54 protein-coding genes and 1 pseudogene (2 of these 55 only partly in view) are annotated in these 55,835 nt (G+C 66.1%); 23 read left to right on the top strand and 32 right to left on the bottom strand.

Annotation, left to right across the window (positions count from 1 at the left end):
- From glcE to LDO29_RS15995, 5 genes are all read right to left on the bottom strand, one after another.
- A protein-coding gene (gene glcE / locus LDO29_RS16015; RefSeq protein WP_224080771.1) for a glycolate oxidase subunit GlcE crosses the window boundary here: on the bottom strand, positions 1-109 show its beginning. Its footprint begins 995 nt before the window's first position; only the first 109 of its 1,104 coding nucleotides appear in the window; its start codon is at positions 107-109; its stop codon lies beyond the left edge, outside the window.
- 38 nt (positions 110-147) lie between these two features.
- Positions 148-1,068 (bottom strand): ion transporter, encoded by a 921-nt coding sequence (locus LDO29_RS16010; protein ID WP_224080770.1) that lies wholly within the window; start codon positions 1,066-1,068, stop codon positions 148-150.
- A gap of 17 nt (positions 1,069-1,085) precedes the next feature.
- Positions 1,086-2,600 carry an FAD-linked oxidase C-terminal domain-containing protein gene (locus LDO29_RS16005; RefSeq protein WP_224080769.1) on the bottom strand — a complete coding sequence of 505 codons (1,515 nt, stop codon included), beginning with the start codon at positions 2,598-2,600 and terminating at the stop codon, positions 1,086-1,088.
- A gap of 351 nt (positions 2,601-2,951) precedes the next feature.
- The gene (locus LDO29_RS16000; protein WP_224080768.1) at positions 2,952-3,842 is read right to left on the bottom strand and encodes a LysR substrate-binding domain-containing protein; all 891 of its coding nucleotides are present in this window, start codon (positions 3,840-3,842) and stop codon (positions 2,952-2,954) included.
- Between the two features lie 5 nt (positions 3,843-3,847).
- Positions 3,848-5,278 carry an FAD-binding oxidoreductase gene (locus tag LDO29_RS15995; RefSeq protein ID WP_224080767.1) on the bottom strand — a complete coding sequence of 477 codons (1,431 nt, stop codon included), beginning with the start codon at positions 5,276-5,278 and terminating at the stop codon, positions 3,848-3,850.
- A gap of 244 nt (positions 5,279-5,522) precedes the next feature.
- Between LDO29_RS15995 and LDO29_RS15990 the strand changes: the two genes are divergently transcribed.
- From LDO29_RS15990 to LDO29_RS15975, 4 genes are all read left to right on the top strand, one after another.
- Positions 5,523-6,098: a cob(I)yrinic acid a,c-diamide adenosyltransferase gene (locus tag LDO29_RS15990; RefSeq protein WP_224080766.1), complete on the top strand. Its 576-nt coding sequence runs from the start codon at positions 5,523-5,525 to the stop codon at positions 6,096-6,098.
- A gap of 215 nt (positions 6,099-6,313) precedes the next feature.
- Positions 6,314-8,260: a molecular chaperone DnaK gene (dnaK, locus tag LDO29_RS15985; protein ID WP_224080765.1), complete on the top strand. Its 1,947-nt coding sequence runs from the start codon at positions 6,314-6,316 to the stop codon at positions 8,258-8,260.
- Between the two features lie 168 nt (positions 8,261-8,428).
- The gene (dnaJ, locus tag LDO29_RS15980; protein ID WP_224080764.1) at positions 8,429-9,574 is read left to right on the top strand and encodes a molecular chaperone DnaJ; all 1,146 of its coding nucleotides are present in this window, start codon (positions 8,429-8,431) and stop codon (positions 9,572-9,574) included.
- A 268-nt stretch (positions 9,575-9,842) separates the two neighbouring features.
- Complete coding sequence (locus LDO29_RS15975; RefSeq protein WP_224080895.1) at positions 9,843-11,591, top strand: chorismate-binding protein; 1,749 nt, start codon at positions 9,843-9,845, stop codon at positions 11,589-11,591.
- 21 nt (positions 11,592-11,612) lie between these two features.
- On the opposite strand, the gene LDO29_RS15970 is transcribed toward LDO29_RS15975, so the two are convergent.
- The 9 genes from LDO29_RS15970 to LDO29_RS15930 all read right to left on the bottom strand — a co-directional run bounded on the left by LDO29_RS15970 (position 11,613) and on the right by LDO29_RS15930 (position 19,263).
- Entirely contained in the window at positions 11,613-12,299 is a 687-nt protein-coding gene (locus LDO29_RS15970) for an energy-coupling factor ABC transporter ATP-binding protein (RefSeq protein ID WP_224080763.1), read from the bottom strand.
- The gene (locus tag LDO29_RS15965; RefSeq protein ID WP_224080762.1) at positions 12,296-12,994 is read right to left on the bottom strand and encodes an ABC transporter permease; all 699 of its coding nucleotides are present in this window, start codon (positions 12,992-12,994) and stop codon (positions 12,296-12,298) included. Before LDO29_RS15965 ends, LDO29_RS15970 begins: the two co-directional genes overlap by 4 nt.
- 3 nt (positions 12,995-12,997) lie before the next feature.
- The gene (panB, locus tag LDO29_RS15960) at positions 12,998-13,819 is read right to left on the bottom strand and encodes a 3-methyl-2-oxobutanoate hydroxymethyltransferase (RefSeq protein WP_224080761.1); all 822 of its coding nucleotides are present in this window, start codon (positions 13,817-13,819) and stop codon (positions 12,998-13,000) included.
- 97 nt (positions 13,820-13,916) lie between these two features.
- Complete coding sequence (locus tag LDO29_RS15955; protein ID WP_224080760.1) at positions 13,917-14,561, bottom strand: deoxynucleoside kinase; 645 nt, start codon at positions 14,559-14,561, stop codon at positions 13,917-13,919.
- Between the two features lie 34 nt (positions 14,562-14,595).
- A complete protein-coding gene (folK, locus tag LDO29_RS15950; RefSeq protein WP_224080759.1) occupies positions 14,596-15,123 on the bottom strand; it encodes a 2-amino-4-hydroxy-6-hydroxymethyldihydropteridine diphosphokinase in 528 nt (175 codons plus the stop codon).
- Entirely contained in the window at positions 15,120-16,628 is a 1,509-nt protein-coding gene (gene pcnB, locus LDO29_RS15945) for a polynucleotide adenylyltransferase PcnB (protein ID WP_224080758.1), read from the bottom strand. Before pcnB ends, folK begins: the two co-directional genes overlap by 4 nt.
- Position 16,629: 1 nt before the next feature.
- Positions 16,630-17,304: a histidinol-phosphatase gene (locus LDO29_RS15940; RefSeq protein WP_224080757.1), complete on the bottom strand. Its 675-nt coding sequence runs from the start codon at positions 17,302-17,304 to the stop codon at positions 16,630-16,632.
- A gap of 79 nt (positions 17,305-17,383) precedes the next feature.
- On the bottom strand, positions 17,384-18,091 hold the full coding sequence (gene hda, locus LDO29_RS15935) for a DnaA regulatory inactivator Hda (protein ID WP_224080756.1): 708 nt from the start codon (positions 18,089-18,091) through the stop codon (positions 17,384-17,386).
- Between the two features lie 101 nt (positions 18,092-18,192).
- On the bottom strand, positions 18,193-19,263 hold the full coding sequence (locus tag LDO29_RS15930; RefSeq protein WP_224080755.1) for an AI-2E family transporter: 1,071 nt from the start codon (positions 19,261-19,263) through the stop codon (positions 18,193-18,195).
- Positions 19,264-19,438: 175 nt separating this feature from the next.
- Here LDO29_RS15930 and purM point away from each other — a divergent pair, with 175 nt between their 5' ends.
- A complete protein-coding gene (gene purM / locus LDO29_RS15925) occupies positions 19,439-20,491 on the top strand; it encodes a phosphoribosylformylglycinamidine cyclo-ligase (RefSeq protein WP_224080754.1) in 1,053 nt (350 codons plus the stop codon).
- 103 nt (positions 20,492-20,594) lie between these two features.
- Here the strand turns inward: purM and LDO29_RS15920 are convergent, their stop codons facing one another.
- Positions 20,595-22,043: a coniferyl aldehyde dehydrogenase gene (locus tag LDO29_RS15920; protein WP_224080753.1), complete on the bottom strand. Its 1,449-nt coding sequence runs from the start codon at positions 22,041-22,043 to the stop codon at positions 20,595-20,597.
- A gap of 69 nt (positions 22,044-22,112) precedes the next feature.
- Positions 22,113-23,006 carry a sterol desaturase family protein gene (locus tag LDO29_RS15915; protein ID WP_224080752.1) on the bottom strand — a complete coding sequence of 298 codons (894 nt, stop codon included), beginning with the start codon at positions 23,004-23,006 and terminating at the stop codon, positions 22,113-22,115.
- Between the two features lie 110 nt (positions 23,007-23,116).
- Between LDO29_RS15915 and LDO29_RS15910 the strand changes: the two genes are divergently transcribed.
- The 5 genes from LDO29_RS15910 to LDO29_RS15890 all read left to right on the top strand — a co-directional run bounded on the left by LDO29_RS15910 (position 23,117) and on the right by LDO29_RS15890 (position 29,240).
- Positions 23,117-24,034, top strand: coding sequence for a LysR family transcriptional regulator (locus LDO29_RS15910; protein WP_224080751.1), 918 nt, complete (start codon positions 23,117-23,119; stop codon positions 24,032-24,034).
- Between the two features lie 205 nt (positions 24,035-24,239).
- The gene (locus LDO29_RS15905) at positions 24,240-25,568 is read left to right on the top strand and encodes an MFS transporter (protein WP_224080750.1); all 1,329 of its coding nucleotides are present in this window, start codon (positions 24,240-24,242) and stop codon (positions 25,566-25,568) included.
- A 34-nt stretch (positions 25,569-25,602) separates the two neighbouring features.
- Positions 25,603-27,039 (top strand): dihydropyrimidinase, encoded by a 1,437-nt coding sequence (gene hydA, locus LDO29_RS15900; protein WP_224080749.1) that lies wholly within the window; start codon positions 25,603-25,605, stop codon positions 27,037-27,039.
- A 57-nt stretch (positions 27,040-27,096) separates the two neighbouring features.
- Positions 27,097-28,491, top strand: coding sequence for an amidase (locus LDO29_RS15895; protein ID WP_224080748.1), 1,395 nt, complete (start codon positions 27,097-27,099; stop codon positions 28,489-28,491).
- Positions 28,492-28,496: 5 nt separating this feature from the next.
- Complete coding sequence (locus tag LDO29_RS15890; RefSeq protein WP_224080747.1) at positions 28,497-29,240, top strand: aspartate/glutamate racemase family protein; 744 nt, start codon at positions 28,497-28,499, stop codon at positions 29,238-29,240.
- Positions 29,241-29,293: 53 nt separating this feature from the next.
- Here the strand turns inward: LDO29_RS15890 and LDO29_RS15885 are convergent, their stop codons facing one another.
- The 4 genes from LDO29_RS15885 to mutL form a co-directional block, all read right to left on the bottom strand.
- Positions 29,294-30,040, bottom strand: a complete 747-nt coding sequence (locus LDO29_RS15885; RefSeq protein ID WP_224080746.1) for a GntR family transcriptional regulator — start codon at positions 30,038-30,040, stop codon at positions 29,294-29,296.
- 107 nt (positions 30,041-30,147) lie between these two features.
- On the bottom strand, positions 30,148-30,651 hold the full coding sequence (locus LDO29_RS15880) for a GNAT family N-acetyltransferase (RefSeq protein WP_224080745.1): 504 nt from the start codon (positions 30,649-30,651) through the stop codon (positions 30,148-30,150).
- A 44-nt stretch (positions 30,652-30,695) separates the two neighbouring features.
- Positions 30,696-31,652, bottom strand: a complete 957-nt coding sequence (gene miaA / locus LDO29_RS15875; protein ID WP_224080744.1) for a tRNA (adenosine(37)-N6)-dimethylallyltransferase MiaA — start codon at positions 31,650-31,652, stop codon at positions 30,696-30,698.
- Between the two features lie 43 nt (positions 31,653-31,695).
- Positions 31,696-33,654 (bottom strand): DNA mismatch repair endonuclease MutL, encoded by a 1,959-nt coding sequence (gene mutL / locus LDO29_RS15870; protein ID WP_224080743.1) that lies wholly within the window; start codon positions 33,652-33,654, stop codon positions 31,696-31,698.
- Positions 33,655-33,809: 155 nt separating this feature from the next.
- On the opposite strand from mutL, the gene LDO29_RS15865 reads away from it, so the two are divergent.
- Positions 33,810-34,448, top strand: a complete 639-nt coding sequence (locus LDO29_RS15865; RefSeq protein WP_396022675.1) for a VTT domain-containing protein — start codon at positions 33,810-33,812, stop codon at positions 34,446-34,448.
- 18 nt (positions 34,449-34,466) lie between these two features.
- On the opposite strand, the gene LDO29_RS15860 is transcribed toward LDO29_RS15865, so the two are convergent.
- Both LDO29_RS15860 and murJ read right to left on the bottom strand, forming a co-directional pair.
- A complete protein-coding gene (locus LDO29_RS15860; protein ID WP_224080742.1) occupies positions 34,467-35,315 on the bottom strand; it encodes a SirB1 family protein in 849 nt (282 codons plus the stop codon).
- Between the two features lie 61 nt (positions 35,316-35,376).
- Entirely contained in the window at positions 35,377-36,927 is a 1,551-nt protein-coding gene (gene murJ / locus LDO29_RS15855) for a murein biosynthesis integral membrane protein MurJ (RefSeq protein WP_224080741.1), read from the bottom strand.
- Positions 36,928-37,301: 374 nt separating this feature from the next.
- Between murJ and rpsT the strand changes: the two genes are divergently transcribed.
- Positions 37,302-37,568 (top strand): 30S ribosomal protein S20, encoded by a 267-nt coding sequence (rpsT, locus tag LDO29_RS15850; protein WP_224080740.1) that lies wholly within the window; start codon positions 37,302-37,304, stop codon positions 37,566-37,568.
- A gap of 121 nt (positions 37,569-37,689) precedes the next feature.
- On the opposite strand, the gene LDO29_RS15845 is transcribed toward rpsT, so the two are convergent.
- On the bottom strand, positions 37,690-37,989 hold the full coding sequence (locus LDO29_RS15845; RefSeq protein WP_224080739.1) for a DUF3579 domain-containing protein: 300 nt from the start codon (positions 37,987-37,989) through the stop codon (positions 37,690-37,692).
- A gap of 414 nt (positions 37,990-38,403) precedes the next feature.
- Here LDO29_RS15845 and argF point away from each other — a divergent pair, with 414 nt between their 5' ends.
- The gene (gene argF / locus LDO29_RS15840; protein ID WP_224080738.1) at positions 38,404-39,327 is read left to right on the top strand and encodes an ornithine carbamoyltransferase; all 924 of its coding nucleotides are present in this window, start codon (positions 38,404-38,406) and stop codon (positions 39,325-39,327) included.
- A 90-nt stretch (positions 39,328-39,417) separates the two neighbouring features.
- Entirely contained in the window at positions 39,418-39,729 is a 312-nt protein-coding gene (gene ppnP / locus LDO29_RS15835) for a pyrimidine/purine nucleoside phosphorylase (RefSeq protein ID WP_224080893.1), read from the top strand.
- 18 nt (positions 39,730-39,747) lie between these two features.
- On the opposite strand, the gene murB is transcribed toward ppnP, so the two are convergent.
- Positions 39,748-40,758: a UDP-N-acetylmuramate dehydrogenase gene (murB, locus tag LDO29_RS15830; protein WP_224080737.1), complete on the bottom strand. Its 1,011-nt coding sequence runs from the start codon at positions 40,756-40,758 to the stop codon at positions 39,748-39,750.
- 137 nt (positions 40,759-40,895) lie between these two features.
- Between murB and LDO29_RS15825 the strand changes: the two genes are divergently transcribed.
- Positions 40,896-41,381 (top strand): YajQ family cyclic di-GMP-binding protein, encoded by a 486-nt coding sequence (locus tag LDO29_RS15825; RefSeq protein ID WP_224080736.1) that lies wholly within the window; start codon positions 40,896-40,898, stop codon positions 41,379-41,381.
- Positions 41,382-41,435: 54 nt separating this feature from the next.
- Here the strand turns inward: LDO29_RS15825 and LDO29_RS15820 are convergent, their stop codons facing one another.
- The 3 genes from LDO29_RS15820 to LDO29_RS15810 form a co-directional block, all read right to left on the bottom strand.
- Positions 41,436-41,885, bottom strand: a complete 450-nt coding sequence (locus tag LDO29_RS15820; protein WP_224080735.1) for a DUF192 domain-containing protein — start codon at positions 41,883-41,885, stop codon at positions 41,436-41,438.
- Between the two features lie 157 nt (positions 41,886-42,042).
- Entirely contained in the window at positions 42,043-42,240 is a 198-nt protein-coding gene (locus LDO29_RS15815) for a hypothetical protein (RefSeq protein ID WP_224080734.1), read from the bottom strand.
- Between the two features lie 103 nt (positions 42,241-42,343).
- Positions 42,344-43,009, bottom strand: a complete 666-nt coding sequence (locus LDO29_RS15810; RefSeq protein WP_224080733.1) for a pseudouridine synthase — start codon at positions 43,007-43,009, stop codon at positions 42,344-42,346.
- A 252-nt stretch (positions 43,010-43,261) separates the two neighbouring features.
- Between LDO29_RS15810 and icd the strand changes: the two genes are divergently transcribed.
- Positions 43,262-44,512, top strand: a complete 1,251-nt coding sequence (gene icd / locus LDO29_RS15805; protein ID WP_224080732.1) for an NADP-dependent isocitrate dehydrogenase — start codon at positions 43,262-43,264, stop codon at positions 44,510-44,512.
- Between the two features lie 84 nt (positions 44,513-44,596).
- On the opposite strand, the gene LDO29_RS15800 is transcribed toward icd, so the two are convergent.
- Complete coding sequence (locus tag LDO29_RS15800) at positions 44,597-44,911, bottom strand: LexA family protein (protein ID WP_224080731.1); 315 nt, start codon at positions 44,909-44,911, stop codon at positions 44,597-44,599.
- Between the two features lie 47 nt (positions 44,912-44,958).
- On the opposite strand from LDO29_RS15800, the pseudogene LDO29_RS15795 reads away from it, so the two are divergent.
- From LDO29_RS15795 to LDO29_RS15785, 3 genes and pseudogenes are all read left to right on the top strand, one after another.
- Positions 44,959-45,531, top strand: a pseudogene (locus tag LDO29_RS15795) (IS630 family transposase); the annotation flags it as partial.
- 149 nt (positions 45,532-45,680) lie between these two features.
- Positions 45,681-46,604, top strand: coding sequence for a DUF6402 family protein (locus LDO29_RS15790; protein ID WP_224080730.1), 924 nt, complete (start codon positions 45,681-45,683; stop codon positions 46,602-46,604).
- Between the two features lie 550 nt (positions 46,605-47,154).
- The gene (locus LDO29_RS15785) at positions 47,155-47,616 is read left to right on the top strand and encodes a VOC family protein (RefSeq protein WP_224080729.1); all 462 of its coding nucleotides are present in this window, start codon (positions 47,155-47,157) and stop codon (positions 47,614-47,616) included.
- A 219-nt stretch (positions 47,617-47,835) separates the two neighbouring features.
- On the opposite strand, the gene LDO29_RS15780 is transcribed toward LDO29_RS15785, so the two are convergent.
- Positions 47,836-48,045: a cold-shock protein gene (locus LDO29_RS15780; RefSeq protein WP_224080892.1), complete on the bottom strand. Its 210-nt coding sequence runs from the start codon at positions 48,043-48,045 to the stop codon at positions 47,836-47,838.
- 523 nt (positions 48,046-48,568) lie between these two features.
- On the opposite strand from LDO29_RS15780, the gene clpS reads away from it, so the two are divergent.
- The 4 genes from clpS (at position 48,569) to LDO29_RS15760 (ending at position 53,179) form a co-directional block, all read left to right on the top strand.
- Positions 48,569-48,895, top strand: coding sequence for an ATP-dependent Clp protease adapter ClpS (gene clpS, locus LDO29_RS15775; protein WP_011298899.1), 327 nt, complete (start codon positions 48,569-48,571; stop codon positions 48,893-48,895).
- Complete coding sequence (gene clpA / locus LDO29_RS15770; RefSeq protein WP_224080728.1) at positions 48,892-51,189, top strand: ATP-dependent Clp protease ATP-binding subunit ClpA; 2,298 nt, start codon at positions 48,892-48,894, stop codon at positions 51,187-51,189. The genes clpS and clpA overlap by 4 nt, the downstream gene beginning before the upstream one ends.
- Positions 51,190-51,311: 122 nt before the next feature.
- Positions 51,312-52,331, top strand: coding sequence for a tripartite tricarboxylate transporter substrate binding protein (locus tag LDO29_RS15765; RefSeq protein ID WP_224080727.1), 1,020 nt, complete (start codon positions 51,312-51,314; stop codon positions 52,329-52,331).
- The gene (locus tag LDO29_RS15760) at positions 52,331-53,179 is read left to right on the top strand and encodes a VOC family protein (protein ID WP_224080726.1); all 849 of its coding nucleotides are present in this window, start codon (positions 52,331-52,333) and stop codon (positions 53,177-53,179) included. The genes LDO29_RS15765 and LDO29_RS15760 overlap by 1 nt, the downstream gene beginning before the upstream one ends.
- A 21-nt stretch (positions 53,180-53,200) precedes the next feature.
- On the opposite strand, the gene dut is transcribed toward LDO29_RS15760, so the two are convergent.
- The 3 genes in view from dut to coaBC are tightly spaced (at most 51 nt apart) and all read right to left on the bottom strand, a layout consistent with a single transcriptional unit that may run on beyond the window.
- A complete protein-coding gene (dut, locus tag LDO29_RS15755; protein WP_224080725.1) occupies positions 53,201-53,701 on the bottom strand; it encodes a dUTP diphosphatase in 501 nt (166 codons plus the stop codon).
- 51 nt (positions 53,702-53,752) lie between these two features.
- Positions 53,753-54,778: an LLM class flavin-dependent oxidoreductase gene (locus LDO29_RS15750; protein ID WP_224080724.1), complete on the bottom strand. Its 1,026-nt coding sequence runs from the start codon at positions 54,776-54,778 to the stop codon at positions 53,753-53,755.
- A 6-nt stretch (positions 54,779-54,784) separates the two neighbouring features.
- A protein-coding gene (coaBC, locus tag LDO29_RS15745; protein WP_224080723.1) for a bifunctional phosphopantothenoylcysteine decarboxylase/phosphopantothenate--cysteine ligase CoaBC crosses the window boundary here: on the bottom strand, positions 54,785-55,835 show its 3' portion. The gene runs 152 nt beyond the window's last position; the window shows 1,051 of its 1,203 coding nt (coding positions 153-1,203); its start codon lies off the right edge, out of view; it ends in the stop codon at positions 54,785-54,787.

Below are 55,835 nucleotides of genomic sequence, written 5' to 3'. Positions count from 1 at the left end.
TGGCCTGGCCATAGAAGTCCTTGCTGCCGCCGCCGCGCAGGCGCAGCGGCGTGCGTGTCTCGGAGGCATGCCGTACGGCATCGCGGAAGGCGTCGAGAGTGGCTTGCATGTGGGTCTGGTTCTAGTGCTGGTACGTGTTGCCGTGGGTCAGGTGTCTTTCCGGCTGCTGCCGGCGGAGCCGCCTGCGACTTCGGGACGATCGTTCTGGTATTCGGGCAGGTGGCTGCCGCAATGCTTGCAGTACTGCGCGTCCGCGTCATGCCCTTCGGTCAGGCAGTGCGTGCAGGTGCGCGTGGTGAGCGGGCGCCTCAGGATGTTGGCCGCCAGCTGGGCGCCGATGATGCCGGTGGGGAAGGCAATGATGCCGTAGCCGATCAGGATCGTCAGCGAGGTGATGAACTGCCCCAGCGGCGTCTTGGGCACCACGTCGCCGAAGCCGGTGGTGGTCAGCGTCACCACCGCCCAGTACATGCTGACGGGAATGCTGGTGAAGCCGTGCTGCGGGCCTTCCACCACGTACATCACGGTGCCCAGGATCACCGTGATGATGAGCACCGTGCCCAGGAATACGAGGATCTTGCGCCGGCTGTCGACCAGCGCGCGGTACAGGATCTCGGCCTCGTCGAAATACACGGTGAGCTTGAGGATCCGGAACACGCGCAACAGCCGCAGCAGGCGCACGTCGATCAGGAAGGCCAGTTCCGGCAGGAAGAACGCCAGCCAGGTCGGTATGATCGAGAGAAAGTCGATGATGCCGTAGACGCTGAAGACGTAGCGCAACGGCCGCTGCACCACGAGGATGCGCATCGCGTATTCCGCCGTGAACAGCAGCGTGAACATCCACTCGAGCGCGATGAACAGCCTGCCGGCATGGCCATGCACGCCCTGCAGGCTGTCCACCATCACCACCAGCACGCTGGCCACGATGGCGATCAGCAGCGTGATGTCGAACAGCCGCCCGCTGCGGGTATCGGCCTCGAAGATGATCGTGTACCAGCGTTCGCGCCAGCCCGACTCGGGGCGGCCCAGGCGCTGGCGCAGCGTTTCGTTGGTCCGGCTGTGCGGCATGGCTTGGTGCGCGCCGTTCAGAAGCGCGGCAGGTCCGGGTGGGGCAGCAGGCCCTTCTTCACGTGCATCTTGCCGTATTCGGCGCAGCGCGCGAGCGTGGGGATGGCTTTGTCCGGGTTGAGCAGGCGCGCCGGGTCGAAGGCGGCCTTGACGCCGAAGAAGGCTTCGCACTCGGCGCGCGAGAACTGCACGCACATCGAGTTGAGCTTTTCGACGCCCACGCCGTGCTCGCCGGTGACGGTGCCGCCCAGTTCCACGCAAGCTTCGAGGATGTCCGAGCCGAACAGCTCGGCGCGGTGCCATTCGTCCTGGTCCGAGCCATCGAACAGGATCAGCGGGTGCATGTTGCCGTCGCCGGCATGGAACACGTTGATGCAGCGCAGGGCGTACTTGCGCTCCATCTCCTCGATGCGCCGCAGCAGCGTGCCGATGTGCTTGCGCGGGATGGTGCCGTCCATGCAGTAGTAGTCGGGCGAGATGCGGCCCGCGGCCGGGAAGGCATTCTTGCGCCCGCTCCAGAAGCGCAGGCGCTCTGCCTCGTTCTGCGATACCACGATGCGCGTGCAGCCCGAGGCGGTCAGCACCGCGCTCATGCGCTCGATTTCCTCGGCCACTTCCTCGGGCGTGCCATCGGACTCGCACAGCAGGATGGCGGCGGCGTCGAGGTCGTAGCCGGCGTGCACGAATTCCTCCACGGCGGCCGTGGCGGGTCTGTCCATCATTTCCAGGCCGGCCGGGATGATGCCGGCGGCGATCACCGCGGCCACGGCGTTGCCGCCTTTTTCCACGTCGTCGAAGCAGGCCATGATCACCTGCGCGAGCTGCGGCTTCGGGATCAGCCGCACAGTGACTTCGGTCACGACGGCCAGCATGCCTTCGGAGCCGATCATCGCGGCCAGCAGGTCCAGGCCTGGTGCGTCCGGCGCTTCCGAACCGAACACCACGACCTCGCCTTCCATCGTCACCGCGCGCACGCGCAGCACGTTATGCACAGTCAGGCCGTACTTCAGGCAGTGCACGCCGCCGGAGTTCTCGCTGACGTTGCCGCCGATGGTGCAGGCGATCTGCGACGACGGGTCCGGCGCGTAGTACAGGTTATGGGGTGCTGCGGCGTCGGAGATGGCCAGGTTGCGCACGCCCGGCTGGACCACGGCGGTGCGCGAGTGCGGATCCAGCTTCAGGATGCGCTTGAACTTGGCCAGCGACAGCACCAGGCCTTCGGCGATCGGCATGGCGCCGCCGGACAGGCTGGTGCCGGCGCCGCGCGGCACCACGGGCACGCCGAGGCTGTGGCACAGCCGGAGAATGGCGCAGACCTGTTCCTCGGTGTCGGGCAGGGCCACGGCCATCGGTACCTGGCGGTAGGCGGCCAGGCCATCGCATTCATAGGGGACGGTGTCTTCCGGTTTCCACAGCAGCGCCGCATCGGGCAGGATCTGCGCCAAGCCCGCCAGCAGCGCGCTGCGGCGGCTGTCGTCAGCGCCGGGATTGCCTGGGCTGGCGGTCAGTGGGGCTTCGTGCGGGGCATTCATGGCAACTCCTGTGGGGCCTGTCTGCGAGGCCGGCATATGGCCTGCATATGGCCGGAGGGACGGGTGACTATAGCTCAGGGCTTGCGCCGCCAGCACGCCGGGGTACGTGAATTCGGCATGGCAGGCCGATCAAAAATGCTCATCATGCGCGCCGGTCCGCCGCGTCAGCCGGGCTTGCCAGTTCAGCGTAGCACTGCCGGGCACGTGCAGGAAAGGCCGCGCCGCGTGGGCTCAGGGCGCCGCCGGGGCCGGCAGCCGGTACACCATGTCGAGCTTGTTGTGGAAGTGCGGCGCAACGTACAGCGCGTCGGGTTCGTACAGCCCCACGGTGCCGGTGCCGTCCGCGTTGACTTACCAGTCCAGGCTTAGCAGCCAGTCGACGAAGTAGCGCGCCTCGGGTTTGAGCGGCGCCTGTTCGCGCTCGACGATGTAGTAGCCATGCGGCGACACCGATTCGACGTCCAGCAGCCGCACCATCTGGCCCAGCGACAGCCAGTGCCACGCCATGCGCTGGCGTACGAGCGCCACGCCCTGGTTGGAGGCGATGGCTTCCAGCATCAGGCCGATGTCGTTGAACTGCGGGCCGGTCTGCGGTTCAGGCCAGTCCAGCCCGGCGGTCTCGAACCACGGCTTCCAGGGCTCCAGCGGGCTGCGCAGCAGCACCAGCCCGTGCAGGTGCTCGGGCTTGGTGATGGCGCGGCCGTTGACGCGCTCGTAGTACTCGCGCCCGCAGGCGGGGAACACCGGCTCGACCAGCAATTTGGTGGTCTTCAGGTCCGGGTAGCGGCCCGTGCCGTAGCGGATCTCGACATCGGTGTCCTCGGCCTTCACGTCCAGGAACGGGATGGCCAGGTGCAGCTCGATGTCGATATGCGGGTACAGCGCGCCGAACTCGGGCAGGCGCGGCACCAGGTGCTGGCGGCCGAAGGTCGGCGGGATCGCCACGCGCAGCCGCGTGCGCATCTTGTTGTACTCGGGCCGGGCCAGTTCGTTGAGCGACTTGAGGGCGTCCTGCACGTTGCGCAGGTAGCGCGTGCCGGCCGCGGTCAGCCGCAGTGCGGCATTCGAGCGCACGAACAGGTCTTCGCCCCAGAGCTCTTCCAGGTTCTTGATGCGGTGCGACACCGCGCTGGGCGTGACCGACAGCTCCTCGGCCGCGCGCGCGAAACTGCCCAGGCGCGCCGCGGCTTCAAACGCCACCAGCAGGTGCAGCGGCGGGACGCGGTTGAACATGGCAGCCATGCTGCTCAGCCGGCCGGGCCGCGAACGGCGCGGAAGATCTTGCCCGGGTTCAGGATGCCGTTCGGGTCGAGCGCGTGCTTGATCACGCGCATCAGGTCCAGTGCGTCCTCGCCGTGCTCGCGTACCAGGAAATCCATCTTGTGCAGGCCCACGCCGTGTTCGCCGGTGCAGGTGCCGCCCATCGACAGCGCGCGCTCGACAATGCGGCGGTTGATGTCCTCGGCTTCCGCCATCTCTTCCGGCTTGTCCGGGTCGACCAGGATCGCCACGTGGAAGTTGCCGTCGCCGACGTGGCCGACGATGGGGCAAGGCAGCGACGAGGCGACCAGATCCTTCTCGGTCTCGGCCACGCAGTCGGCCAGACGCGAGATCGGCACGCATACGTCGGTGGTCACGGCGCGGCAGCCCGGCTTGAGCTGCAGCATGGCGAAATAGGCGGTATGGCGCGCGTTCCACAGCCGGCTGCGGTCCTCGGGCCGCGTGGCCCATTCGAAATCCTGCCCGCCGTGCTCGGCGGTGATCTGCTGCACGGTCTCGGCCTGCTCGCGCACGCCGGCCTCGGTGCCGTGGAACTCGAAGAACAGGTGCGGCATTTCCGGCAGCGTCAGGCTGTCGTGCCGGTTGATGGCGCGGATGGCCAGCGCATCGACGAACTCCACGCGCGCGATGGGCACGCCGAGCTGGATGGTCTGGATCACCGCCTGCACCGCGCTGCTCATGCTTGGGAAGGCACAGACCGCGGCGGAAATCGCCTCCGGCTGCGGGTACAGGCGCACCGTCACCTCGGTGATGATGCCCAGCGTGCCTTCGCTGCCGATGAACAGGCGCGTCAGGTCATAGCCTGCCGACGACTTGCGCGCGTGCGTGCCGGTGCGGATCACGCGCCCGTCGGCGGTCACCACGGTCAGTGCCAGCACGTTCTCGCGCATGGTGCCGTAGCGCACCGCGTTGGTCCCGGAGGCGCGCGTCGCGCACATGCCGCCCAGCGACGCATCCGCGCCCGGGTCGATCGGGAAGAACAGGCCCGTGTCCTTGATCTCCTGGTTGAGCTGCTTGCGCGTGACGCCCGGCTGCACGGTCACGGTCAGGTCTTCCGGCTGGATCGCGAGCACCTTGTTCATCTGCGACAAGTCCAGGCTGATGCCGCCGGCCACGGCCAGCAGGTGTCCTTCCAGCGAGGAGCCCGCGCCGTAGGGAATCAGCGGCACGCTGTACTGGTTGCACAGGCGGGCGACTTCGGCGACTTCCCCGGTGCTGTGGGCGAACACCACACCATCAGGCAGGGCCGGCGGGAACGGCGACTCGTCGCGGCCATGGTGTTCGCAGACGCCGGCGGAGGTCGAGAAGCGGTCGCCGAAGCCCGCCTGCAATGCGTCGCGCAGGGCGGGAGGCAGGGGGCGGCGTGCCAGGGCGGCGTGTGGCGTGGGGTGGTTCATGCGGGTCTCCGGCGGGTCGCTGGCGCTGTGCGGCAGGCTTCCGGAACCGTCGGCGGGTGTCGGCGGCGGAAGGGCGCGACCCGGTTGTTGATTTGGGGAATACCGGCATTCTACGCCGCGCGGCGCCTGATGCACCCCCGCAGCCCGGCGGGGCGGCACGGGGATCGCAGTGCGAATCCGTCCGCGCGGGGCGCAAAGGGCGCCATAATGCGCGCCATATCTGACACTTCCATGGGAGACCGGCATGGGCCACCGCCTGTCCAAGATTGCCACCCGCACCGGCGATGCCGGCACCACAGGCCTCGGCGATGGCAGCCGCACGGGCAAGGACAGCCTGCGCATTGCCGCCATCGGAGACGTGGATGAACTCAATTCGCAGATCGGCGTGCTGCTCACGGAAACGCTGCCGGCCGACGTGCGCGATGCGCTGCTGCACATCCAGCATGACCTGTTCGACCTGGGCGGCGAACTCTCCATTCCGGGCTACATGCTGCTCAAGCCTGAGCAGGTGGCGCAGCTTGACGCATGGCTGGACCACTACAACGCCGGCCTGCCGCGCCTGGCCGAGTTCATCCTGCCGGGCGGGAGCCGTGCCGCCGCGCTGGCCCACGTATGCCGTACCGTTTGCCGGCGCGCCGAGCGTGCGCTGGTCGCGCTCGGTGCCATCGAAGCGCTCAATGAGGCACCGCGCCAGTACCTGAACCGCTTGTCCGACCTGATGTTCGTGCTGGCCCGCGTGCTCAACCGCGCCGATGGAGGGAATGACGTGCTGTGGCAACGCGGGCGTGATGCAGCGAATGCACCCGATAAAAGTGATTAATGGATTTCTTTTCGCCGCAGGCAGGTTCGTTGGGTGGCCTGTCGGCGCGCAATGCTCACGGCCGGCCGTACGCTTGCCGTTGATCGGACGGGAGAAACCGAGAAAATTACTCGGATTTGCGAATTCCGCCCTTGAAATGGCCCCGGACGGCCACATTTCGCACTCAGGTTGAATTGCAGCCGCGCGGATGGCGATGGCTCAATAGGAGAGAATAAATGGGTAAGATCATCGGTATCGACCTCGGTACCACCAATAGCTGCGTGTCGATCCTGGAAGGCAACACGCCCAAGGTCATCGAAAATTCGGAAGGTACGCGTACCACCCCTTCGATCATCGCCTACATGGAAGACGGCGAGATCCTGGTCGGTGCCCCTGCCAAGCGCCAGGCTGTGACCAATCCGCGCAACACGCTGTATGCCGTAAAGCGCCTGATCGGCCGCAAATTCGAAGAGAAGGAAGTCCAGAAGGACATCGGCCTGATGCCGTACTCCATCGTCAAGGCCGACAACGGCGACGCATGGGTAGGCGTGCGCGACCAGAAGCTGGCCCCGCCGCAGGTTTCTGCCGAAGTGCTGCGCAAGATGAAGAAGACCGCCGAGGACTACCTGGGCGAGCCGGTGACCGAGGCCGTGATCACGGTGCCTGCGTACTTCAATGACTCGCAGCGCCAGGCTACCAAGGACGCCGGCCGCATCGCGGGCCTGGACGTCAAGCGCATCATCAACGAGCCGACCGCGGCCGCGCTGGCCTTCGGCATGGACAAGAACGAGAAGGGCGACCGCAAGATTGCCGTGTATGACCTCGGCGGCGGTACCTTCGACATCTCGATCATCGAGATCGCGGACGTGGACGGTGAGAAGCAGTTCGAAGTGCTGTCGACCAACGGCGACACCTTCCTGGGCGGCGAAGACTTCGACCAGCGCATCATCGACTACATCATCGGCGAGTTCAAGAAGGAACAGGGCGTCGACCTGTCGAAGGACGTGCTGGCGCTGCAACGCCTGAAGGAAGCCGCTGAAAAGGCCAAGATCGAACTGTCGAGCTCGCAGCAGACCGAGATCAACCTGCCGTACATCACGGCCGATGCGTCGGGTCCGAAGCACTTGAACCTGAAGATCACCCGCGCCAAGCTGGAAGCGCTGGTCGAAGACCTGATCACGCGCACCATCGAGCCGTGCCGCACCGCCATCAAGGATGCGGGCGTCAAGGTCAGCGACATCGACGACGTGATCCTGGTCGGCGGCATGACCCGCATGCCCAAGGTGCAGGAACAGGTCAAGGAGTTCTTCGGCAAGGAAGCGCGCAAGGACGTGAACCCGGATGAAGCCGTGGCCGTCGGTGCCGCGATCCAGGGCTCGGTGCTGTCGGGCGACCGCAAGGACGTGCTGCTGCTGGACGTGACGCCGTTGTCGCTGGGGATCGAGACCCTGGGCGGCGTGATGACCAAGATGATCACCAAGAACACCACCATCCCGACCAAGCATGCGCAGGTGTTCTCGACCGCCGACGACAACCAGCCGGCCGTGACCATCAAGGTGTTCCAGGGCGAGCGTGAAATGGCCAGCGGCAACAAGCTGCTGGGCGAGTTCAACCTCGAAGGCATCCCGCCGTCGCCGCGCGGCACGCCGCAGATCGAGGTGTCGTTCGACATCGATGCGAACGGCATCCTGCACGTGGGCGCCAAGGACAAGGCGACCGGCAAGGAAAACCGCATCACCATCAAGGCGAATTCGGGCTTGTCGGAAGACGAGATCCAGCGCATGGTGAAGGACGCCGAGGCGAACGCCGAGGAAGACCGCAAGGCCCGCGAGCTGGCTGACGCCCGCAACCAGGCCGACGCGCTGGTCCACTCGACCCGCAAGGCGCTGACGGAGTACGGCGACAAGCTGGAAGGCGGCGAGAAGGAAAAGATCGAAGCTGCGATCAAGGAACTGGAAGACGCCGCACGCGGTGGCGACAAGGCCGAGATCGACGCCAAGGTCAACGCGCTGTCGGAAGTCAGCCAGAAGCTGGGCGAGAAGGTCTACGCCGACATGCAGGCGAAGGCCGGCGAGCAGGGCGCGGCCGGTGCAGCCGGCGCGGGTGCCGGTGCCCAGCAGGCCCAGCCGCAGGACGACAACGTGGTCGACGCCGAGTTCAAGGAAGTCAACGACAAGAAGTAATCGGGAAGGGCGGCGGCGCGGGCATGCGCCGGCGCCGCCCCCGTCCCGACGCCGGGCGACGGACATCGGACCCAGCGGGAGACCGCCGTCGGATGCCTCGCTCGGCTTTTTTGCTATTCGCCCCGAACCGTTTCCTGGCGGTTCCGGGCCACAGGGTAATGAGCCACCATGGCAAAACGTGACTACTACGAAGTGCTCGGGGTAGGCAAGAACGCGAGCGACGACGAGATCAAGAAGGCTTATCGCAAGCTCGCGATGAAGTACCACCCGGACCGCAATCCGGAAGGCAAGGAAGCCAAGGAAGCCGAGGAGAAATTCAAGGAGGCCAAGGAGGCCTACGAGATGCTTTCCGACCCGGAGAAGAAGGCAGCCTACGACCAGTATGGCCATGCCGGCGTTGATCCGAACATGGCAGGCGGCTTTGGCGGCGCAGGCGGCTACGGCGGGTTTGCCGAGGCCTTCGGCGATATCTTCGGTGACATCTTCGGCCAGCAGGGCGGCGGACGCCGCGGTGGCGGCGGCCCGCAGGCCTACCGCGGCGCGGATCTGCGCTACAGCATGGAAATCACGCTGGAGCAGGCCGCGCACGGCCACGAGGCACAGATCCGCGTGCCGCACTGGGACGACTGCGATCATTGCCACGGCAAGGGCGCGGAGCCCGGCTCGAGCGTGGAAACCTGTCCGACCTGCCACGGCGCCGGCCAGGTGCGCGTGTCGCAGGGCTTCTTTACGATGCAGCAGACCTGCCCGAAGTGCCACGGCAGCGGCAAGTACATCCCGAAGCCGTGCACCAAGTGCCACGGCCAGGGCAAGCTGAAGTCGCAGAAGACGCTGGAAGTGAAGATCCCGGCGGGCATCGACGAAGGCATGCGCATCCGCTCGTCCGGCAACGGCGAGCCTGGTATCAACGGCGGTCCGCCGGGCGACCTGTATGTGGAAGTCCATATCAAGCCGCACCCGGTGTTCGAGCGCGACGGCGACGACCTGCACTGCCAGATGCCGATCTCGTTCGCCACCGCGGCGCTGGGCGGCGACCTGGAAGTGCCGACGCTGAACGGCAAGGCCACCTTCCCGGTGCCCGAGGCGACGCAGTCCGGCAAGACCTTCCGCCTGCGCAGCAAGGGTATCAAGGGCGTGCGCTCCGGTTATCCGGGTGACCTCTACGTGCATGTGAACGTGGAGACGCCGGTGAAGCTGACCGAGGCGCAGAAGGAACTGCTGCGCCAGTTCGACCGTTCGGTGCACGAAGGCGGCTCGCGCCACAGTCCGCAGGAGCAGTCCTGGCTGGACAAGGTGAAGAGCTTCTTCAGCTAAGCCTCCCCCCGCAAGACCGGCCACGCAAGCGCGTGGCCGGTTTGCTTTTGTGCCCGCACCGCGGGCCGGCAGCGCATAATGCAGGCGCTGTGTCTTTCCCGCTTTCCCGCTTTCCCGCTTTCCCGCTTTCCCGCCTTCCCGCCTTCCCGCCGTGCCTTTCCCGCTCCCCTGCCCCAATCCCGAACCGTTCGTGCTGCTGGACGATGCCACTGCGCTGCCCGGCGAAGTGACCTCGCGTCTGTACACCAGCCTCGTCCGTGAAGACGTGATGCCGGCCGGCAGCGACGTCGCACAGATGGACGCACTACTTGCCGAAGGCTGGCGCCACGGCTGGCATGCAACGCTGTTTGCGCCCTATGAATTCGGCGGCGCATTGGTTGGCGCACCTGTGCATACGGATAGCAGGCTGCCATTCCATGACGGCGCCGTGCACCTGCTGTGGTTCCGCGAGATGCAGCGGCTCGACCGCGACGCCGTGGGCGTCTGGCTGCCGGCTACCGATGGGCAGGCGCCCGCCGGGCTGATGGATATCGCCGCCGACACCCCGCGCGAAGCCTTCGATACCGCCATCGCCCGCATCCACGCATGGATCGAGGCCGGCGACACCTATCAGGTCAATTTCACGCAGCGGCTCGCGTTCTCGGCCTTTGGCGACCCGCGCGCGCTCTATGCGTCGCTGCGCGCTGCCCAGCCCGTGCCGTACGGCGTGCTGGCCTGCCTGCCGGGCGATGCCTGGGTGCTGTCACTGTCGCCCGAGTTGTTCGTGCAGCACGACGGTGATGGCCGCTTGCTCACGCGTCCGATGAAAGGCACCGCACCGCTTTCCGGCGATCTGGCAACGGACGCGCGCGCCGCCGCCGCGCTGGCCGCCGATGCCAAGAATCGCGCGGAAAACGTGATGATCGTGGACCTGCTGCGCAATGACCTGGGCCGCATCGCGCAGCCGGGCAGCGTGGCAGTGCCGGACCGCTTCGTTGTGCAGCCGTTCGGCGCCGTGCTGCAGATGACCTCGACCGTCACGGCGACCGCCCGGCTGGACACGCGCTTTGGCGAACTGTTCGGCGCACTGTTCCCGTGCGGCTCGATTACCGGCGCGCCCAAGCGGCGCACCATGCAGATCATCGCCGAGCTCGAATCTGCGCCGCGCGGGCTCTATACGGGCGCGATCGGCTGGCTGGACGCGCCGGAACCCGGTGATGGCGGCCTGTGCCGCTTTGCCATGTCGGTGGCTATCCGCACGCTGGCACTGTCGCCCCGCGCAGCGGACGGACTGCGTACCGGAGAGATGGGCGTGGGTGGCGGCATCGTGCATGACAGCGTGGCGGCCGACGAGTTTGCCGAGTGCGGCTGGAAGTCGCGCTTCCTGACGCGCCATGATCCGGGCTTTACGCTCTTCGAGACCATGCACGCCGAGGACGGCCATTGCCTTCGGCTAGACCGCCACCTGACTCGGCTGGCCGCTTCAGCTGCCACGTTCGGGTTTGCCTTCGACCGGACCGGAGCCACGGCCGCCGCGGAAGCGGAGGCTGCGCGTCTCGGTGCTGGCAACTGGCGCTTGCGGATGAGTCTCGACAAGTCCGGCAGGCTCGCGTTCGCCAGCGGGGCGCTGCAGCCGCTGCCGGACGCAACGATCATGCTCGACATCGCTGCCGACCCGCTGCCCGACGTCGATCCGCTGCGCCGGCACAAGACCAGCGTGCGCGCGATTTATGACGCCGGCTGGCAGGCCGCGGAACGCGAAGGCTGCTTCGATCGCCTGTTCTTCAACACTCGCGGCGAATTGCTGGAAGGTGGCCGCAGCTCGGTCTTCGTCAAGGTCGATGGCGAATGGCTGACCCCGCCGCTGGCCGCCGACATCCTGCCTGGCGTGATGCGGGCGGTGGTGCTGGAGGAGGGGGATGCACTGCTCGGCGGCCCGGTTCGCGAGGGAATCGTGACTCGGGCGATGCTGATGCGCGCGGAGACGATCATGGCAGTGAACTCGCTGCGCGGGGTGATGCGGGCTACATTGCGCTAGGCAAGAACAACGGGCATGCCGCTACCGGTGCTGCGTATCCAAAACCCCATCCCCCAGCTTCCACCGCACCACACCGGGCAGATTGATCAGCTCACGGTCGTGGCAGATCATCACCACCGTGCGGCCTTCATCCGCCAGTTCGCGCACCAGCGCAATAACCTGTTCGCGCGCCTGGCCGTCCAGGCTGGAGGTGGGCTCGTCCAGCAGCATCAGTTCGGGCTCCAGTATCTTGGCGCGCGCCAGCGCCACGCGCTGGACTTCGCCGCCGGACAGGCGCTCGGGCGCGGTGTCCTGCAGGTGCGCGATGCCGGCCCAGGCCAGTGCCTCGTCCACCCGGCGTGCGATCTCGTGACGCGGCAGGCCGCGTGCGCGCAGGCCGTAGGCGATGTTCTCGCGCACCGATGTCCGGAACAGGTAGGGGTGCTGGTGCAGGTAGGCAATGCGCTCGCGCAGTTCGCGGGGCAGCGGGTCCAGGGGGGCGCTGTGCGGAGCCGCATCGTGGCCCGTCCAGTGCACCGTGGCGCCTGGTGCGGGCTCCAGCCCGGCCACCATACGCAGCAGCGTGGTCTTGCCCGCGCCGTTCTTTCCCGTCAGCACGATGGCCGTGGCGCGCGGGAAGACCAGCTCGCCGACGTCGAACAGGCGGCGCGGCCCGAAGCTGCGCGACAGGCCGCGCACCGTCAGCAGTGGCGTGGCGGGTGCGGTCATCGGCGGAATCCTCCGGCGCCCTGCAGCCAGGCCAGACCCACATTGACCATCAGCGCCAGCGCCACCAGTACGATGCCCAGCGCAATGCCCTGCGCGAACTCGCCCTTGCTGGTTTCCAGCGCGATGGCCGTGGTGATGGTGCGCGTCGATCCTTCGATATTCCCGCCGATCATCAGCGCCGAGCCCACCTCGGCAATCACGCGGCCGAAGCCTGCCACGATGGCCGCCATCAGCCCGAAGCGCAATTCCCGGATGACCGTGAAGAAGGTGCGCCAGCGGCCCGCGCCGAGCACGCGCGCGGTTTCCCGCAGGCGCGGGTCGGCACCCTGCAGCGTGGACAGCGAAAACGCCAGGACAACAGGAAAGCCGATCACCGCCTGTCCCAGTACCATGCCGGCGGGCGTGAACAGCAGCGCCAGGCTGCCGAGCGGGCCCTGCCGCGTCAGCAGCAGGTAGAGGACGAGCCCGACCAGCACGGTCGGGAACGAGAGGAAGGCCTGCGCCAGCACCACCACCGCGCGGCGGCCCGGGAACTCGTGCGTGGCGATCAGCCACGCCGCGCCCACCGCCGGGGCCGCGGCGATGGCCAGTCCCAGCACCGCTACCATCAGGGAGGTCCAGACAATGAACCAGAGCGCCGCGTCGCCGCTGGCGAGCAGGCGGAACGCGGCCAGGGTGGCGGCGCCGATCTCCACCGGTCAGGCGGAGAAGGTGTGCTCTGCGGCGGGGAAGCTGCCGTCCTTCACGGCGGCCACGTAGGCGCGGATCGCACCTTCGATCGAAGTCTGGCCGTCCATGAAGTTGCGCACGAACTTGGCCTTGCGTCCCGGGTAGACGTTGATCATGTCCTGCAGCACGAGTACCTGGCCGGTGCAATTGGCACCTGCGCCGATCCCGATGGTCGGCACCTTGAGCAGTTGCGTGATGGCGCCGGCCAATGCAGCCGGTACGGCTTCCATCAGCACGACCTGGGCGCCGGCCGCTTGCAGCGCCAGCGCATCGCGCTTGAGCTGGGCCGCGCCTTCATCGGTCTTGCCCTGCACCTTGAAACCGCCCAGCGCATGCACCGACTGCGGCGTCAGGCCGATATGGGCGCACACCGGGATGCTGCGCTCGACCAGGAACTTGACGATGGGCGCGAGCCAGTCGCCGCCTTCGAGCTTGACCATCTGGGCGCCGGCCTTCATCAGGGTCACGGCACTGGCAAAGGCCGTCTCGGGCGTCGGGTAGGTACCAAACGGCAGGTCGGTCACCAGCAGGGCGGTCTGGTTGCCGCGCGCCACGCATTCCGTGTGGTAAGCCATTTGTTCCAGCGTGACCGGCAGCGTGGTCTGCTGGCCCTGCATCACGTTCCCCAGCGAATCGCCGACCAGGATCATCTCAACGCCGCAGTAGTCAAGCAGCGCCGCGAAGCTGGAGTCGTAGGCGGTCAGCATGGCGATCTTTTCACCGGCGTCGCGCATGGCCTGCAGCCGGGTGATGGTGACGGTCTTGCGGGAGGGATCGAGGAGGTAGCTCATGGCAGTGGCGGGTCAGGAGAGGGCGCGCGGCGTTGCGGTGGCCGGCGCGGCTGTCGTTATGGTTGTATGCCGCCCCCGGGCAACGGCCCGGCGGCGGTCAGGGCGCAGCCAGGTTGAGAAAGGCCCTGCGGCCGCGCATGTTCTCGATGCGCGTCAGTAGTGTACGGAAATCCCCATCGTTGTCCACCGGATTGAAGTGGGCGGTATCCACGATCAGTACCGGGGCTTCGTCGTAGCGATGGAACAGTTCGCCGTAGGCGTCGGTCAGCCGCTGCAGGTATTGCTCGTCGATGCCGGCGGCTTCGCCGGGCTCGCCGCGGCGGGCGATGCGCTCGCGCAGCAGCGACGGGGTGGCCTGCAGCATGATCACGAGATCCGTGCGCTGCGGCGGCAGCTGCAGCCGTGCAGCAATCGCGTCATAGAGGGCCAGCTCGTCCTCGGGCAGGGTCAGGGATGCATACAGGCGGTCTCTGGCGAACAGGAAATTGGTCACCATGCGCTGCCCGCCAAGCAGGGCGTTCTGCCATTGCTGGAGCTGGTCGGCGCGCTTGTTCAGGCAGGCAAGCTGCATCGGCAGCGCATAGCGAGCCGGATCGCGGTAGAAACGTTCCAGGAAGGGGTTGGCGCGCGCGCCGTCAGCCAGCGCTCCCGCATGCAGCGTGTGCGCGAGGCGCTGCGCCAGCGCGGTCTTGCCGGATCCGACCGGGCCTTCCACTACGATGCGGCGCAGGTGATCGAGCATATCGTTGCCGGCGCGGTTCTGGTGGCTCCGCGGTTCAGCCGGGGGTGCCGGCGTCGCCCGATGCCTGCGCGCGCAGGCACTTGCAGGTGGAGACCTTCTCGATGCGCTGGTCGCCCACGCCAGCCAGGAAGTCGGCGGCGCGGCCGGCACCGGGGATCACCAGGTCGGGGGCCAGCTCGAGCAGCGGCACCAGCGTGAAGGCACGTACGGTGACACGCGGATGCGGCACCGTCAGGTGTTCGTCGTTGTGCTGTTCGTCACCGAACACCAGCAGGTCGAGGTCCAGCGTGCGCGGGGCGTTGCGGAACGGGCGCTCGCGGCCGAACTGGTCTTCGATGTGGTGGCAGATGCGCAGGAGCTGCGCGGCGGTGAACGAGGTCTGCACCTTGACCACCGCGTTGTAGTAGTCGTCGCCACCGGCATCGACGGGCGCGGTCCGGTACAGCGCGGACCGTGCCAGCACCGTGATGCCGACCTGCTGGGCCAGGCACACGATGGCGTCTTTCAGCGCCTGGCGGGCATCGCCCAGGTTGGCGCCGATGCCGATGAAGGCGAGTGTCATTGATGTTCCTCCGACTGGCCGCGGCCGGCATGTGCTTCCTGCCCCGCGTCCGTGTCGCTCCGGGAGGACACTTTATCCGATTTCCGCGGACCGCGCCGGCGGCGCTTCTTGCGTGCCGGGCCTTCGCCTTCGGCCGCCGGGCCGCGCGCGTTGCGCACGTTGTCGATCAGTCCCTCGCGCTCGCCCGGGTCCGCGTCCTGGAAGTCCTGCCACCAGCGGGCCAGTTCCTCGGGCATTTCGCCGGACTGGCAGCGCAGGTGCAGGAAGTCGAAGCCGGCCCGGAAGCGCGGCGACTCCAGCAGGCGGAACGGCATGCGGCCGACGCGCTTCTCGAAGCGCGGCTGCATGCCCCAGATGTCGCGCATGTCGGTGACGAAGCGGCGCTGGATCGCGAGCTGGCCGGTCTGCTTTTCGAGCACGGCGTCCATCGCGGTGTTGAGCGCCGCGATCGCGTGCTCGCCGCGCTCGCGCTCGGCGTTCCAGTGCTGCAGCACGTGGTGCCACAGCAGCGCAGCGAACAGGAAGCCCGGCGAAACCGGCTTGCCCGCCTGCACGCGGCGGTCAGTGTTGTCCAGCGCCAGCTGCACGAAGCGCTGGCCCATGGGCTGTTCCAGCGCCACGTCGAGCAGCGGCAGCAGGCCCTTGTGCAGGCCGGCCTTGCGCAGTTCCTGCAGCGATGCCCAGGCGTGGCCGGACATCAGCAGCTTGAGCATCTCGTCGAACAGGCGCGCGCTCGGCACGTTGTGGATCAGCGAGGCCAGTCCCGCGATCGGCTCGCGCGTGGCCTCGTCGATGGTGAAACCGGTCTTGGCCGCGAACCGCACCACACGCAGCATGCGCACCGGGTCTTCGCGGTAGCGCAGGGTCGGGTCGCCGATCATGCGCAGCGTGCGCGCGCGGATGTCTTCCATGCCGTGATGGTAGTCATGCACGGTCTGCGCGGCCGGGTCGTAGTACATCGCGTTGATGGTGAAGTCGCGGCGTTCCGCGTCTTCCGCCTGCGTGCCCCACACGTTGTCGCGCAGCACGCGGCCCGAGGCGTCGATCGCATGGGTCTTGCTGTCGAGCTCCGAGCGCTTGAGGCGGCGGCCTTCGGGCAGGGTTTCGCTGGCCACGGCATCGACCAGTGCGCGGAACGTGGAGACCTCGATGATCTCCTGCTCGCGCCCGCCATAGAACGTCACGTGGACGATCTGGAAGCGCCGCCCGATGATGCGCGAACGCCGGAACAGCGCCTGCACCTGCTCTGGCGTGGCGTTGGTGGCGACGTCGAAATCCTTGGGCTTGATGCCCAGCAGCAGGTCGCGCACCGCGCCGCCGACGACGAAGGCCTGGTAGCCTGCCTGCTGCAGCGTGGAAGTGACTTTCACGGCATTGCGCGACAGCAGGGCCGGGTCAATGCGGTGCTCTTCCACGGTGACGATGCGCGGCGTGTGGGCGCGGCCGATACGGCGCTGCTTGGGGCCGGGCTTGCCCAGCAGCCGGTTGATGAGCTTCTTGATCACGTCAGAACAGATCCATGATGCGCCAGCCCGCTGCGGCGGCATGCTGGCGCAGGCGATCGTCCGGGTTGGTGGCGATTGGCTCGCTGGCTTTTTCGAGCAGCGGCAGGTCGTTGGCCGAATCGCTGTAGAAGACGGTCGTGCCGAAGTCGTCCCAGTGCGTGCCCTGGCTCTTCAGCCAGGCGTCGACACGGGTGATCTTGCCTTCGCGGAAGCTGGGCACGCCGTGGACTTCTCCGGTGAACTGGCTGCCAGGCTTGCCGTCCACGGTGGCCGGCTCGGTGGCGATCAGGTGCTTGATGCCGAATGCCGCCACGATCGGCGCCGTGACGAAGCTATTGGTCGCGGTCACCACGGCGCACAGGTCGCCGGCTTCAATGTGCTTGTAGACCAGCGCACGCGCCTGCGGCGTGATGACCGGGTCGATCACTTCGTGCATGAAGCGCTGGCGCAGGGCTTCCAGGCGGTCGCGCGGGTTGGCGGCCAGCGGCGCCAGCGCGAAGCGCAGGAATTCCTGGATATCCAGGGTGCCCGCCTTGTAGTGGCCGTAGAACTCGTCATTCTTGCGGCGATAGGATTCCTCGTCGACAACGCCCTGGCGCACCAGGAAACGGCCCCATTCGTGGTCGCTGTCAGTCGGGATCAGGGTGTGGTCGAGATCAAAGAGTGCCAGATTCATGGGGCGCGATTTTACCTTAATGAGGTGGGCCGGTCGGTGCGCGACCGCGCTGGCGCCGGCCATGGGGGCATGCTGGCGGTTATTCCCGGAACTCCGCGAACATTTCGCGAAGCAGGGGCAGGGTCACCGGGCGCTTGCGCTCCAGCGAATACGTGTCGAGCGCATCGAGCAGCGCCATCAGGCTGGGCATGTCGCGGTAGTGGCGCGTCACCAGCCAGTGCGTGATCTCCGGGGAGAGTTGCAGTCCGCGCTCGCGTGCCGCCTGCAGCACTGCGGACATCTTGTCCTCGTCCGACAGCGGCTGGACCTGGTAGACCAGGCCCCAACCGAGGCGGGTGCGCAGGTCTTCACGCACAGGCATGGCGCGCGGCGCCATGCCGCCGGCCACGACCAGGGCAGTGCGCACGTGCGCGCGGACTTCGTTGTACAGCGAAAACACCGCGATCTGGCGCGCTTCGTCGAGCAGTTCAACGTCATCCACCGTATAGAGCTGGCAGGACGGGTCGAACAGGAAATCCGACAGCGGGTGGTGCGGGCTCAGGTAACGGCAGTTGATGCCGGTCTGGGGCGTGGCCTCGCACACGGCATGCAGCAGGTGCGTGCGGCCGCAGCCCACTTCGCCCCACAGGTAGACCAGCCGGTCAATGGCGCGCTCCTGCGCGACCGCGCCGGGCAGGTCGCGCAGGCGTTGCACCGCTTCGCGGTTCGACGCCACGACGAAATTGTCGAAGGTCGAAGGCGGGGGGCTGCCAAGCTCGAGCGAAAGTTGCTTGGGACGCGGGGACATGACGTATGGCTAACTTGCGGGGGACAGCTCGCGCGGTGCGTAGGGAATCGGCTCAAGCCGACTATTGTCCGTCATTTTTCCCGTTGTTTCCGTTATTTCCATTACTTCCGATAGAGGTCGCTGGCCAGGTACACGCGGCGCAGCTGCCGGGCCCCGACCAGCAGCACTGCGGAGGTCGGCAGTGCCAGCAGCACGCCGAAGAAGCCGAACAACTGGCCGAACGCGAGCAGCGCGAAGATGACCGCTAGCGGATGCAGCCCGATGCGCTCGCCGACGAGCCTCGGCGTCAGGTAGAAGCTCTCGACGAACTGGCCGAAGCCGTACACGACTGCCACCGCCGCGAGCCCGTACCAGTCGCCGAACTGCAGCAGCGCGGCCAGGATGGCCAGCACCAGGCCGACGCCGAAGCCGATATACGGGATGAACACTGCCAGCCCCGTGAACACGCCCACGGGTACGCCGATGTCGAAGCCGGCAACGGTCAGGCCGATCGAATAGATCGAGGCCAGGATCACCATCACCAGGATCTGGCCGCGCAGGTATTGCGACAGCAGCGCGTCGGTTTCGCTGGTGAGTTCGCGTACCTTGGGCACCCAGCGGCGCGGCACGACGCCTTCGATGCGCCGCATTACCATGTGCCAGTCCATCATCAGGTAGAACATGACGATGGGGACGATGAACAGCAGGCCAGCCACCTCGATCAAGGCCGAGCCGGAGACCTTGGCGTAGTTCAGCAGGACCACCAGCAGGTCTTCCGGGCTGGCCGAGAACCGGTCCGACAACATGCTGCGCAGGCCGGGGAAATCGAAGCGTACGCGTACGCCGAAGTCGGCGAGGCGGGGCGCCACCACGGCGTTGAGCTTTTTCAGCAGCATCGGGAGCTGCTCGCGGACCTGCGGGATTTCCCGCTGCAGCACGGCGATCAGCAGCAGCACCAGGACCACGCAGATCACGGCCAGCAGCAGGATCATCAGCGCGACAGCGATCGCGCGCGGTACGCGGCGGCGCGCCATCCAGTCGACGCCGGGGGTCAGGATGTAGGCAAAGATGAACGCCAGCAGGAAAGGCGTCAGGATCGGCGCCAGCGCAATGATGGCGGCGAACAGGCCCGCAGCGACTGCGATCCAGAGCAGGACGCGCTTGGTCTCTTGGTTCAGCAGGGGGGCGTTCATCGATGGGCGCATAGGGTGGAACTGGCCGAATTGGCCGAACTGGCGAAACTGGAAGCCGGGCGCCTGTATCCGTTAAAATCGCGATTCTACTGGACTCGCGCCCGCCCCCAGCCGTTGCCGGGGTGCATGAGCGACGAATTCACCACTTTATCTCCTCTGACACAAGCAGGTTCCCATGAGCGCTTCCCCGACCGCTGGCCAGGCAGGCCTTTCCTACCGCGATGCCGGTGTTGACATCGATGCCGGCGATGCCCTGGTCGACCGCATCAAGCCGTTTGCCAAGCGGACCATGCGCGAAGGCGTGATGGCTGGCATCGGCGGCTTCGGCGCGCTGTTCGAGCTGTCGAAGAAGTACCAGGAGCCCGTGCTGGTGTCGGGCACCGACGGCGTGGGCACCAAGCTCAAGCTCGCCTTCCAGCTGAACCGCCACGACACCGTGGGCCAGGACCTGGTGGCCATGAGCGTGAACGACATCCTGGTGCAGGGCGCCGAGCCGCTGTTCTTCCTGGACTACTTCGCCTGCGGCAAGCTGGACGTGGACACCGCCGCCACCGTGATCCAGGGCATCGCCCGCGGCTGCGAACTGGCCGGCTGCGCGCTGATCGGCGGCGAAACCGCCGAAATGCCGAGCATGTACCCGGACGGCGAATACGACCTGGCCGGCTTTGCGGTCGGCGCGGTGGAAAAGCGCAAGATCATCGACGGCACCACCATTGGCCCGGGCGATGTGGTGCTGGGCCTGGCCTCGTCGGGTGCGCACTCCAATGGCTATTCGCTGGTGCGCAAGATTATTGACGTGGCCAAGCCGGACCTGAATGCCGACTTCCACGGCCAGCGCCTGCAGGACGCCATCATGGCGCCGACGCGCATCTACGTGAAGCCGCTGCTGTCGCTGATCGAAACCCTTCCGGTCAAGGGCATGGCCCACATCACCGGCGGCGGCCTGACCGAAAATGTGCCGCGCGTGCTGCCGCAGAACACCACGGCGGTGCTCCAGCGCAGCGCCTGGACGCTGCCGCCGCTGTTCCAGTGGCTGCAGGCGCAGGGCCGCGTGGCGGACGACGAAATGCACCGCGTGTTCAACTGCGGTATCGGCATGGTGGTGATCGTGGCGAAGGAAGATGCCGAACGTGCGATCCGTCACCTGCAGGCGGCTGGTGAGGCCGTGTGGCAGATCGGTGAAATCCGCGAGCGCGCGGAAGGCCAGGCGCAGACCGTGGTGGTCTGAAGTCGGAATCGCTTGTGCCGGCCATGCGCCGGCAACGGTCGAACGGCAAAGGGCACGTGCGCTGCACGTGCCCTTTGCTTTTGGAACTGGGCGGCCAGGGCGTCTACCCCTTCAGCCGGATCAAAATCTCCATCATCCGCACGGCCTTTCCCCGATAGGGAGGCTGGAACAACTTCTGCACCAGCGACACCGGCCCCTGGTAGAACACCGGCCGCAGCTTGGAAAAGGTGTTGAATCCCTCCCGTCCGTGATAGTGCCCCATGCCGCTCGGCCCGACGCCGCCAAACGGCAGGTCATGCTGTGCCACGTGCAGCAGCGCATCATTCACCGATACGCCGCCGGACATCACGTGCGTGATGTAGTACTGCTGCAGCGCCTTGTCATGCGTGAACGGGTAGATCGCGAGCGGACGGTCATGCGCGTTGATGTAGTCCGCCACTTCCTGCCTGTCGCGATAGGTACGGACGGGCAGGATCGGCCCAAAGATCTCGCGTTGCGACACCAGCATGTCTTCGCCGGGATTGAGCACAAGGCATGGCGCGAACTTGCGCTTTGCGGCGTCAGGAGCTTGCCCCGCGGCAAGCTCGATGATCGTGGCGCCTTTTGCACTGGCATCTTCCAGCGTCGCGCGCAACCGGTCATAGGCGCGCTGGTCGATGATGGCGGTGTAGTCGTCGCTGTTCAGGTCGGGGAAACGGTCGGCGATCAGCCGCTTCGCATGCGCGACGAACGCGTCCACCGAACCTTCGGGCACGAAGACATAGTCGACATTGGTGCAGATCTGCCCTGCATTGAACATCTTGACCCACAGGATGCGCTCGGCGGCAGTCCCGATAGGAAAGTCCGGTGCCACGATGGCCGGCGCCTTGCCGCCCAGCTCCAGTGTCACCGGCGTGAGGTTGCGCGCCGCGTTGGCCATGACCGCGCGGCCCGTCGTGCCCGAGCCGGTGAACAGCAGGTGGTCGAAGGGCAGGGAGGAGAAGGCCGGTCCGCGCCCGCCGCCATCCTCGAAGAACTTCAGCTTGTCTTCGGGGAAGTACTGCGGACTGAGGCGCGCCAGCAGCTGCGCGAGGTGGCGCGAGTTCTCCGACATCTTGACCATCGCGCGGTTGCCCGCCGCGAAGATCGCGGCAAGCGGGCAGAACGCCAGGTTGAGCGGAAAATTCCATGGCACGATGACCCCGACCACGCCCAGCGGCTGCGGGATGACGCGGTTGCGCGCGCCCGGGTACATCAGCACGTCGATGTGGCGCCGTTGCGGCTTCATCCATTTGCGGAGCTGCCTGCGGGCGTCGCGGATCGATTCGAGCGCGACAAAGAACTCAGCGAACAGGGTTTCGAATTCGGAGCGGCTGCCGTAGTCGCGCCCGATCGCTTCGACGATCTGCGCGCGGTTCTCCGTGAGCATGCGCGACAGCGTCTTCAGGTCGGCGATGCGCTGCGCGTACCCTGGCGCGGGATCGGAGAGGTATGCGTGCCGCTGGCGCGCGAAGCAGGTCTGGAATTCCTCTGGCATTACCGCATGATCGGCAAGCAGGTCGATGGCACCCACGGGGCCTCCTGTTGATTCGTATGGGAGAAAGCGGGACGTCCCGGCGGCGGTGTTCCGCCGCCGCATGTGTCATTGGCTGCCGGCAGCCGTGGCGTCGGCGGCGGCGTCCGGGTCGCCGTAGGCCTGCCCGCCGAAGCGCAGCGCCGTATGCTGCCGCTGCGACTGGCGCAGCGGGTAGAACATCTGCGCGGCCCAGTGTTCAGCGCCGAAGCGGCGGTCGTCCTCGAGCCCGACCTTTGCCGGGTACTTGCGGGTGATGTGGGCCGTGCCGAACAGCACATCCCAGAAGAACAGCAGGTTGCCGAAGTTGCCCTTGTAGTGGCCAATGCCGTCGGCGTTGGTCAGCGCATGGTGGGCCCAGTGCGTGGCCGGCGTGGAGATGGTCCGTTCGACCACCCACATCAGCGGGCGCAGTGCACGGATGCGGTACAGCGGCTCGTCCCAGCGCCACGCGCAGTGCGCGCCCAGGATCACCAGCATCTTGACCACGATATACACGCCGTAGACCTTGCCGAAGCCGAGGTACAGCAGCACGCCCGCACTCCACAGCCCCGGCATCATCAGGTAGTAGAAGAAGTTGTTCCGGTACGTGATGCGGATGCTCATGTACGACGCCGAGTGATGCGCGCGATGTAGCGGCCACAGCCACGGCGTGTGGGACGCGCGGTGCCACCAGTATTGCGTCATGTCGTCGGCAACCAGCAGGATCGCCGTCATGGCCCACCACGACAGATGGGACCACGCGCCGCGCATGTCGGGAATGAGCCAGCTACACAGCCAGTTGGCGCCGAGCAGCGCGAGCGGCTGCGTCACGGCGATCAGGCTGACGAACATCAGCACTTCGAGCTTGGTGTCGTTGGCGTCGGCGCGCACGCTTTGCTGGTAGCGCCGCGTGGCGAACTCCATGACGGCAAAGCCGGCGATGATGCTGCCGATCAGCAGGTTCTGAAGCTGCAGGTTCATGTGGGTGTCTCCGGTAATGCTTGTAGTGCGAACCACTCTAGGTTGGTGCGGTCATTGCGTCCAATGCATAATCAACATCATTACAATGTGTCATACGCAATGAGGTTGCCATGGACCTTCGCCGGCTCAGCCATGTGGTCGCACTCGCCGACACCCTGCACTTCGCTCGCGCGGCCGAGCAGGTGCACCTCAGTCAACCCGCGTTCAGCCGCAGCATCCAGGCTGTGGAGAACGATCTCGGCGTGCGGTTGTTCGAGCGCGATATCGGCGATATCCGGACGACTCCGGCCGGCGAATTCGTGCTCGAACGTGCCAGGCGGCTGTTGTTCGAGGCGCGCTGCATGCAGCGCGATGTCGATCTCTATCTGGACACCCAGCTAGGCGACACGGCCTTCGGCGTCGGCCCGTTCCCGGCCGCGACGCTGATGCCGCGCGTGCTGTCGGAATTGCGGCGCCAGCACCCGCAGGTTGCCTTGCGCGTCGAGGAAAGCAACTGGGTGTTGTTGCTTGACCGCCTGCGCGCGGAGGACATCGAGTTCTTCGTCGCCGACGTGCGCGACCTGCCGGAGGACGCTGCGCTGGACGTCCGGCCGCTGCCGGCCCAGTCCGGGCGGTTCTTCGCCCGCGCAGGCCATCCGCTGGCTGGCAAGGCATGCTCGATCCGCGAGGCGTGGCAGTACGGTGTGGCGAGCACCAAGGTGCCGCGTGCGGTCATGGAAGCGTTTGTCCGGGCACTCGGCTTGCCGGCTGGAGAGATGGCCGTGCTGGCGCTGGAATGTGACGACTTCGCCGTGCTTCGCGCGGTTACGTTGTCCACGGACATGGTGCTTGGCGCGACCGATGCGGCCGTCCGCGCGGAAGTGGCATCCGGCGAGCTGGTACCGCTGAATGTGGAAGGCCTGCCTGTCTTGCAGGCCGGCATGGGCATCGTGAGCCTGCGCAACCGAACGCCTTCGCCCATGGCCGTGAGGGCAATCGGCTGCATCGAGCGGGTAGCGCAAGAAGTCAGCGACAACGTGCTGCCATGACCCCGGTTTAGTGCATTGCACCAAAAACCAGCATGCATAGGCATCATTTCTGACAAACAATATTTATATTGATTGTATGGCGGTTATTAGTCTAATGTACTGAGCAAAGGCGCGGCACATGTATGCCGTGTCTGGAGACAACGCCCCGGCGCGCGGCTGCAAGGCCGCATGCAGCAGGCAGGCCAGGACCATTGGAGGATCCACCATGCAAGCAGTCAGCATCGACGCCGCAGCGAAAGCGGCGGCGCCACAGAAGCAATCCGTCGCGCGCGTCGCCGGTGCCAGCCTGGCCGGCACCACGCTCGAGTTCTACGACCACTTCATCTACGGATCGGCCGCCGCGCTGGTCTTCCCCAAGCTGTTTTTCCCGCAGAGCGATCCGCTGACGGCAACGCTGCTGTCCTTCGCCAGCTATGGCGTGGCATTCGTCGCACGGCCGCTGGGCGCGGCGATCTTCGGCCACTTCGGCGACAAGATGGGCCGCAAGTCGATCCTGATCATCACGCTGCTGATGATGGGCCTGGCGACCTTCGGCATCGGCCTGCTGCCGACGTATGCCGCGGCCGGCGGGCTGGCACCGCTGCTGCTGGTGCTGCTGCGTGTGATACAAGGCCTGGCGCTGGGCGGCGAGTGGGGCGGGGCGGCGATCATGGTCAACGAACTCGACCCCGAGGGTAAGCGCCGCGGCATCCTCGGCAGCCTGGTGCAACTGGCTGCGCCGATCGGCCTGCTGCTGGCCAACGGCGTGTTTGCGCTGGTGACCTGGCAGGTGTCGGAAGACGCCTTCCTGAGCTGGGGCTGGCGCGTGCCGTTCCTGCTGTCGGCGCTGCTCGTCGGCGTCGGGCTCTATATCCGCGCCAACGTGCGGGAGTCCAGCGTGTTCGAGAAGCTCGAGGAATCGCATGCCGAGGCGCGCGCACCCATCATGGAAGTGCTGCGCAACTACAAGAAGCAGCTGCTGATCGCGTTCGGCGCGCGGCTGGGCGGCGATATCGCATTCTACGTGTTCACGCTGTTCCTGCTGTATTTCGTGCCGACCAAGCTGGGCCTGCCCAAGAGCATTGCGCTCAACGCGGTGCTGCTGGGCGCGGTAGCGCAGATCCTGTTCATCCCGGTCGCAGGCGCGCTGGCCGACCGTATCGGGCGCCGCCCGGTGCTGATGATCGGCGGCATCGGTGGCGCGGTGTGGGCCTTCGCCTTCTTCGCCATGATCAAGACCGGCAGCCCGGCGCTGATCATGCTGGCGTCGTTCGTCGGCATGGTGCTGGTGTCGTTCATGTTCTCGCCGCTGGCGTCGTTCCTGCCCGAGCTGTTCGCGACCCGGGTGCGCGTGACTGGCGCCTCGCTCGGCTTCCAGTTCGCCGGCGTGTTCGGCGGCGCGCTGGCGCCGCTGATCGCAGTGGGCCTGCTCGACCGCTTCGGCAGCACCGCGCCGGTGGCGATCTACCTGGCGGTGGTGTGCGCGCTGATCGCGGTGGCCGCGGCGGCCGCCCGTGAAACCGCGCGCATGAACCTGTCCGACGCGGACCGTTGAAAGCGGCAGCCCGAACTTCTTTGTGAGTTGTACCGTGAAACAGTTCGACCTGATCATCCGCAACGGCACCGTGGTGACCGCCAGCGACACCATGCACTGCGACATCGGCATCGCCGGCGGCCGCATCGTGCAGCTCGGCCATGACCTGGGCGAGGCCGCGCGGGTCATCGACGCCAGCGGCAAGCTGGTGCTGCCGGGCGGTGTCGATGCGCACTGCCACCTGGACCAGCCCATGCCGGACGGCCTGAGCATGGCCGACGACTTCCGCACCGGCTCGGTCTCGGCGGCGTGCGGCGGCACCACCACCGTGATCCCGTTCGCGGCGCAGGAGAAGGGTCATTCGCTGCGCGCGGCGGTGGACGACTACCACCGGCGCGCCGACGGCAAGGCGGTGGTCGACTATGCCTTCCACCTGATCGTCGCCGACCCCACCCGGGCGGTGCTGCAGGACGAACTGCCGGGCCTGATCCGCGAGGGCTATTCGTCGTTCAAGATCTACATGACCTACGACGACCTCAAGCTCGACGACCGCGAGATCCTGGACGTGCTGTCGGTAGCGCGCCAGGAAGGCGCGCTGGTGATGGTGCATGCCGAGAACTCTGACTGCATCGCGTGGCTGACCGAGAAGCTCGAGGCCGCCGGCAACACCGCGCCGCGCTTCCACGCGCTGGCGCGGCCGATGGCGATCGAGCGCGAGGCCACGCACCGCGCGATCACGTTCTCCGAGCTGGTCGATGTGCCGATCCTGATCGTGCACGTGTCCGGCAAGGAAGCGGTCGAGCAGATCCGCTGGGCGCGCAACCGAGGCATGAAGATCTTCGCCGAGACCTGCCCGCAGTACCTGTTCCTGACCGCCGGGGACCTTGACCAGCCCGGCTACCACGGCGCCAAGTGCGTGTGCAGCCCCCCGCCGCGCGACCGCAGCAACCAGGAGGTGATCTGGGACGGACTGGCTGACGGCCTGTTCACGATTTTCTCGTCCGACCATGCGCCGTTCCGCTACGACGATCCGCAAGGCAAGAAGCCTGGCGGCAAGGAAGTGCCGTTCCAATACATCCCGAACGGCATCCCGGGGCTGGAGACGCGGTTGCCGCTGCTGTTTTCGGCGGGTGTCAACGGTGGCCGGATCTCGGTCAACCAGTTCGTCGCGCTGACCTCGACCAATCCCGCCAAGCTCTACGGCCTGCACCCGCGCAAGGGCACCATTGCCATCGGCGCCGATGCCGACCTGGTGCTGTGGGATCCGCAGCGCGAAGTGGTGATCCGCAATCAGGACCTGCACCATGCCGTCGACTACACCCCGTACGAAGGGCTGCGCGTGACAGGCTGGCCGGTGACCACGCTGGTGCGCGGCAAGGTCGTGGCGCATGAGGGCGAGCTGCATGCCGAGCCGGGCCACGGCCAGTTCCTGCCGTGCGCGCTGCCCGAGATGGCACGGCCGCGCTACCGCACTTCGGGTAGCTGCCTGTGATGGCACAGCCTTGCTCTTCAGCCTTGCGATTTCGATACCTTGACCGACACTGCCAATATGGAACTGACCAATAGCCTGGATGCCGCCACCATTGCCGGCCGCGTTGCCGCCGGACGCCTCGACCCCGCCGAGGTGGTCGCCGCTTTCCAGGCCCGTATCTCGGCGCGCAACGACCAGCTCAACGCCGTCTTCGAGCAACGCCAGGATCTCGTTGACGCCGACCTGTCGCAACTGCGCGCACGGCTGGCGCAGGGCGAGCGTCCGCTGCTGGCCGGCGTTCCGGTGATCGTCAAGGATGTGATCTGGAGCCAGGGCCGCCGCGTCACGCAGGGCTCGCAGCTGTACCGCGACTTCATCGCCCCGGCCGATGCGATCGCGGTCGAGCGCCTGCGCCGCGCTGGTGCGATCGTGCTCGGCATGGGCAATACCTCCGAGTTCGCGTGCAAGGGCCTGACCACCAACAAGGTCTACGGCCTGACGCGCCACCCGCTCGATGCCACGCTGACCGCCGGCGGCTCGTCGGGCGGCTGCGCGGTCGCGGTGGCGGCCGGCATGGCGCCGCTGGCGCTGGGCACAGACGGCGGCGGTTCCAGCAGGCGCCCGCCCGCGCATGCCGGTGTGGTCGGCTTCAAGCCGTCCTACGGCGCGATCCCCGACTCGATCGGCTTTGCCCACGCCTTCAACGGCATCCAGGTGATCGCGCCGATCACGCGCACCGCCGCCGATGCCGCACTGATGTTCGAGGCGCTGGCTGGCGCCGATGCGCGGGATCCGGACACGCTCGGTTTCCGCCTTGCGCACGAGCGCCCGCTGCACACGCTGCGTATCGCGCTGAGCCCGCGCCTGGGACTGGATACGCCGGTCGACGATGACGTGGCCGAAGCCTTTTCCCAGGCGGTGGCCGGGTTGCAGGCGGCTGGCCTGAGCATCGAGCTTGCCGATCCCGCATGGCCCGCGGGCGTCGACGAGGCCGCGCTGATGCCGCTGCAGCATGTGGGCCTGGCCGGTCTGTACGGCGCGGCCTGGCAGCGCGATCCGGACGTGTTCGATCCGGATATCGCGCGCCAGATCGAGCGCGGGCTGGCGTGGACGGGGGCCGATGTGGCGCGTGCGCGCGAGGCGAGCCGCCAGATCGCATTGACCGTGGCGGGGTTCTTTACCCGCTACGACTTGCTGCTGTGCCCGACCACGCCTTGCGTGGCCTGGCGCAATGACCGGCTCGGGCCGGAACGGATCGGCGGCGTGGCGGTCGAGCCGCGCGCCCACGCAGTGTTCACCCCGTTCTTCAACCATGCGCTGGCACCGGCCATTTCGGTGCCATGCGGCAGTGGCCGCGATGGCTTGCCGGTGGGCCTGCAGATCGCCGGCCCGCGCGGTGCCGACCGCACCGTGCTGGCTGCGGCCCGGCTCGCCGAGCGCTTGCTGGCGCCGCGTGCCGGCGCCAACGGATGACCGATATGCGAATCCTCGTCCTCAACCCCAACACCAGCGAAGGCATCACCGCGCGGCTGATGGCGGCGGCCACGCCTGTTGCCGCGCCAGGTACCGAGCTTGTGCCGCTGACCGCCAGCCGCGGGGTGCCCTATATCGCCACGCGCGCCGAGGCGCAGATCGGCGGTGCGATCGCGCTGGAAATGCTGGCTGAACACCAGGCCGGTTTCGACGCCGCGATCATTGCCGCCTTTGGCGACCCCGGGCTGATGGGCGCACGCGAGCTGTTCGACCTGCCCGTGGTAGGCATGGCCGAGGCGGCGATGCTCTCGGCCTGCATGTTGGGGCGGCGCTTTGCCATTGTCACGTTCGCGCGCGCACTCGGGCCGTGGTACGAGGAATGCGTGGACATGCACGGCCTGCACGGCCGCCTGGCCGGTATCCGCATGCTCGACGGCAGCTTTGCCTCGGTGTCAGATGTGCAGGAAGAAAAGGAAGCGGTGCTGGTCGAGCTGGCCAACCGCGCGGTGGCGGAAGACGAGGCCGATGTGGTGATCCTGGCCGGCGCGCCGCTCGCCGGGCTGGCGGCGCGCGTGCGTGATCGCATTCCGGTGCCGGTGGTCGACCAGATGGCCGCCGCGGTCAAGCAGGCCGAAGCACTGGTCGCGCTGCAACCGCGCAAGGCCACTGCGGGTACGTTCCGCCGCCCGGATGCCAAGCCGACCATCGGTCTGGCGCAGGCGCTGGCGGCGCGCATCGAACACCGCTGAAACCGGGCCGCCGTCATCCCGCATGCGCGGGGCTGATGCAAGGCACAGACGCCTTAGACGGCGGCGAACACCGCTTCCAGATCCACCTTTTCTTCGGCCGGCAATTCAAGCCGCAGGGTGCTTTCGACATGGTCGAGGTGTTCGGCCATTAACCGCGCGGCCCGATCGCCGTCGCCGGCCTCAAGCGCGTCGACGATATCGTCGTGTTCATGGTGCGGGCACGACGGCACGCCCGGCGCATCGTAGAGCGCGATGATCAGGCAGGTCAGCGAGCACAGCTCGCGCATGTACTTGCCAAGGTACTGGTTGCCGGTCAGCTCCGCCAGGCGGCAATGGAACTCGCCGGAAAGCCGGATGATGGCGCGCCGGTCGTCGCTCTCGCGTGCCTGCGCTTCCGCGCGCGTGGTCGCGCGCAGCGTCTTCAACCCCTGTGCGCCGACCGTGCCGGCCAGGTCCCGCACCAGCGCGGGTTCCAGCAGGCGGCGCGAATGCAGCACCTGGCGCGCTTCGGCCACGCTCGGGCTGGAGACGAACGTACCGCGGTTCGGGTGCACCGTCAGCACGCCTTCATGGGCGAGCTTGCCGAAGGCCAGCCGCACCTTGGTGCGGCTGACGCCGAATACGCCGCCGAGTTTTTCCTCGACCAGCTTGGTGCCCGGCGGCAGCCGGTGTTCCCAGATCGCGGTCAGGATGCGGTCGGCAATTTCCTCCACCGACGCACCGCGCGCATTGTCCGCTTCGGTTTCTCTGGCACTGTCTGCCGTCGGCAAGGCAGGCGGCTCGGTTTTGGTTCTTGACATGGCGGTCGGCGCTGGTGGCCAGGAAAAAGACATTTGGTGCTGCCATTGTATGGCGGTATGCCATCAAGTGTATAACACCCGCAGTGGACCGTTGCCCGGCGCTGCGTCTAGCTTGCCCGGCCGAGCTTCGCGAGTGCATCGCCGGTAACACGACAAATGCGCCAGTCGGGCATCACGTCGGCGCCCATCGCCTTGTAGAACTCGATCGATGGCGTGTTCCAGTCCAGCACCGACCATTCGAAGCGGCCGCAGCCGCGCTCCACGGCCAGCGCCGCCAGATGCCTGAGCAGCGCTTTGCCAAGGCCATGGCCGCGCCATGCGGGTTCGACGAACAGGTCTTCGAGGTACAGGCCGGGTTTGGCCAGGAAGGTCGAGAAATTGTGGAAGAACAGCGCGAACCCGACCGGCCGCGCGCCCTCCGGCGTATGGGTTTCGACCAGCACGGCCTCGGCCTGCGGCCGTGCGCCGAACAGCGCCTGTTCGAGCTTCTGCGGCGTGGCTTCGACGAGGTGCGTCAGCTTTTCGTATTCGGCCAGTGCCGAGATCAGGCGGAACAGCGTGGCACTGTCGGCGGGCGTGGCAGGGCGGATGGCAAAGGATGGGGACGGCATGGCGGAAAGCATCGTCGGGACAGGCGACGATTATCGCCTGTGCGTCACATTCCGGCCAATCGCGCGGCCTGCTCGACGTAGTCGGGCGCCAGGCAGTCGACGGGCAGCCGCTCCGGCGTGCTGCGTAGCCACGTGATCTGGCGCTTGCAGAGCTGGCGCGTAGCCGCGATGCCGCGCTCGCGCATGGTCGCGTAGTCCGTGTCGCCGTCCAGGTATTCCCAGACCTGCCGGTAGCCCACGCAGCGGATCGACGGCAGGCCGGGGTGGAGATCGCCACGCCTGCGCAGTCGTTCGACTTCCTCGATGAAGCCGCCAGCCAGCATGGCATCGTAGCGCGCGGCAATGCGTGCATGCAGCACGGCGCGGTCCGATGGCTCCAGTGCGATCACGCGGTAGTGCTGGTCGGCCGCACCCGTGAAGGTGCGGCCGTCTGCCTGCCGTGCCAGCAGCTCGGACATCGGCTGCCCGGACAGGCGGTGGATTTCCAGCGCGCGCTGGATACGCTGCGCATCATTGGGCGCCAGCCGCGCGGCCGTGACCGGGTCGACTTCCGCCAGCATCGCGTGCAGCGCAGGCCAGCCGCGTTCTGCGGCCAGTTCGTCGAGCTCGGCGCGCACGGCGGGATCGGCCTGGGGCAAGTCGTTCAGGCCCTGCGTCAGCGCCTTGTAGTACAGCATGGTGCCGCCCACGATCAGCGGCTGGCGGCCACGTACGCGGATCTCGCCGATCAGACGTTCGGCGTCGGTGACGAACTGTGCGGCGGAGTAGCTGTCGGCCGGATCGATGATATCGATCAGGTGGTGCGGCACTGCGGCTAGTTCTTCGCGGGTCGGCTTGGCGGTGCCGATATCCATCTCGCGATAGACCAGCGCCGAGTCGAGGCTGATGATCTCGACGGGTGCCTGCTGCGCCAGGGCCAGCGCGGCCGCGGTCTTGCCCGAGGCGGTGGGGCCGAGCAGGCAGACGACGGGCGGGTGTTCAGGGAAAGGCAGGGCGGACATCAGGACTTCTGCAAGGCGTGGCGCTCGGCAGCGGGCTCGGGTCTTACTGGCCGCGCAGGAAAAGGCGGTCCAGCTCGGCCACGCTGAGCTGCACCCAGGTCGGGCGGCCGTGGTTGCACTGGTCGGCGCGCTCGGTCTGTTCCATCTGGCGCAGCAGCGCATTCATCTCTTCGAGCGTGAGCTTGCGGTTGGCGCGCACCGCGCTGTGGCAGGCCAGCGTGGCCAGCAGCTCGTTGCGGCGCTCGGCCAGCACGCGTGAGCCGCCGTAGGCATGCAGGTCGCGCAGGACGTCGCGCGCGAGCGCTTCCGTGTCGGCCTGCTGCAACAGCGCCGGCACCGCGCGCACGGCGAGCATGGTAGGCGAAACCGGCGCGATGTCGAATCCAAGCAGCTCCAGCGTTTCGCGATGCTCCTCCGCGGTGCCGATCTCCACTGGGCTCGCGGGCAGGGTCACGGGCAGCAGCAGCGGCTGCACAGCGAGATCGCGCGCATCGAGCGCGTCCTTGATCTGTTCGTACAGGATGCGCTCGTGCGCGGCGTGCATGTCGACGAGCACGAGTCCGCGCGCGTTCTGCGCCAGCACATAGATGCCATGCAGCTGGGCGATCGCGTAGCCGAGCGGGTGGTCGTCGGCCGCTACTGTTGTGTCATTCGCGGGTGGCAACGAAGGGCTGGCCGCGGCGACACCGTCGAGCAGGCCGGGAGGTTCGTCGGCCCGCGCGGCCTGTGCATCGGCCAGCCAGGCGGGTGGCTGTGACGACGGCACGTAAGGCCGCGGTGCCGTGGCCTCGCGCACCATGCCCAGGTAGGCCTGGCGCGGCTGCGCGATGCCGAGCTCGGTCTGGCGCGCTGCCGAATAGTTGATCCACTGGCTGCCGCTGCTTGCCGCGCCGCCGTATGGTGCGCGGGGCTCGCGCAGTTGCGGGGCGCTGCCCGGTGTTGGAACAGGTTCGTCATCCGTGCCGGTATGCAGGCTGTCGCCGTTCTCCCCGGCCTGGCGCGCCAGGCAGCGCTGTACGGCGTGGTAGACGAACTGGTGCACGGCGCGCGATTCGCGGAAGCGCACTTCGATCTTGGACGGGTGGACGTTCACATCCACCATCTCCGGCGGCAGGTCCAGGCACAGCACGTAGGACGGGAACCGGTCGCCGTGCAGCACGTCCTGGTAGGCGCTGCGCACCGCATGGTTGAGCAGCTTGTCGCGCACGAAGCGGCCGTTGACGAAGAAGTACTGCTGGTCCGGCCGGCCGCGCGAAGCGGTAGGGAGTCCGGCGAAACCATAGAGATGCAGGTCGCCGGCTTCTTCATCGAGCGGCAGCCGCGCGCGCGCGAAGTCACTGCCGAGCACCTGCGCCGTACGCGTGCCCACGTCACCGGCGTTCCAGTGTTCGAGCGGCTTGCCGTTGTGATGGACCGAAATGGCCACGTCGGGGCGCGCCAGCGCCGCACGCCGAACCATCTCCAGGCAATGTCCCAGCTCGGTCTGTTCCGATTTGAGGAACTTTCTGCGCGCCGGCGTGTTGAAGTAGAGATGCTGGACATCGACTGTCGTGCCGATTCCGCCCGATGCCGGTTGCAGTGCGCCGGTGTCGGCACTGACCTGCGTGGCATGCGGGTCACTGGCGGTACGGCTGGTCAGGGTCAGCTGGGAAACGGAAGCGATCGAGGCCAGGGCCTCGCCGCGGAAACCGAGGGTCAGCACGGCCTCGAGCTCGTCCAGCGAAGCGATCTTGCTGGTGGCATGGCGCATCAGCGCGACCGGCAGTTCGCCTGCGGGGATGCCGCAGCCATTGTCCGTGATGACGATGCGCCGCACGCCGCCTTCTTCGAGCCGGATGCCGAGCTGGCTGGAGCCTGCGTCGAGCGCGTTCTCGAGCAGCTCTTTCACCACGGACGCCGGGCGTTCCACGACTTCGCCGGCGGCAATCTGGCTGATGAGCTGGTCGGGCAGGGGGCGGATCGGCCGCGGCGGCTGCGCGGTTCGGGAGGCGGAGGCTGGCATGCGGCGATTATACGTGCCGCGCCACACGCGGGATGGCCGCGCAAGCCCCGCCAGGTGACCGATGCGTCGGGCGGGTCTTGTATGATGACGCGCTTGGTGAAGTAACCTACAACACAACGGGGAACGACTTGGATCTCGCTCTGCAGCTCATCGACATGCTCGTGCATGTCGACAAATACCTCGGCACGGTCATCCAGCAGTATGGCGCGTGGGTCTACGCGATCCTGTTCGTCATCGTGTTTGCCGAAACCGGGCTGGTGGTGCTGCCGTTCCTGCCGGGCGATTCGCTGCTGTTCATCGCGGGCGCGTTCTGCGCCACGGGCGCCATGAACGAGTGGGTCCTGCTAGGCTTGTTGCTGACTGCGGCGGTTTCGGGGAACACGGTGAACTACATGGTCGGCAGCTGGATCGGGCCCAAGGTGTTCGACCACCACTGGCGCTTCCTCGATCAGAACGCGCTGCGCCGCACGCACGACTTCTACGAGCGCCACGGCGGCAAGACGCTGGTGATGGCGCGCTTCATCCCCATCGTGCGTACCTTCGCTCCCTTCGTGGCGGGCGTGTCGCAGATGACGTTCGGGCGCTTCCAGTTCTTCAATGTGATCGGTGCGCTGGCCTGGGTGGCCGGGCTGGTGTTCGCGGGCTACTTCTTTGGCAACCTGCCGTTCATCAAGCAGTACCTGAACCTGATCGTGCTGGCCGGCATCGGCGCGGCCGTGGTGCCGCTGCTGCTGGGTGGCCTGTGGAAGCTCGTGCGTGGCAACAAGCGCCGCGCGCCGAGCGTCGAGCGCTGAACAAGCGCTGCCGCAGTCTCAGTTGAGGCTGCGGCTCATCATGCGCAGGGCCGGCATGCGGTCGCGGATCTGCGCGATGTCAGCGGCGTCCGGGCGCGCCTTCACATAGGCTTCCAGGTCCTCCAGCGCAGGCCGGAAGCACTCGAGGTTGGCATAGGCGAGGCCGCGGTCGCGCACTTCTTCGATCGATCCGGGCAGCAGGATGACCAGGCGGTTCTGCACCGCAAGCAGCCGCTGCCAGCGGGATTCCTGCAGGTAGATCGCTTTCAGGTTGCGCAGTATGCGCGCGATGATCTCGCGGTGGCTGGCGGCTTGCAGGAACAGGCCGAGCGGCACTTGGCCGGGGTCGGAAATCCCTTCCCGCTCGAGGTAGGGGTCTAGCATCTCCTGCAGCTGTTCCTTCGACAGCGTCTCTCCCGTCAGCGGATCGAGCACCACTTCACCGGCTGGAATCGTCATGCGCACCAGGAAGTGGTTGGGGAACGACACGCCCTTGAGCGGCAGGCCGATCTGCTGGCCCAGTTCCATGTAAAGCACCGCGAGCGAGATGGGGATGCCGCGCCGCTGCTTCATCACGACATTCAGGTACGAGTTGTCCGGGTCGTAGTAGTCGTTGGCGTTGGCGCCGAAGCCCAGGTCGCGGTAGAAAAAATGGTTCAGCAGGCGCAGTCGCTGGATGGCGGGCGTACCCTCGGCGATCCTGCGTTTCAGGCGCAGCGCCAGCACGTCCAGCGCCGCCAGTTCGGCTTGCAGGTCCAGGTCGGGATAGGCGTCCTGCGCAATGGAAAGTGCGGTTTCAGTCAGGGGAATGCCGTTCTCGTCCGCCACAAGGCTGGCGAAGTAATCCAGGACTTTCGTACTTGTCATTGCGGATTCCTGATGCGGTCGGCGGTGCCGTGCCCCGGGGGCGCCCCAGTGGCTAGAGTGGCTAGACCGTCCGGCGCTTGAAGGCGGCGTATCGCAGTCCCATGAGCCACAGTGTACCGAAGTAGACCACCGCCGCAAGTACCAGGCAGGAGGCCAGCAGCGCAATGCGCAGCAGTGGTGTGGCCCCCAGCCCGACCCAGTCGAAGTTGCGCACGAACCAGAGCAGCAGGCCGGCCAGCAGCAGCACCGCGGTGAACAATTGGGCCAGGAACAGCCACCAGCCAGGGGAGGGCCGGTAGAGGCCACGCCGCACCAGGCCCGCAAACAGCAGCAGGGCGTTGATGGTGGCGCCGACACTGATCGACAGGGCCAGGCCGGCATGGCCCAGCCACGGCACGAACGCGTAGTTGCAGGCCTGCGTGATGACCAGCACTACCAGTGCGATCTTCACCGGCGTGCGGATGTCCTGCCGCGCGTAGAAGCCCGGCGCCAGGATCTTGATGACGATCAGCCCCAGCAGCCCCGTGCCGTAGGAAACCAGCGCCTGGCGCGTCATTTCCACGGCGTGGGCGTCGAACTTGCCATAGTTGAACAGCACCGCAGTCAGCGGCGTGCCGAACACGAACAGGCCCACCGCGCATGGCACCGCGAGCAGGAAGGTCAGGCGCAGGCCCCAGTCGAGCAGGCCGGAGTATTCCGCACGGTTGCCCTGGGCGCTGGCCTTCGACAGGCTCGGCAGCAGGATGGTGCCCAGCGCCACGCCCAGCAGCGCGGTCGGGAATTCCATCAGCCGGTCGGCATAGGTCAGGTACGACACGCTGCCGGCTGCCAGGCGCGAGGCAATGTTGGTGTTGATGATCAGGCTGATCTGCGCCACCGACACGGCCAGCAGCGCCGGCCCCATCTGCCGCAGGATGCGGCGTACACCGGGGTCGGCCCAGGCCTTGCGCAGGCTGAAGCTCACGCGTGGCATGGCACCCAGGCGCCGGAGCGCGGGCACCTGGATCAGCAACTGCAGGATGCCGCCGACCAGCACGCCCCATGCCTGTGCATAGATCGGCTGCGCCATGCGGGGGCCGACGAACAGGGCGGCGAAGATCAGGCACAGGTTCAGCAGCACCGGCGTGAAGGCCGGCACCGCGAACTTGCGCCACGTGTTGAGGATGCCGGAGGCCAGCGCCACCAGCGAGATCAGGCCGATGTACGGGAACATCACCCGCGTCATGAAGACGGCGGCGGTGTAGGTCTCGCCTTGCCCGCGGAAGCCGGTCGCCACCACGGTCATCACCAGCGGCGCCCCGATCACGCCCAGCAGCGACACGCCCATCAGGGCCCAGGTCATGACCGTGGCGACGGCATCGATCAGGTGCCTGGTCTCGGCGTCGCCGCGCTTGGCGTGGTATTCGCCCAGGATCGGCACGAAGGCCTGGGAAAACGCGCCTTCGCCGAAGATGCGCCGCAGCAGGTTGGGAATCCGGAAGGCGACGTTGAAGGCGTCGGTCATGTCCGACGCGCCGAACGCCCGGGCGATGAGGATTTCGCGCACCAGCCCCGTGATGCGCGAAAGCATGGTCAGGCTGCTGATGGTGGCGAGCGCTTTGAGCAGGTTCAAGGTGAGTCGGCGGGAAGCGGTGGATCGGGCGGGCGCTGGCGGGCGGGCATGGCGGTGTGCGGGCCGCGGCATCCGGCGCCGGGGATGGCGGTTATGACGCCCGGCGCGCGGCAAAGTTGCCGCAACGGCACGCCGCACGCGGCGAAGTGGCGACTATTATACGGATGGTCCCCGCCGCTTCCCCGCGTTGCGTCGCGTTGTTGGCTCGTATACCCAGGCCGGTCTTGCGTGTGGCTCCGACGTGTGTGTATAATTGCCGATTCACAAGGACAGTTGCGTTCCGGATTCGTGTGTCAGTGCATCCCGGGTCGCTCGATATGACTTAATTGTTGTGTCCCCCGCGGCACGCATCTGAATTCAGGATACTTATTTAAATGGCAAATTCCGCACAAGCCCGCAAGCGCGCTCGCCAAGCCGTTGCCCAGAACGCCCACAACTCCAGCCTGCGCTCGCGCCTGCGTACCGCCGTGAAGGCTGTTCGCAAGGCCATCGATGCCGGCGACAAGGCTGCCGCTGCCGAGATCTTCAAGAAGTCGCAAGCGACCATCGACAGCATTGCCGACAAGAAGATCGTGCACAAGAACAAGGCTGCGCGTCACAAGTCGCGTCTGTCGGCCGCCATCAAGGCCATGGCTGCCTGATAGCTGCGGGGCCGCCACGGCGGCCCGCCGACGGGTACTGCAAGGTGCCCGCTCAACAAAAAAGCTCGTCATCCGACGAGCTTTTTTGTTTTCCGGCTGCCGCTTCGCGGCGCCAGGCTGCTTATTCGAGTGAGCAGGCCTCGACCAATTGCAGGTTGTTGTCGCGTGCGAAGTTCAGCACGAAGTCCAGAGCCTTGGGTTCGATCTCGCGCAGGCGCACATCGACCACCACACATTTGACGTTGCCGGCGAAGATCGGGCGCACGTAAGGGGAGTAGGTCAGGCGTGGATCGCCGGTATCGCCTTCGGGGCGGAATTGCGCCATCACGCCGCAGAGTCGTTCAGCCCAGTCGCTCGGGCGGAAGGTCTTGCCTTCCTTGGTAATGCCTTGGATGAAATATTCGCGAACGTTGGGGTTCATGAGACTGGGCGACTGCGGGTGAGGCGTGGTGACTCGACGGAAAACCCGCGGAACGGGCGCCCGTTTGACGCGGCCGGCGAGTGTTTGGTTCGCTCTTTCCGGCCGGGGTGGCGGGGCGTCGGTGTCTGCGGGGGCACTTTTGATGCCGGCGGCGGGCAGCGGCAAGGGTATGCCGGGCCCCGCGTGAATCAGCGAGTATTATATCTTATATAAGACTTGCGCATAAGCCGGAATCCTGTCGGAAACCTGTCAGCGGGTGCCGAGCCGGGTTCTTCCGGGCTCGCCAAAGCAGAAATAATCCCTTATGATCGTTGCACGTAAATTGCGTATGCGACGCGAAAGGCGGCTCCGCGACGCGCTCCTGTCATGCATGTTCATGACGGCGTGTCCCCTCCGGGCCGCCTTCTTTGTTTTATGAGCTCAACCCCGATCAAGCATTACCTCCAGTTCAGCGACTTGACTCCCGACGAGTACGAGTACCTGCTGGACCGCGCACGGATCCTCAAGGCCAAGTTCAAGAACTACGAAACATGGCATCCGCTGCACGACCGCACGCTGGCCATGATTTTCGAGAAGAACTCGACGCGTACGCGCCTGTCGTTCGAAGCGGGCATCCACCAGCTCGGCGGCCACGCGGTGTTCCTCAACACGCGCGACTCCCAACTGGGCCGCGGCGAGCCGATCGAAGATGCGGCGCAGGTGATCTCGCGCATGGTCGACATCATCATGATCCGCACGTTCGGGCAGGACATCATTGACCGCTTCGCCGCGCATTCGCGCGTGCCGGTCATCAACGGCCTGACCAACGAATACCACCCGTGCCAGGTGCTGGCCGACGTGTTCACCTACATCGAACATCGCGGCAGCATCCGCGGCAAGACGGTGGCCTGGATCGGCGACGCCAACAACATGGCCTACACCTGGATCCAGGCGGCCGAGCGGCTGGGCTTCACCTTCCATTTCTCGGCGCCTCCGGGCTACCAGCTCGATCCGGCAATGGTGCCGGCATCGGCGGCAGGCCAGCTCAAGGTGTTTGACGATCCGCTGGCCGCTTGCCAGGGCGCCAGCCTGGTGACCACCGACGTGTGGACCAGCATGGGCTTCGAGGCGGAGAACGACACGCGCAAGCGCGCCTTCCAGGACTGGATGGTGACCACCGCCATGATGGACCGCGCCGAGCCGGATGCGCTGTTCATGCACTGCCTGCCCGCCCACCGTGGCGAGGAAGTCGAGGCAGCGGTGATCGACGGCCCGAAGAGCGTGGTCTGGGACGAGGCGGAGAACCGCCTGCACGTGCAGAAGGCGCTGATGGAATACCTGCTCTGCGGCCGCTACTGAAGCGCGCGCTGCCAGGCAGAACGGGAGGGGCCGCCATGGCCCCTCTTTTTACGTGACTGCATCCACATGACTGCAATCAAGGAGATCGAAGTGAGCCAGTTCGACAACGTATCGGTCGTCAAGAAGGCCAACCTGTATTTCGACGGCAAGTGCGTGAGCCACACCGTGCTGTTCGCCGACGGCACGCGCAAGACGCTGGGCGTGATCTTCCCGTCGGCGCTGACCTTCAACACCGGAGCCCCCGAGATCATGGAAATCAACGCGGGCGTGTGCCGCGTGCGCCTGGCCGGCTCCGAAGACTGGCAGACCTACGGCGCCGGCCAGCAGTTCAGCGTTCCGGGCAACAGCAGCTTCGACATCGAGGTGCAGGAAACCCTCGACTACGTCTGCCACTTCGCCTGATTGTGGCGGCGGAGCCGGTCAGAGCACGACCGGCTCCGGTTCGATGCGCACGCCGAAGCGGGCCTGAACCGTATCGGCGATGCGCCCGGCCAGCGCCAGCAGCGCTGCGCCCGTACCGCCGCCGTGGTGCACCAGCACCAGCGCCTGCTTGCCATAGACGCCTACGGGGCCGTCATTGAGCCCCTTGAAGCCGCAGCGGTCGATCAGCCAGCCGGCGGCCAGCTTGAAAGTGCCGTCGGGCTGGGCATAGCTGACCAGGTCAGGGTGGCTTGCCAGCAGCGCATTCCGTTGCCCCGCGCTGACCAGCGGATTCTTGAAGAAGCTGCCCGCGTTGCCGATCTGCGCGGGATCCGGCAGCTTGCGCGAGCGGATGGCAATCACCGCATCGCGGATCGTGGCGGCATCGGGTGCCGCGTTGCCCTCTAGTTCCCGCGCCAGTTCGCCGTAGGCAAGCACCGGCTGCCAATCGCGCGGCAGGCGCAGCGTTACCGCCGTGATGATGTAGCGGTCGCGGCCTGCCTGCTTGAACAGGCTGTCGCGGTAGCCGAATGCGCACTGTTCCTGGTTCAGGTCCACGAAGCGCAGCGTCTGGCGGTCCAGCGCGCGCAAGCCCGCAAAACGCTCGCGCAGCTCCACGCCATAGGCGCCGATGTTCTGGATCGGCGCCGCGCCCACGGTGCCGGGGATCAGCGCCAGGTTTTCCAGGCCAGGCAGTCCCTCGGCAATGGTGCGGCCGACCAGCCCGTGCCAGTTCTCGCCGGCACCGGCCGTGACCAGCCATGCATCCGGGCCCGTTTCCACGCTATAGCCCGGAATCTCCATCAGCAGGACCAGCGCGTCCAGGTCTGCGGTCAGCACCACATTGCTGCCCCCGCCAAGCACCACCAGCGGAAGACCCTTGGCGCGCGGATCTTCCAGCGCAGCCAGCAGGTCGGATTCGCTGCGGACATGGACGGCGTAGCGCGCACGGACGTCGAATCCGAATGTATTGTGGCGGCGCAGGGGATAAAATTCGTGGAAATCTGCCATGCAAGCTAGAGGTGATGCGGCCGCCGCAGCGCGGCCGGGCGCCTCGTGGAGGGCGAGGCAGGCTGGATTATACGGAAGTGCCGGCGTGGCCCGTTCGGGCCGTGAACGTCGGGCAAGCGAGTGACAAGGAGAATGCAATGCCGTCGTTTGACGTAGTGTGCGAAGCGAACATGGTCGAGGTCAAGAATGCGGTCGAGCAGGCCAACAAGGAGATCTCGACGCGTTTCGATTTCAAGGGTTCGGACGCACGGGTCGAGCAGAAGGAAGGCGAACTGACCGCCTTCGCGGACGATGATTTCAAGCTGGGCCAGGTCAAGGATGTGCTGATCAACAAGATGGCCAAGCGCAATGTCGATGTGCGCTTCCTGGACTACGGCAAGGTCGAGAAGATCAGCGGTGACAAGGTCAAGCAGGTCATCACGATCAAGAAGGGGGTGACCGGCGACCTCGCCAAGAAGATCGTGCGCATGATCAAGGACAGCAAGATCAAGGTCCAGGGCAGCATTCAGGGCGATGCCGTGCGTGTTTCCGGCACCAAGCGCGATGACCTGCAGAGCGTGATTGCCATGCTGCGCAAGGACGTGTCCGAGGCGCCGCTGGACTTTAACAACTTCCGGGACTGAGTCCCGCACCGGCGCCGGTGCAATGCCGGCGCCAGGCCTGGCTGCCTGCCGCGCTCAGCGCGGTTGCGGCAGCCCGCCGATCTTCGCGCCGGCCCGGATGCCCTTCTGCGCGAACCACCCTTTGTTCATTTCCAGCGCGTAGCGGATCGCTGCCTTGGGGCAGTGGTTGTCTTGCGTCTGCGGCGCCATGTCCTCGATATTGACGATGCTGCCGTCATCGGCGAGGAAGGCGATCGACAGCGGCAAGTCGGTGTTCTTCATCCAGAAGCAGTGGCCGGCCTTCTGCTCGAACACGAACAGCATGCCGGCATTGGCGGGCATCGACTTGCGGTACATCAGGCCCTGCTCGCGTGCCGCGGGGGTGGATGCGACCTCTGCCTGGATGGCGTACATCCCGGCCGTGAGCGGCACCACGGGCAATGTGCTCTGGGCGTGAGCCAGTCCGCTGACGGCGGCGGTCAGCAGGATGCAGCGGGAAAGCAGGGTCTTGGTCAGGGTTCGCATGGCAATGCGGCTGGGGGTTCGATGGCAGGCGCAAGCATAACGCACACTCGGGCGAACGGCGCGGCACCTGCACGATGGCCAGTTGGATACAAAAAAGGCAGGTTGCCGGGCAACCTGCCTTTCGCGCGTACGTCGGCTGGCCGACGCGGTCGCGTACTTATTGTGCGGCGCCTTCCGCCTTCGGTGCCGAAGCAGCAGCCTTCTTGGCGTGCTTCTTGTGCGAGCTCTTCTTCTTGCTGGCCTTCGGGGCTTCCTTGGCGGCCGGAGCTGCGTCGGCGGCGGCCGGAGCCGAAGCCTGAGCGAAAGCGCCAGTGGCGAACAGGCCAACAACCAGGGCAGCGATCAGTTTTTTCATTGCGATTACCTCGAAGAATGACTGTAGTCGGAAAGGTTGGCGCGCAATTGACGCGTCACCGACAACAACGAGGACACTGCCCGGTGGGTTGACGTGCCGGGTGTTAGTTTTTGTAACGCACTCGACCCTTGTTGCTGGTGACAGTGGTGCGTGCCCGGTTGGGGCCCTGTCCGGAGCCGCGTGGCGCAGGGTGCGGCGCGCGCGCGGGCGGCAGGCCGAGCAGGTCCGGCGCCACGACGCAGGACTGCCCGGGCTGCAGGCTGAGTTCTCGCAGGTCCAGCCGCCCGATGCTGGCGCGCACCAGGCGCAGCGTCGGGAAGCCGACCGCGGCGGTCATGCGGCGGACCTGACGGTTCTTGCCTTCGCGGATCTGCAATTCCAGCCAGCTTGTCGGGATGGCCGCGCGATAGCGCACCGGCGGATGCCGGGGCCAGAGCCAGGGCGGCTCTTCGACCGCTCGGACCTTGGCCGGCAGGGTACGGAAATCGCCAAGATCAACGCCTTGCCGCAAGCGGGCCAGCGCAGCCTCGTCGGGAATGCCCTCGACCTGCGCGAAATAGGTCTTGGCGAGCTTGTGGCGTGGGTCGGCGATCCGTGCCTGAAGGCCGCCGTCATCGGTGAGCAGCAGCAGGCCCTCGCTGTCGGCATCGAGCCGGCCGGCCGGGTATACGCCAGGCGTCGCAATCCACTCGGCCAGGGTCGGGCGCGAGGGATGCTCGGAAAACTGGCTCATGGTGCCAAATGGCTTGTTCAGTGCAATCAGCGTCATGGGGCAGCAGTATGCCGCAGCGCCGGTCCGCAGCCGGCTTTCCTTGACCGGCGCGGCTTGGCGGGATGGCAGATCGCGAAAAATTGCTGCATAATGTGAAATTAGTCTTGTGTCTTATATAAGACTGAAATGGTGCGGCGCAGTGCAAGCGGGCCCCGGCGTCCAGATACAATGCCTTCGCCCCACCTCCCTCATTTTGCTGCCGGGTCGTGTACCGGGCGGCCGTCATAACCGTTCCGTACTGGAGACGTCATGTACCAACACATCAAGGTTCCGGCCGGCGAGAAGATCACGGTCAACCAGGATTTTTCGCTGAATGTCCCGGACAATCCGATCATTCCCTACATTGAAGGCGATGGTACGGGCCTGGATATCACCCCGGTGATGCTCAAGGTGGTGGATGCCGCGGTGGCCAAGGCCTACGGCGGCAAGCGCAAGATCTCATGGATGGAGATCTACGCCGGCGAGAAGTCCACCAAGGTCTATGGCCCGGACGTATGGTTGCCCGACGAGACCCTGGACGTGCTCAAGGAGTACGTCGTCTCGATCAAGGGCCCGCTGACTACCCCGGTCGGCGGCGGCATCCGCTCGCTGAATGTGGCGCTGCGCCAGCAACTCGACCTGTATGTGTGCCTGCGTCCGGTGCGCTACTTCAAGGGTGTGCCTTCGCCGGTGCGCGAGCCGGAGAAGACCGACATGGTCATCTTCCGCGAGAACTCCGAAGACATCTACGCCGGCATCGAGTGGGAAGCCGAAAGCGCGCAGGCCAGGAAGCTGATCGCCTTCCTGCAGAACGAAATGGGCGTGAAGAAGATCCGCTTCCCGGAAACCTCGGGCATCGGCATCAAGCCTGTATCAAAGCAGGGTACCGAGCGCCTGGTGCGCAAGGCCATCCAGTACGCCATCGACAACGACAAGCCGTCGGTGACGCTGGTGCACAAAGGCAACATCATGAAGTTCACGGAAGGCGGCTTCCGTGACTGGGGCTACGAGCTGGCCCAGAAGGAATTCGGCGCCGAACTGGTCGACGGCGGCCCGTGGTGCAAGTTCAAGAACCCGAAGACCGGCCGCGACATCGTCATCAAGGACACCATTGCCGACGCCTTCCTGCAGCAGATCCTGCTGCGTCCGGCCGAATATTCGGTGATCGCCACCCTGAACCTGAACGGCGACTACATTTCCGATGCGCTGGCGGCGCAGGTCGGCGGCATCGGCATCGCCCCGGGCGCAAACATGTCCGACTCGGTGGCCATGTTCGAAGCCACCCATGGCACGGCGCCGAAGTATGCCGGCAAGGACTACGTGAACCCGGGTTCGGAAATCCTGTCGGCCGAAATGATGCTGCGCCACATGGGCTGGACCGAGGCGGCCGACCTGATCATCGCGTCGATGGAAAAGTCGATCCTGTCGAAGAAGGTCACGTACGACTTCGCCCGTCTGCTGGAAGGCGCGACGCAGGTGTCGTGCTCGGGCTTTGGGCAGGTGATGATCGACAATATGTGACGGCATATCAGTCAGTCTCAGCCTGACGCGCAAACCCCGGTGGCTCAATGGCTTCTGGGGTTTTTCTTTTGCAGCCCGTATCAGCTAGTACCGCTGCACAGAGGTTATGACAGTTTGGCTGGGTTGTAGGGCAGGCAAGCAGTTGTGGTCAATGAGCAGTTCGATGGTGCGAGCAATACCTGCTTGGTGGCGGATCAATCCATTGCGTTCGAGATTAAGCACCATTTGATGGACGGAAGGAGCCGTAACGGCGAAGAAGCGCTGCATGTCGCGCTCGGCCGGAGAGCGGCCGTTTATCAAGCTGTAGGCCCAGATGAAGGCGAGATACTGACCTTGCTTGTCGGTGAAACTCGGACAGGCTGAACGCTCGCCAGACAATGGAAGCGATTTCTGACTCATTCGGAATCCCCGCAGTCGAAGGAGGCCTCCAGAAGGAGGCCATTCGAATGAATCTACGCTATCGAGTCGAACTCGACCAATCCGAGCGCGAGGCGCTTGCTGCCATGCTAAGCGGCGGCATGCAAGCTCAAGCGAGCGCAAATCTTGCTTGCAGCGCACGCTGGCCAGGATGACGCGAGCATTGCAGCCACCGTGGCGGTTGGCGAATCCACGGTGTACCGCACCAAGCGCCGCTTCGTGAAGACGGGTCTGGAAGCGGCGCTGAACGAACAGGCTCGCCCCGAAGCGCAGCGCAAGCTCAGCGGCAAGGAAGAGGCCCTGCTGATCGCCACCGCCTGCACCAACCCGCCACCGGGACGTGCGCGCTGGAATTGCTCGCCGACACGCTCGTCAAACTGACCGGGCACGAAGCGCTTTCGCGCGAAACGGTACGCCGGCGCTTGGCCGAGAACGATCTGAAGCCCTGGCGCAAGGACATGTGGTGCATTCCCAAGATCGACGCGGAATACATTGCACGCATGGAAGACGTGCTCGACCTCTATGCCGAAACCCCGGACCCACAACACCCGGTGGTGTGCTTCGATGAGAGCCCGACCCAGCTCATCGGCGAGGTACGCCAGCGGCGCGCGACGATCTAAGTGACGTGCAACACAGATAACAAAATCTCCAAGCGGAAATTCGGAACGGTCTTATTGAATTCCGTAGCGTTTAGCGCACAAATGGGCAGGCGCCGTTGGGGGCGCAGACCAACTATGGAGCCAGTACCAGCGTGTCGAAAGAGTCCGAAGAGCTATTGCCGTTCTACGAGAAGGCCTTGCTGTGGCCTAACTGGAAGCCGTCCGCGAAGACGTGCACGCTGCTGACCGACATCGAGCCGCGTCTGAACGAGAAGTCGCCGCCGCCGCTGCGCGATCAACCGCCACCGCCCCCGAAGCCCAAAGAGCCGCCTAAGCCCAAGGAACCGACAAAGCCGATGATTGTAGGTATTGCGGAGGCGGTTGTTAAGTTTCAGGACTGGCTCAACAGCCCGCCACCGCCGAAACCCGCGCCTGCTCCGAAGCCTGCGGCGCCGGCCCCCAAAGCCCAAAAGCCGGCGGTGCCGCCGTTTGACTTGCAGGAGGTGCCCCAGGCAATGGATCGCATCGGCTGGCCCATGTCTGCAAAGCTACAGCGCAAGTGGTTCGCCGGCGAACTCAATTACGCAAATACGGACGACGGCGCCCGCGAAGGCATTAATCAGAATGGGCAGCCTTTCCCGCCCAGCATGATTGATACGACTATGTTCAAGCTCGATTGGATTCTGCAATTTCCTCGTGCTAAAGGCATGTTCGATTACCTCGTTAATGAGCATATATATTCCAAGCCAGCGAAAAGCGCTATTGCGCAACAGTTGCGTACACACAATTCTGCACTTGGTAGATATAGAAACGGGTGGAAAGTATCCGGGTTCGACATGCATCGTTTCCACCGAAACTATAATTTTCAGTTCGCCCGGGTGGATGCCGAGGCGTTTGATAAGGTGATGATGTATGTATTGGGATCGGCGTTACCAAATGGAATTTTTATGGACGACCTGTATGGGTCCCTTGGCAAACAAGGTGGCGATCTCATTCTTTATTCGGATATGAAAGTGATAACCTTGACCGAGTCGATGGTATTTCAATTCCCGTGGTCGTGGGGGGATCTGCGATGACGCCGCAACGGGTGGTCCTGGTGCTGATTATTTTTTGTCTCGGATGGCTATATTGGGATGACATCCAAAACCGGCGAAACGCCCATGAGTGCAAGCGGGACGAGGGGGCGCTATACGTCGGCGAAACTTGCTACCTCTCAAACGAATGGGGAACGCTGTTTCGTCTGTATGACGGCAAAACTGGCGAGCTACTGGCAGAGCGCCAATATCTTACCCCGGAACCTCGCGAGCCCATTTGGGAACCCACGCACGTGATATACGATGTGGGCAGTAACGATGGCTTCGTAAGGTTGCCACCTACTTGGTGGGACCGTCTGTGGGCCAAGCTGCCCTAGAAACCCGCGTTGCCAGCGCCATCGCAATACCTCACCAACGAGGGGCGCACGGCGCTGAGCTATCGCGCGCACTGACCTCGCTGGTTCTGCGGGCACTGGCGCGCGCCTGCAGGGAAGACCCCGGCGCCGCCATGCGGCTTCCGGGGTTTTTTCTTGCCTGCCGGGAAGCGGTTGGCTAGAACGTGAGGGTATTCCGCCATGCAAGGAGTCAACTGATGGAAGACCCGTTTCGCCGCACCACACTAGGCGCGGCAGTGTTCTACAAGGAGCCCCTGGGCGCGCTCGACTGGCTGGAAAAGGCGTTCGGTTTCACGCGCACCATGGTCATCACCGACGATCAGGGCAGACTCGCGCATGCCGAGATGCGCTTCGGGGACAGCTACCTGATGGTGGGCAGCGAGTGGGCCGACTACACCGCAAGCCCCGCCAGCGTGAATGGCAAGAACACGCAGTCGATCCATGTTCACCTGGAGGACGGGCTGGATGCCCATTGCGAGCGTGCCCGCGCCGCCGGCGCGGTGATCGTCCGCGAGCCGGAAGACCAGTTCTACGGTGACCGCGTCTATACCGCCCGCGACCCGGAAGGCCATGTCTGGACCTTTGGCCAGACCGTGCGTCGTGTCAGCCGGGAGGAGGCCGAGCAGGCCAGTGGCCTGAAGATCGAGGGCTGGACCTGACTGGCGGCGCCGTCACCCGCACAGAATGCAGAAAGCCCGGCACGAAGCCGGGCTTTCTGTCGGATGCGGTAGCGTGCAGCTGAGGTCCGTGCAGCGGCACTGCCGCTGCCCTGAGGGCGATGACACAAGCTTGCGCGGATCCCGTTCCGGGGGAGTTCCCCCCGCATCCTTGGTGACCACCCCGGAACTCTGTCGGCCCGGGTGCGGTCGCGGCGCACTTCAGGCCGAGGCGTCCTGGATGTTGGTGGCTTGCTTGCCCTTGGGGCCCTGGATCACCTCGAACGAGACGCGCTGACCTTCCTTGAGCGTCTTGAAGCCCGACATCTGGATTGCCGAAAAGTGCGCAAACAGTTCTTCTTCGCCTTCGTCCGGCTTGATGAACCCGAAACCCTTGGCGTCATTGAACCATTTGACGATACCGCTTGCCATATACTCCCCCAACGAAATTGCAGATTTCAAAGCGGGGAAGCCTGCGGCCAGCCGGATGACACGCGCTGCGGCGCCATGGCGGCCGCTTCCTTTCGGGGCGCGGCCGGCAATGACGCAGCATGGTGTATCGCGTGGCGACGGTTCCGGCAGTTGATTGCCGGGCCAGCCGCCACTGGTTCGTGGGCCTCCCTGCTCACGGATCACCCGGTCCGGCCTTTTGCTTGGCTCGCGAGCCTGGACCCGGTGTGCGACCGATTCTTCTGGCAAACCAATCTACTGTCAAGTTGGCGGATTCCCCACTCCCGGCAGGGTGTGGCGGGAATGGGACGGCGGCTGGTGGTACCGTGTGGGGGCGCGAACAGTGGTGCGGCGCGCGTTGGCGGTAGCCTGCCAGCGTGCACCGCCCACGTGCATTGCAGTGCCTTTGGCACTGTCCGAATGACTGGGAACGGGTGGCACGGCTCTTGAATCCTGCGACTGTTCCCCAAATTGCAGAGTTGCGAGTAAGGGTTAGAATAAAGCCATGGCTACACGGCTGGCGAATGTCCCACAACGCGAAGCAGGCACCATTCTGGAGCGGAAAGAGCAGCAGCTCAAACCGCCCGCTATGTACAAGGTGGTGCTGCTCAATGACGACTACACTCCGATGGAGTTTGTAGTCATGATCCTGCAACAGTATTTCAGCAGGGACCGGGAAACGGCGACGCAGATCATGCTCACCGTGCACCGCGAAGGTAAGGGCGTCTGCGGTATCTACACCAGAGATATCGCCGCGACAAAAGTCGAGCTGGTGTCAACGCACGCGCGGCAGGCGGGCCATCCCCTGCAGTGCGTGATGGAGGAAGCATGATTGCGCAAGAATTGGAAGTGAGCCTGCACATGGCGTTCGTTGAGGCCCGGCAGGCACGCCACGAGTTCATTACCGTGGAACACCTGCTGCTGGCGTTGCTCGACAACCCGACGGCAGCTGAGGTCTTGCGCGCCTGCGCAGCCAATATCGAGGACTTGCGCACTAGCCTGAAGAATTTCATCGCTGACAACACACCGGTCGTTCCCGGCACCGACGAGGTTGACACCCAGCCTACGCTCGGTTTCCAGCGCGTGATCCAGCGCGCGATCATGCACGTGCAGTCGACTTCCAACGGCAAGAAGGAAGTGACCGGTGCCAACGTGCTGGTCGCCATCTTCGGCGAGAAGGACTCGCACGCGGTCTATTACCTGCAGCAGCAGGGCGTGACGCGCCTGGACGTGGTCAACTTCATCAGCCACGGCATCCGCAAGGACCAGTCCGAGCCCGCCAAGCACGGCGATGCCGCGGGCGAGGGCGAGGGCGGCGACGGCAAGGAAAGCCCGCTCGAGCAATACACGCAGAACCTGAACGCGCTGGCCAAGGCCGGCAAGATCGACCCGCTGATCGGCCGCGAGAGCGAAGTCGAACGCGTGGTGCAGGTGCTGTGCCGCCGGCGCAAGAACAACCCGCTGCTGGTGGGCGAGGCCGGCGTCGGCAAGACCGCGATCGCGGAAGGCCTGGCGTGGCGCATCACCAAGAACGAGGTGCCCGACATCCTCGAAAAGGCCACCGTGTACTCGCTCGACATGGGCGCGCTGCTGGCCGGCACCAAGTACCGCGGCGATTTCGAGCAGCGCCTGAAGGGCGTGCTGAAGTCGCTCAAGGACAACCCGAACGCGATCCTCTTCATCGATGAGATCCACACGCTGATCGGCGCGGGCGCCGCATCGGGCGGCACGCTGGATGCCAGCAACCTGCTCAAGCCGGCGCTGTCGTCGGGCCAGCTCAAGTGCATCGGCGCGACCACCTTCACCGAATACCGCGGCATTTTCGAGAAAGACGCTGCGCTGTCGCGGCGTTTCCAGAAGATCGACGTGGTCGAACCGTCGGTCGACCAGACCGTACAGATACTGCGCGGGCTGAAGTCGCGCTTCGAGGAACACCATGGCGTCAAGTACGCGGCATCGGCGCTGACCGCGGCCGCGGAACTGTCGGCGCGCTTCATCACCGACCGTCACCTGCCTGACAAGGCGATCGACGTGATCGACGAAGCCGGCGCGGCGCAGCGCATTTTGCCGAAGTCGAAGCAGAAGAAGACCATCGGCAAGAGCGAGATCGAGGACATCGTCTCGCGCATTGCCCGCATCCCGCCGCAGAGCGTGAACCAGGACGACCGCAGCAAGCTGCAGACGCTGGAACGCGACCTGAAGTCGGTGGTGTTCGGCCAGGACCCGGCCATCGAGGCGCTGGCCTCGGCGATCAAGATGTCGCGCGCGGGCCTGGGCAAGACCGACAAGCCGATCGGCTCGTTCCTGTTCTCGGGCCCCACCGGCGTGGGCAAGACCGAAGTCGCCAAGCAGCTCGCTTTCATCATGGGCATCGAGCTGCTGCGCTTCGACATGTCCGAGTACATGGAACGCCATGCGGTGAGCCGCCTGATCGGCGCGCCGCCGGGATACGTGGGCTTCGACCAGGGCGGCCTGCTGACCGAGGCCGTCACCAAGAAGCCGCACTGCGTGCTGCTGCTGGATGAAATCGAGAAGGCGCATCCGGATATCTTCAATATCCTGCTGCAGGTGATGGACCATGGTTCGCTGACCGACAACAACGGCCGGCGCGCGGACTTCCGCAACGTGATCATCATCATGACCACGAATGCGGGGGCGGAGACCATGAACCGCGCCACCATCGGCTTCACCACGTCGCGCGAGCAGGGCGACGAGATGGCGGACATCAAGCGCATGTTCACGCCTGAGTTCCGTAACCGGCTGGATGCGATGATCAGCTTCCGCTCGCTGGACGAGGAAATCATCCTGCGCGTGGTCGACAAGTTCCTGATGCAGCTGGAAGAGCAGCTTCACGAGAAGAAGGTGGAAGCCAGCTTCACCGAGAAACTGCGCAAGTTCCTGGCGCACAAGGGCTTCGATCCGCTGATGGGCGCACGGCCGATGCAGCGCCTGATCCAGGACATGATCCGCAAGGCCCTGGCCGACGAGTTGCTGTTCGGCAAGCTGGTGTCCGGGGGCAAGGTGGTGGTCGATCTCGATGATCAGGACCAGATCAAGCTGGACTTCTCCGAGGCCGATCCGGAGCCGCCGGAGGCGCCGGAAAGCGAGCAGCGCGCGGAGGCCTGACCGGGCGCGCGAGGACATTGTCTGCAATTGCGGCCATCCTCGGGCAAAATACAGGGGCGGCAGAGATGCCGCCCTTTGTTTTTGTCCCGGCAGCCGGCTGGTTGCCCCATCCTGAAAGACCGATGTCCCGTCCCGAACGCACGCGGCTGCGCCGCATGCTGCTCAAGGCGCTGCCGCTGGCCGCCACGCCCCTGACTGCGGTGCAAGCCGTTGCCGCCACCGCTGCGAGTGCGCCCGCCGAATCGCCCGTGAGCGGCCGCCCGATTTCGATGGTCCTGCCATTCCCGCCGGGCGGCAGCGTCGATATCGTGGCGCGCCAGCTTCAGCCGGGCCTCAAGGCCTTGCTTGGCCAGACGGTCGTGGTCGACAACAAGCCGGGCGCGGGCGGGCTGATCGCTTCCAGCACGGTCGCGCGGGCAAAGCCGGACGGCAATACGCTGCTGATGGCATTCGACACCCACGCGATCAACCCGTTTGCCTACAAGCAGCTGCCCTACGACACCTTCCGCGATTTCACGCCGATTTCGCAACTGGTGCGCTTCCCGCTGGTGATCGCCGCCAACCCGGCGCTGTCGGCATCGAATGTGCGCGAGCTGATCGCGCTCGCCAAGGCCAAGCACGACGGCGTGCGCTACGCCTCATCCGGCATCGGCAGCCTCAACCAGCTCGCCGCCGAGGCCCTGGCGACCGAAGCCGGCGTGCACATGCTGCACGTGCCCTACAAGGGAGGCGGCCCGGCCGTGCAGGCCGTGCTGGCGAACGAGGTCGACATTTTCTTCAGCAGCTACGCGGCCGTGCAGGCCCACGTTGCGGCCAAGACCATCAAGGTGCTCGGCGTGACCGGCACCAGCCGCCTGAAGCAGCTGCCGCAGGTGCCGACGGTGGCCGAGCAGGGCATGCGCGGGTTTGAGGCGTACTCGTGGATCGGCGTGTTTGGCCCGGCGGGCATGGCGCCCGCCACCGTGAGCCGCATCCACGATGCGCTGGTGGAGTCGCTGCACCAGCCACGCGTGGTCGATGCGCTGGCGGCGCAGGGGTTCGAGATCGTCGGCGGCAGCCCGGCCGAGCTTGGCAACCTGGTGCGCCACGAGCACGACAAGTGGCAGGCCGTGGCGCGCAAGGCCAACATCCAGTTCGAGTGATGGCAAACCACGCTGAAATGTTCGACCATGCCGTCGTGGTCTGCCCCGATCTCGATGCCGGCGCCGAGGCCTGGCGCCGGCTCGGTTTCACGCTGACGCCGCGCGGTTACCATACGCTGGGTTCACAGAACCACTGCATCATGCTCGCGCGCGACTACATCGAGCTGCTGCACGTCACGGCGCCCAATCCCAGCCGGCAGTACTACTGGGAGGCGCAGGTGCGCGGCGGCGGCTGTGCGGCAATGTCATGCAAGAGCGCCGACGCCTTCAGCACGGCGGCCCGGCTGCGCGAGGACGGATGGCATACGTCCGACCCGATCGCGTTTTCCCGTCCCGTGGTGCTCGACGATGGCAGCGAGCACGCTGCCACCTTCCGAGTCACGGCGCTGGATGATGCGCCGGGCGCGCGGTATTTCGTCTGCGAGCATCGCACGCCTGAACTGCTCTGGCGGCCGGAGTGGATGCGCCACGCCAATGGCGCGCAGGGCATTGCGTCGATGTTCCTCGTGGTGGCGCCGGCGCTGGTCGACGCCGCCGGCCGTGCCTATGCCGAACTGACCGGCGGCGAGATGACCCAGCTCAGCGACCACATCTGCAGCCTCGCGCTGGACGATGCCACGCTGGTCATCAGCACGCCGCAGGCGCTGGCGGCGGCCACCGGCACCTCGCACATCCGGCGCGACGTGCCTGGCTATGCGGCGATCCGGCTGCGCACCAGTGCGCTGGGCGAAGCCCGCCAGCTCTGGCGTGCGGCCGGCATTCCGGCCCAGGACCTGGGCCCGCACGAAACGCTGATTCCTGCGGAGGCCGCCGCTGGCGTGGCCCTGCTGTTCGAACAGCAGGGCTGAGGTTCCAGGGGCCGGCTGCGCTCAGGCGCTGGCCTTGGCGTGGTGTACGCCGGTCGAGCCGAAACCGCCGGCGCCGCGCTCGCTGCTTTCCGAGAATTCTGCCACTGTCGTGAACACCGGGCGCAGCACGGGCACGAACATCATCTGGGCGATGCGCTCGCCCGGCTGGATCACGATGGGCTCGGTACCGGGTGCGTTGCGGTTCCACACGCTGACCATGATCTGGCCCTGGTAGTCGGCGTCGATCACGCCGATCGAATTGCCCAGCACCAGGCCTTTCTTGTGGCCCAGCCCCGAGCGCGGCACGATAGTCGCCGCCATGTACGGGTTGCCCATGTGCACGGCGATGCCGGCTGGCACCAGTTGCGCAGCGGTACCCGGCGCGATCGACACCGGCGCGTCGACGCAGGCGTGCAGGTCGATGGCGGCGGCCATGTCGCTCTGGTAGGCGGGCAGACCCCACTCGTTCAGGCGGGAATCCAGCACCTTGATTTCAACGGATGGGTTCAGTTCTTGGCTCATTTTCAGGATCGGTTCTGCGAATCTCCGGCAAGGAGGCTTGCCCTGCCGGATTCAGTTTTCGGAATTCAGTTCAAACGCTTCGGCCAGCAGCTGGTAAGTGCGCAACCGGGCGGCATAGGTGGCGGTCACGCTCAGCACGACCAGCTCATCCGCGGCGAACTGCTCGCGCAGGGCCAGCATGCGCGCTGTCACGCGTTCAGGCGTGCCGCAGATCGTGCGCGGGCGTTCGCGCTCGATGATCAGTTGGTCGCGTTCGGTCGGAACGTGGCTCTCAGCCTGCTCCAGCGAGGGAATCGGGGCATTGACGCCATAGGCCATCTGCAGCCGGCGCAGGTCCACCGCGCGTTCCAGTTCGGCGGCTTCGGCGTCGGTGTCGGCGCAGATCACGAAGATCGCGGCGGCGCTGTAGGGCCGTGCCTCGTACCCGGGCCGGAAGTCCTCACGGTACTGCCGCGCGACCAAGTGGCCGGTGTGCGCGTTGATGAAATGCGCGAACGCGAACCGCAACCCCAGGCGCGCGGCCAGTGCGCCGCCGTAGTCGCTGGAACCCAGTATCCACAGTTCGGGCCTTGTATCCACCACGGGTTGGAGCAGCACGCCCTCGGCCAGATGGCCGGGGGGCACGTCGCCGCGCAGCAGGCAGGACAGGTCGCGCACCTGCTCCTCGAACTGCGCGCCGCGGTCGTACTGGCCCATCGCCACGGCCTGTGCCGTGCGCATGTCGCCACCAGGTGCGCGGCCCACGCCGAGGTCGATGCGGTTCGGGAACAGTCCTTCGAGCATGCGGAACTGCTCGGCGACCTTGAACGGGCTGTAGTAGGGCAGCATGACGCCGCCCGAGCCCAGCCGGATGCGCTGCGTGACGCTGCCGATGCGTGCGAGCATGACTTCGGGCGCCGGATTGCAGACGCCATGCAGGCCGTGGTGCTCGGCGCACCAGTAGCGCGTGTAGCCAAGCGCGTCGGCCATCTGGGCAAGCTCTACGGTGGCAGCCAGCGCGTCACGGGCGGTATGGCCGGCGATGACCGGGCTCTGGTCGAGCACGGACAGGCGCAGCCGGGGCTTGGTCGCGGTCATGGAGCGTCAGGGTTGGGCGCGGCCCGGCAGGCGCTGGCCGATAGCGGCCACGAGCTGGCGCGCCAGCGTGAGCTTGTCGGCGCGCGGCAGCCGGGTCATGCCGGCGGCATCGAACAGCACGATCTCGTTGTCGTCGAGGCCGAAGGTGTGGTGGCCGATATTGCCGACCAGCAGCGGCACGCCTTTGCGCCGGCGCTTTTGCTCGCCGTACTGCTCCAGGTTTTCGCTCTCCGCGGCAAAGCCGACGCAATAGGGCGCATCGGCGCGCGCGGCCACGGTCGCCAGGATGTCCGGGTTCTGCACGAACTGCAGCGTTGGCGTATCGGTATCGTTGGCCTTCTTGAGCTTCTGCTGCGCCACCTCGGCGGGGCGCCAGTCGGCGACGGCCGCGACCGCAATGAAGACGTCGACGTCGCGCAGCTGGGCCAGCACCGTGTCATGCATCTGCTGGGCGCTGCGCACGTCGGTGCGCACCACGCCGCGCGGCGTGGGCAGACCGGTCGGGCCGGCTACGAGCAGCACCTCGGCGCCGGCCTCGCGTGCAGCGCGGGCGATGGAAAAGCCCATCTTGCCCGAGGAAAGATTGGTGATGCCGCGCACCGGATCGATGGCCTCGAAGGTCGGGCCCGCGGTGATCAGCACGCGCTTGCGCGACAGCGGCTTGGGCTGGAAGAACGCGATGATGTCATCGACCAGCTCTTCGGGTTCCAGCATGCGGCCGTCGCCGACTTCGCCGCAGGCTTGGTCGCCGCTGCCCGGTCCCAGGATGACGACACCGTCGTCACGGAGCTGCGCCGCGTTGCGCTGTGTTGGCGCGGCGGCCCACATCTGGCGGTTCATGGCGGGCGCCACCAGCAGCGGGCAGTCGCGCGCGATGCACAGCGTGGTGAGCAGGTCGTCGCACAGGCCATTGGCCAGCTTGGCCAGGAAGTCGGTCGATGCGGGTGCGATCACGATAGCATCGGCCTCGCGCGAGAGGTCGATGTGCGCCATGTTGTTGTCGACGCGCGCATCCCACTGCGACAGGAAGACCGGGCGGCCCGACAGGGCCTGCATG

The organism is Cupriavidus laharis, from assembly GCF_914271435.1.
GTDB lineage: Bacteria > Pseudomonadota > Gammaproteobacteria > Burkholderiales > Burkholderiaceae > Cupriavidus > Cupriavidus laharis.
Note: the sequence above shows the minus strand (reverse complement) of the source record. Positions and strands in the feature narration are given on the sequence as shown.

Excerpts from the sequence above, each read along its gene's own strand:
- LDO29_RS15760 (WP_224080726.1), top strand. The coding sequence starts at position 52,331 with ATGGCAAACCACGCTGAAATGTTCGACCATGCCGTCGTGGTCTGCCCC.
- rpsT (WP_224080740.1), top strand. The coding sequence starts at position 37,302 with ATGGCAAATTCCGCACAAGCCCGCAAGCGCGCTCGCCAAGCCGTTGCC.
- LDO29_RS15820 (WP_224080735.1), bottom strand. The coding sequence starts at position 41,885 with ATGCGAACCCTGACCAAGACCCTGCTTTCCCGCTGCATCCTGCTGACC.
- clpA (WP_224080728.1), top strand. The coding sequence starts at position 48,892 with ATGATTGCGCAAGAATTGGAAGTGAGCCTGCACATGGCGTTCGTTGAG.
- LDO29_RS15915 (WP_224080752.1), bottom strand. The coding sequence starts at position 23,006 with ATGAACCTGCAGCTTCAGAACCTGCTGATCGGCAGCATCATCGCCGGC.
- panB (WP_224080761.1), bottom strand. The coding sequence starts at position 13,819 with ATGAGCTACCTCCTCGATCCCTCCCGCAAGACCGTCACCATCACCCGG.
- LDO29_RS15750 (WP_224080724.1), bottom strand. The coding sequence starts at position 54,778 with ATGACCGCGACCAAGCCCCGGCTGCGCCTGTCCGTGCTCGACCAGAGC.
- LDO29_RS15800 (WP_224080731.1), bottom strand. The coding sequence starts at position 44,911 with ATGAGTCAGAAATCGCTTCCATTGTCTGGCGAGCGTTCAGCCTGTCCG.
- LDO29_RS15905 (WP_224080750.1), top strand. The coding sequence starts at position 24,240 with ATGCAAGCAGTCAGCATCGACGCCGCAGCGAAAGCGGCGGCGCCACAG.
- LDO29_RS15860 (WP_224080742.1), bottom strand. The coding sequence starts at position 35,315 with ATGACAAGTACGAAAGTCCTGGATTACTTCGCCAGCCTTGTGGCGGAC.
- LDO29_RS16000 (WP_224080768.1), bottom strand. The coding sequence starts at position 3,842 with ATGGCTGCCATGTTCAACCGCGTCCCGCCGCTGCACCTGCTGGTGGCG.
- LDO29_RS15970 (WP_224080763.1), bottom strand. The coding sequence starts at position 12,299 with ATGACCGCACCCGCCACGCCACTGCTGACGGTGCGCGGCCTGTCGCGC.
- LDO29_RS15880 (WP_224080745.1), bottom strand. The coding sequence starts at position 30,651 with ATGCCGTCCCCATCCTTTGCCATCCGCCCTGCCACGCCCGCCGACAGT.
- LDO29_RS15780 (WP_224080892.1), bottom strand. The coding sequence starts at position 48,045 with ATGGCAAGCGGTATCGTCAAATGGTTCAATGACGCCAAGGGTTTCGGG.
- LDO29_RS16010 (WP_224080770.1), bottom strand. The coding sequence starts at position 1,068 with ATGCCGCACAGCCGGACCAACGAAACGCTGCGCCAGCGCCTGGGCCGC.
- LDO29_RS15895 (WP_224080748.1), top strand. The coding sequence starts at position 27,097 with ATGGAACTGACCAATAGCCTGGATGCCGCCACCATTGCCGGCCGCGTT.
- LDO29_RS15885 (WP_224080746.1), bottom strand. The coding sequence starts at position 30,040 with ATGTCAAGAACCAAAACCGAGCCGCCTGCCTTGCCGACGGCAGACAGT.
- LDO29_RS15955 (WP_224080760.1), bottom strand. The coding sequence starts at position 14,561 with ATGCTCGATCACCTGCGCCGCATCGTAGTGGAAGGCCCGGTCGGATCC.
- LDO29_RS15910 (WP_224080751.1), top strand. The coding sequence starts at position 23,117 with ATGGACCTTCGCCGGCTCAGCCATGTGGTCGCACTCGCCGACACCCTG.
- LDO29_RS15785 (WP_224080729.1), top strand. The coding sequence starts at position 47,155 with ATGGAAGACCCGTTTCGCCGCACCACACTAGGCGCGGCAGTGTTCTAC.
- purM (WP_224080754.1), top strand. The coding sequence starts at position 19,439 with ATGAGCGCTTCCCCGACCGCTGGCCAGGCAGGCCTTTCCTACCGCGAT.
- LDO29_RS15975 (WP_224080895.1), top strand. The coding sequence starts at position 9,843 with ATGCCGGCCGGCAGCGACGTCGCACAGATGGACGCACTACTTGCCGAA.
- clpS (WP_011298899.1), top strand. The coding sequence starts at position 48,569 with ATGGCTACACGGCTGGCGAATGTCCCACAACGCGAAGCAGGCACCATT.
- LDO29_RS15765 (WP_224080727.1), top strand. The coding sequence starts at position 51,312 with ATGTCCCGTCCCGAACGCACGCGGCTGCGCCGCATGCTGCTCAAGGCG.
- dnaJ (WP_224080764.1), top strand. The coding sequence starts at position 8,429 with ATGGCAAAACGTGACTACTACGAAGTGCTCGGGGTAGGCAAGAACGCG.
- dut (WP_224080725.1), bottom strand. The coding sequence starts at position 53,701 with ATGAGCCAAGAACTGAACCCATCCGTTGAAATCAAGGTGCTGGATTCC.
- mutL (WP_224080743.1), bottom strand. The coding sequence starts at position 33,654 with ATGCCAGCCTCCGCCTCCCGAACCGCGCAGCCGCCGCGGCCGATCCGC.
- murB (WP_224080737.1), bottom strand. The coding sequence starts at position 40,758 with ATGGCAGATTTCCACGAATTTTATCCCCTGCGCCGCCACAATACATTC.
- LDO29_RS15825 (WP_224080736.1), top strand. The coding sequence starts at position 40,896 with ATGCCGTCGTTTGACGTAGTGTGCGAAGCGAACATGGTCGAGGTCAAG.
- dnaK (WP_224080765.1), top strand. The coding sequence starts at position 6,314 with ATGGGTAAGATCATCGGTATCGACCTCGGTACCACCAATAGCTGCGTG.
- hda (WP_224080756.1), bottom strand. The coding sequence starts at position 18,091 with ATGTCCCCGCGTCCCAAGCAACTTTCGCTCGAGCTTGGCAGCCCCCCG.
- LDO29_RS15845 (WP_224080739.1), bottom strand. The coding sequence starts at position 37,989 with ATGAACCCCAACGTTCGCGAATATTTCATCCAAGGCATTACCAAGGAA.
- LDO29_RS15990 (WP_224080766.1), top strand. The coding sequence starts at position 5,523 with ATGGGCCACCGCCTGTCCAAGATTGCCACCCGCACCGGCGATGCCGGC.
- LDO29_RS15940 (WP_224080757.1), bottom strand. The coding sequence starts at position 17,304 with ATGAATCTGGCACTCTTTGATCTCGACCACACCCTGATCCCGACTGAC.
- icd (WP_224080732.1), top strand. The coding sequence starts at position 43,262 with ATGTACCAACACATCAAGGTTCCGGCCGGCGAGAAGATCACGGTCAAC.
- LDO29_RS15815 (WP_224080734.1), bottom strand. The coding sequence starts at position 42,240 with ATGAAAAAACTGATCGCTGCCCTGGTTGTTGGCCTGTTCGCCACTGGC.
- LDO29_RS15810 (WP_224080733.1), bottom strand. The coding sequence starts at position 43,009 with ATGACGCTGATTGCACTGAACAAGCCATTTGGCACCATGAGCCAGTTT.
- argF (WP_224080738.1), top strand. The coding sequence starts at position 38,404 with ATGAGCTCAACCCCGATCAAGCATTACCTCCAGTTCAGCGACTTGACT.
- miaA (WP_224080744.1), bottom strand. The coding sequence starts at position 31,652 with ATGTCCGCCCTGCCTTTCCCTGAACACCCGCCCGTCGTCTGCCTGCTC.
- LDO29_RS15995 (WP_224080767.1), bottom strand. The coding sequence starts at position 5,278 with ATGAACCACCCCACGCCACACGCCGCCCTGGCACGCCGCCCCCTGCCT.
- LDO29_RS15930 (WP_224080755.1), bottom strand. The coding sequence starts at position 19,263 with ATGAACGCCCCCCTGCTGAACCAAGAGACCAAGCGCGTCCTGCTCTGG.
- folK (WP_224080759.1), bottom strand. The coding sequence starts at position 15,123 with ATGACACTCGCCTTCATCGGCATCGGCGCCAACCTGGGCGATGCCCGC.
- LDO29_RS15890 (WP_224080747.1), top strand. The coding sequence starts at position 28,497 with ATGCGAATCCTCGTCCTCAACCCCAACACCAGCGAAGGCATCACCGCG.
- LDO29_RS15865 (WP_396022675.1), top strand. The coding sequence starts at position 33,810 with ATGCTCGTGCATGTCGACAAATACCTCGGCACGGTCATCCAGCAGTAT.
- LDO29_RS16005 (WP_224080769.1), bottom strand. The coding sequence starts at position 2,600 with ATGAATGCCCCGCACGAAGCCCCACTGACCGCCAGCCCAGGCAATCCC.